This is a genomic window from Exiguobacterium indicum HHS 31 (assembly GCF_001939065.1).
GTDB classification, from domain to species: Bacteria; Bacillota; Bacilli; order Exiguobacteriales; family Exiguobacteriaceae; genus Exiguobacterium_A; species Exiguobacterium_A indicum.
Genome location: NZ_MPSZ01000001.1, coordinates 1,195,192 through 1,251,859, shown reverse-complemented (window position 1 = coordinate 1,251,859; position 56,668 = coordinate 1,195,192). Strand labels below are relative to the sequence as shown.

The window sequence follows — 56,668 nt, the reverse complement described above, 5'->3', positions numbered from 1 at the left end:
GTCCGCGAACGCGGAAAACTCATGAATCAAGTCACGGGTGGAACGATGGCGGCGGTCATCGGCATGAATGATGTCGAGGCAGCCCATCACGCGGTCGAATCGATTGCGGCGACGGGAGAAATCGTTCAAATCGCCAACTACAACTGTCCTGGGCAATTCGTCATCTCCGGACAAATCGCAGCGGTCGAATCCGCTACAGCGAAGTTAAAAGAGCTCGGAGCAAAACGTGTCTTACCGCTTGATGTATCAGGTGCGTTCCATTCGTCACTCATGACACCATTCGCACCACGATTCGAAGACATTCTCGTCTCGTCACCGTTTGAAGCGGCGAAGACGAAATTCATCTCGAACGTCGACAGTGCGTTCCATGATCAACCAGACGAATTGATTCGTTTGCTCGTTCAGCAGCTCTACTCACCGGTTCGATTCGAATCATGCGTTGAGCGTCTGATCGAAGAAGGTGCGGATACATTCATCGAGTTTGGTCCATCATCTCCGTTGAGCGGTCTCGTGAAACGAATCAAAAAAGATGCGAAGATCATCAGCATCACGACACTTGAGCAATTGGAAGCGGAGGGAATTCGTTGAGTAAAGTAGCACTCGTCACTGGCGCGTCACGCGGCATCGGAGCTGCCATCGCGAAGCGATTGGCAACAGATGGTTTCCGTGTCGTCGTCAACTATGCAGGAAGCACGGACAAGGCGGAAGCAGTCGTCCGTGAAATCAAGGAAGCAGGCGGAGAGGCACTCGCGATTCAAGCGAATGTCGCTGAAGCAGATGCTGTCAAACAGATGATCAAACAGACGATCGACACGTTCGGTCAACTGGATTGTGTCGTCAATAATGCCGGCATCACGCGTGATGGTTTGCTGATGCGCATGAAGGAAGCGGATTTCGATGCTGTCATCGATACGAATCTGAAAGGTGCGTTTCTCGTCACGCAAGCTGCGACACGTCCATTGTTAAAAACAAGCGGTCGTATCATCAACATCGCATCAGTCGTCGGTATTTCCGGAAATCCAGGGCAAGCGAACTATGTCGCAGCGAAAGCGGGTCTGATCGGGCTGACGAAATCCGTCGCACGTGAACTCGCGAGTAAAGGTGTCACAGTCAATGCTATCTGTCCAGGCTTCATCGAGACGGACATGACGGATGAATTGACGGAAGAACAGCGGAACCTGTCACTCGGGCAAATTCCGTTGAAACGCTTCGGTCAAACGGACGATATCGCTTCACTCGTCAGTTTCATCGCTTCAGATGAAGCGCGATACATCACAGGACAAACTCTTGCCGTCGATGGCGGCATGACGATGTAACACAACTAACGGTAGTACTTTGCCAAATCGGCAATCATCTTATATACTCAACTCATGGAGGGATTTTAAAATGACAAAAGAACAAATCTTAGTAGACGTACAAGAAGCAATCGCAGAAAAATTAGGAAAAGAACAAAGTGAAATCACACTTGATAAATCGTTCAAAGACGACCTCGGTGCTGACTCTCTCGAAGTCATGGAACTCGTCATGGACTTAGAAGACAAGTTCGAAATCACGATCGAAGATGAGCAAGCAGAAAACTTGAAGACTGTCGGCGATGTCGTCAACTACATCGAAACACAAGTCTGATCATTGAAGCTGACCCACCGCAATTTGCGGTGGGCTTTAGCTGTTTAGGAGGAACTATGACGAATCAAAAAGGACGTCGTGTCCGAAAAGGACCCTATGTAAAACGACGCAAGGATGCTCGGACGCTCGCTCAAATCGAGCAGAAATTCGAAGCGTTACAAGAGCGCCTGAATATTACGTTTTCTAATGTCGAGCTATTAAAACAAGCCTTCACGCACTCTTCGTTCGTCAATGAACAACGCGAGTCGGAAGGGGATAACGAACGCCTAGAATTTTTAGGGGACGCTGTCTTAGAGTTGACGGTGTCACGCTATCTATTCGAACACTACCCGGAACGTTCCGAGGGGGAATTAACGAAATTGCGAGCGGCAATCGTCTGTGAACCGTCACTCGTCCAATTTGCGAATCACTATCAGTTTTCCGATATGATTCTGTTAGGTAAGGGGGAAGAACTGACCGGTGGTCGGAATCGTCCAGCCTTACTTGCGGATGTCTTCGAATCCTTCATTGGCGCCTTGTATCTTGACCAAGGCATCGAAGCAGCCGAACGATTCCTCGCCGAAGCGGTTTTTCCGAAAGTGGCGACAGGCTTTTTTGAAGAACAGACAGATTTCAAGAGTCAATTGCAGGAAGCGATTCAACGTGTCGGCTTAGGTGTCATCGAGTATGAAATCATCGAGGAGCGCGGTCCGGCGCATAGTCGGGAATTCATCTCGCGTGTCCAAGTCGCGGATGAGCTGGAAGGGATCGGGACAGGCCGATCGAAAAAAGAGGCAGAGCAACAGGCAGCAAAACAAGCCTTACTTGAATTAAAGAAACAGTTTTAAGCAACAAAAGGCCGACCATCTCTCGAATGCGTGAGAGATGATCGGCCTTTATCGTGTGAAGTTCGCTTGATTAGACAGTCTTAAGGGATTTCAGTTCGTCGACGATCGCGTCGACCTCTGCCAGTGATAACGAGTCGCGCATCATGACGAACTCATAAATCTCTTTTAAGTCCTCATTTTTTGAACCGTCGAATTGTTCTGCTTTAATGACCCCTTTGTTGATGATGTTCAATTTATCTAAGATCGCTTCAATCATTTGTTCAATCGTCATCGTGTTATTCGCTCCTCTTCTTCTTGTTTCGCGTGATACTACCTTAAAACCTATCATGTTGCTAGCGTTTCGGCTATGGTAAACTGAAAGAAATTCAAAAGAAATTTAAACATACGGGTGATCAAGATGTACTTAAAACGAATTGAAATCAATGGCTTCAAATCATTTGCCAGTCGAACTGAACTAGAATTCCTTCCGGGTGTCACGGCAGTCGTCGGACCGAACGGAAGTGGGAAATCAAATATATCGGATGCTGTCCGTTGGGTACTCGGAGAACAATCTGCGAAGTCACTTCGTGGGGCGAAGATGGAAGACGTCATTTTTGCCGGCAGTCTGTCTGAACACCGGAAACAATTTGCCGAGGTGACGCTCGTCTTAGACAACGAGTCGGGAACGGTTGCGTTGCCGTATCAGGAAATCAGCGTCACGCGGCGTGTCAGCCGCAACGGAGACAGCGATTATTTTTTAAATAAAAAACCATGTCGCCTGAAGGATGTTCTTGATCTGTTCATGGACACAGGCTTGTCGCGAGATGCTTTTGCAATCATCGGACAAGGTCGTGTTGAACAAGTCATCTCCGGTAAACCGGAAGAACGTCGTGCTGTCATCGAGGAAGCAGCAGGCGTCTTAAAGTATCGTCATCGCAAGAAGCAAGCCGAGCGGAAATTAAGTGATACGGAAGCGAATCTATCACGTGTCGATGATATTTTATATGAACTCGGCGGACGAATCGAGCCGTTACGTGAACAAGCGGCGCTCGCGAAAGAGTATCTCGTCGCTCGAGAACGGCATGATGTCCTCGAGCGTGGTATCTTAGCGCATGAAATCACGACGTATCAGACGGAGCTCGAAACATTGGCGCGTGACATCGCACAATGTGAAGAACGCCTTGCGTCTCAAAAGACGACTTACGAAGAGACCGTCGTGTCCCGAGAGAATCAAGAATCGGCGCTTGAAGAAGAACGACAACAAGAAAACGCGTTGCAGGAGCAACTTCGACATGTCTCGACGCGATTGGTTGAGATCCAAGGTGCCCTTAACCTAGCGAAAGAGCGTGAAAAACACGGGACCGAGACGAAAGAGCGACTCGAACAAGAGGTTGCCGTCGTCGAAGAACGCGTCAAGGAACTGGAACTCGAACTGACCGCTTTACAGGAACGCCAAGCAGAAGTCGATCAGGAAGCAAAACGGATCACGGCTGAACGGGAACGAGCCGATCAAGCGCTGACACAAACCGATCGTGATTTTGATAAGGAAGCCGAAGTATTACGTTCGGAAGCCTTTGAAGTGGCGAGTCGATTAGCTGCGACGAATAATGCCTATAATCGGGCGAAGCAAGATCTCATGCAGGCAGAAGAACAACAACGTTCATTTACGGCGGACAGCGGTACGAAACAATCGACGCGTCGTCAACTTGAGGAAGACGTCGCTCGACTTGAAGCGGATGTCGCTTCGATCCGGACGAAGTTGGACCAAGCAACGGAAGAAGAGACAACGGCACTTGCGGCACGAAATGAACAACAACAGGCGTTACGCCAAGTCGAACAGTCCGTTGCGGATTTAGAGCGACGTCGGCATAAGACGGAAGACCGGATTGAATTCCTTGAATCCGTCAAAGCCGACTATAGCGGTTATTTCGGTGCCGTGAAGACGATTTTAAAACAACGAGATCAGCACCCAGGTATTCACGGAGCGGTCGCGGAGTTGATTTCGGTTCCGGCGCGCTTTGAAGCGGCAATCGAGACAGCGCTTGGTGGTGCGATGCAAAATATCGTCGTTGATACCGATGCGACAGGACGTCGTCTGATCCAGGAGCTTCGACGATTAAATGCCGGTCGAGCGACGTTCATGCCGCTCGCCTCACTCCAAGCACGCGAAGTCAATCGTTCAGTGCGAGAACAAGTCGGAGGGATGTCTGGATTCGTCGGGATCGCAAGTGATCTCGTGACGACAGACGAAACGCTGACGAAATTAAAGATGAACTTGCTCGGTACGACACTCGTCGTCGAGTCACTTGAACAGGCGAACCAAATCGCCCGTTCGACAGGACATCGCTATCGTCTCGTCACGCTCGAAGGAGATGTCGTCAACGTCGGCGGTACGATGACTGGTGGAAGCCGGAAAAAAGGTACACCACTGTTCAGTCAATCGCGCGAACTTGACGAGTTAAAAGAGGGACTGACGCGCGGGCAAGCGGTCATTCGGGAGCAGATGCGCCGCTTAGAAGATCTGAGAGCGGCGATCCAGACTCTTGATGCTACGGCTCGGACACGGACAGAAACGATTCAAGCATTACAAGGGCAACTCGAACAATCGCGCGATACGTTAGCAGATGCGAACCGTCATCTCGCTGTCATGACGTCTGAATTGTCGGTTGAAGATCGACAGATGGCACGTGTACTCGAACAAGAACAGGAAGCACGTCGGATCATCGAGACGTCGGAAGTCGAGATCGCAAAATGGACGGAGCGTCAAACAGAGCTCAGACAAGCCTTAGATCGTCTTAAGGATGCGCAAGCCCGTGGTGCCGTCACGATGGACGAACTGAAGAAGGAACAAGCGGAAGCAGTTCTCGAAGAGCGGACGATCCAAATGAAACAAGCGCAGCTTTCGCAAGAGATCGAACGCCTGACGGAACAGGTCAGTCACGCGAAGCTTGAACGTGGTCATAAACGCCGTGACTTGCGTCATGTCCTTGAAGGATTCGACGAAGCGAAGATCGATGCCTTGCACGCGGAACAGCGCGAACAGGAACAGGAACAACAACGGGTCGAGACCGAACTCGTCGCGATCGGGCAACGGATTCAAGTACAAGCAGAATCCCTGCGCTTGATCCGGATCCGCGAAGCGAAGACGAAGGACGATCAACAAACGACGAAACAGGCACTCGAGCAACTACGACTCTCGCAAGGGAAAACGAGCACGCGTCTTGAGACAAGACAAGAAATGCTGGAAGAGATGGGATTACTGCTCGAACTGATTGCACCACTTGATCTATCGTATGAAGAGGCAAAAGAGGAAATTCATCTGCTCAAACGTCAACTCGAAGAAATCGGCATCGTCAACATCGGTGCGATTGAGGAATTCGCAGAGGTCGATGAACGGTTTACGTTCCTATCTGCGCAACGGGATGATCTCGTCGCTGCTAAAACCGATCTCTATGGCGTCATCGAAGAGATGGACCGAGAAGTCATTCGATTGTTCCGTCAAACGTATGATGCTGTCCGAGAACACTTCCGGGAAACATTCCGCGAGTTATTCGGGGGCGGTGAAGCCGATCTAGTCCTCGTTGACCCGAGTGATCTGTTGACGAGTGGAATTGATATCGTTGCGAAACCGCCTGGTAAGAAGCTGCAGAATTTGTCGCTCTTGTCCGGTGGAGAGCGTGCCTTGACAGCCATCGCCTTATTATTTGCGATTCTAAAGACACGTCCTGTCCCGTTCTGTGTCCTCGATGAGGTCGAGGCGGCGCTTGACGAAGCGAACGTCGCGCGATTCGGCGAGTTCGTCCATCAGCTAGCACGCGAGACACAGTTCGTCATCATCACCCATCGGAAAGGAACGATGGAGGCGGCAGATGTCCTTTACGGCGTCACGATGCAGCAAAACGGGATATCTGAAGTGTTATCCGTTAAACTAGAAGAGGCACGACGTACATTAAGTGAAGAACCAAAGGAGATTAAACGATGAGTTTCTTTAAAAAACTGAAAGACCGCTTGACGACTTCGACACAAGAAGTCACGACTAAATTCACGGAAGGCTTGACGAAGACACGCGACGGATTAGCGAGTGCCGTCAATGATCTCGTCTACCGCTTCCGTGAAGTCGATGAAGACTTTTTCGAAGAGTTAGAAGAAGTGTTGATCCAAGCCGACGTCGGTGTGACGACGACGATGGATTTGGTCGAGGAACTAAAGACAGAAGTCAAACGACGTAACGTCAAGGATCCAAAACAAGTCCGGGACGTCCTTGTTGAAGTCGTCGCGAACATGTTAGTCGAAGAAGAAGAGACAGCCCTTGATCTTGATCATGAGCTGAATGTCATCCTCTTCGTTGGTGTCAACGGGGTCGGTAAGACGACAACGATCGGGAAACTTGCGAACCGATTAAAACAAGAAGGTAAGAGCGTCATGTTAGCAGCGGGAGATACGTTCCGGGCTGGTGCGATCGATCAACTGCAAGTCTGGGGCGAACGCTCCGGTGTACCGGTCATTCGTCAAGGCGAAGGCTCCGATCCGGCTGCTGTCGTCTATGACGCCGTCCAAGCAGCGAAAGCACGTAAGGTCGACGTCCTGATTTGTGATACGGCAGGACGCCTACAAAACAAGGTCAATTTGATGAACGAGCTCGAAAAGGTCAAACGCGTCATCGAACGTGAAATTCCTGGTGCACCCCATGAAGTATTGTTGGCACTTGACGCAACAACAGGACAAAACGCGATGGTGCAGGCAAAAGCCTTCAAACAAGCGACGAACGTCAGCGGAATCGTCTTGACGAAGCTTGACGGCACAGCAAAAGGCGGGATTGTTCTTGCAATCAAGAACGAGCTGAATCTGCCGGTTAAGTTCGTGGGTCTCGGTGAAAAGATCGATGATTTACAACCGTTTGACGCAGAACAATTCGTGTATGGACTGTTCGGCGATGTCTTTGAAGAAAAAGAAAACGTCGACACGGAAGAAAGCGCGGAATAAGCGACGTTTCATGTAAAGAAAAAAACTTGACAACACACTGTGAGGGCTGTACTATACTATCTGTAAAGGAATTTCACTTAACATTGCGGAGGTGCTCGGATGACACTTGATAAAACGAACCGGATGAATTATCTGATTGACTTTTATCAGGAGCTTTTGACGCCAAAACAACGGAATTACATGTCACTCTATTACTTAGATGACTTTTCCTTAGGTGAGATCGCCGATGAGTTTGAAGTCAGCCGACAAGCAGTCTACGACAACATAAAACGCACGGAAGCCATGCTCGAGCAGTATGAAGAACGACTATCGCTGTTCAAGAAACACGAACGGCGAAAGCAGTTACTCGATCAGCTGAAGCAATGCGACCTTCCGGGTGAAGCCCTAGTGATCATTGAGACATTGGAGCAATTAGAGTAGGAGGCATTCTTAATGGCATTCGAAGGATTATCGGAACGGCTTCAAGCCAGTCTCGCTAAAATGCGAGGTAAAGGTAAGATTTCTGAAGCAGACGTCAAAGAGATGATGCGCGAAGTTCGCTTAGCGCTACTCGAAGCCGACGTCAACTTCAAGGTCGTCAAACAATTCGTAAATGATGTAAAGGAACGCGCCGTCGGACAGGATGTCATGACGTCTTTGACGCCAGGACAACAAGTCGTCAAAATCGTCCACGATGAATTGACGAATCTGATGGGTGCAGAAGTGTCACCGTTGACGCTTGCGAACCGTCCTCCGACCGTCATCATGATGACGGGTCTGCAAGGGGCAGGTAAAACAACGACAACGGGTAAACTTGCCAATCATTTACGTAAAAAACATAATCGTAGTCCTTTGCTTGTTGCGGCGGATATTTATCGTCCGGCAGCAATCAAACAATTAGAGACACTCGGAAAACAATTGGAGTTACCGGTCTTCTCGATGGGAGATCAGGTTAGTCCACAAGAAATCGTTACCGGTGCACTCGATTATGCAAAAGAGCATCATCACGATATCGTGTTGATCGATACGGCAGGTCGCTTACACGTCGATGAGGAACTGATGCAGGAACTCGTTGATGTCAAGGAGATCGCCAAACCGCATGAAATCTTCCTTGTCGTCGATTCGATGACGGGTCAGGATGCCGTCAACGTCGCAGAGAGCTTCAACGAGAAGCTTGGCGTAACGGGAGTCGTTCTGACGAAGCTCGACGGAGATACGCGAGGTGGTGCAGCACTCTCCATCAAGGCAGTCACCGGAGCACCGATTAAGTTCGTCGGTCTTGGAGAGAAGCTCGATGCCATCGAACCATTCTATCCCGAGCGGATGGCGTCTCGGATTCTAGGCATGGGAGACATGCTGACACTGATTGAAAAAGCAGAGTCACAAATGGACGCTACGCGTGCCAAAGAGTTAGAAAGCAAAATGCGCGATGCATCGTTTACATTCGATGATTTCATCGAGCAGTTGCAACAAGTGAAACAGATGGGTCCACTCGACGAACTGTTGGGAATGATCCCTGGGGCAGGTAAAGGGAAGATGAAGGGGTTGAAAAACGCCCAAATCGATGAGAAGCAACTCGTGTATGTCGAAGCGATCATCCAATCGATGACGAAACGAGAGCGGACTGAACCTGAAATCTTGAATGCGAGCCGTCGAAAGCGGATTGCCCGTGGTAGCGGACGCAGTATCCAAGAAGTCAACCGCCTCATTAAACAGTTCGAAGACATGCGGAAAATGATGAAACAATTTTCCGGACAGATGGGCAAAGGGAAAAAGAAAGGCTTTGGCCTTCCATTCTTTTAAAAGTCTTTTCTCTTTTGCTGTAACGTTGTATACTAATGAAGTTGTCAATTTGACTAAACGAAAAAATCATTTATTATTTGGAGGGACTTACGAATGGCAGTTAAAATTCGTCTTAAGCGCATGGGCGCAAAAAAATCACCTTTCTACCGTGTGGTAGTAGCAGACTCACGTGCACCACGTGATGGTCGTTTCATCGAGCAAATCGGATACTACAATCCAGTTGCTAAACCAGAAGCAGAAGTTAAAATCAACGAAGAGCTAGCTCTTAAATGGCTCTCTGAAGGTGCTAAACCTTCGGACACAGTTCGTAACCTCTTCTCACAAGCTGGTATCATGGAGAAATTCCACAACGCGAAACTCGCGAAGTAAGACGTTAGGAGGTGAGCGAAAGCTTACCTCCTTTTTTTAATTCAAGAAAGGAAGTGAAACGAATGGAATGGTTGGAAATTGCGAAAATCGCCAACACGCACGGTCTAAAAGGGGAATTGAAGTTACTTGCAAGCACGGATTTCCCGGAAGAACGCTTTAAGGTCGGAAAAGAAGTCTTTCTCGGCTCTGAAGGCACGTATACACCGGTAACGATCAGTGGCTACCGGAAGCATAAACAATTCATCATGGTGACGTTCAAAGGCATGCATCATATCAATGACGTCGAGAAGTACAAAGGATTGAAACTCTATGTCCATGCAGAAGACTTACAGGACTTAGACGAGCATGAATTTTACTATCATGAGATCATCGGTTGTACGGTTTATGACGGTGAGACGAAAATAGGAGTCGTATCCGACATTCTCGAAACGGGCGCAAATGACGTCTGGACGATCAAACGCGACGGAAAAAAAGATGTCCTGATTCCGTATATTGAGCAAGTCGTCGCTTCCGTCGACGTCGAACAGAAACGCATTCAGATCACGCCGCTTCCGGGACTGATCGAGGAATGAACATCCGTGTATTGACGTTGTTTCCAGAAATGTTTTCAGCGCTTGACCATTCGATCGTCAAGCGAGCGCAAGACGATCAACACGTCATACTTGAAACAATCAATTTTCGAGATTTTTCAACGAATCGACATGGTAAGGTCGATGATTATCCGTATGGTGGAGGAGCGGGCATGTTGTTGACACCGCAACCCGTCTTCGATGCGATGGCAAGTCTACCGGAACGAAAACGACGAATCATCGTCATGACACCGACCGGTAAACGGTTTTCGCAACGAATGGCGGAAGAATGGGCAAACGAAGAAGAATTGGTCTTCTTATGTGGTCACTATGAGGGGTTTGATCAGCGAATCCATGATCAGTTGGTAACGGATGAGGTCTCGCTCGGAGACTTCGTCTTGACGGGAGGAGAACTCGCTGCGATGACGATGATTGACGCAGTCGTCCGCCTCTTACCGGACGTCCTCGGTGCGTCTGCGAGTCACGAAGATGATTCCTTCTCAACAGGACTTCTCGAATACCCGCACTATACACGTCCGGCAGAATATAAAGGGTACCGAGTACCCGATGTTTTGTTATCAGGCAACCATGCCCGGATTGAAAAATGGCGACGGGAACAGTCGCTGAAGCGGACATATGAGCGGCGCCCTGATCTTCTCGTGGATGCATCGTTGACGGAAGAAGATCAGCGTTATTTAGACTCGATTTCAGGATTGTCAAACGACTGAATCTATGATAAGTTAAAACATGTGGCAAAAGCCACCCATTAACGATGTTCCGCTGTCGGATGCTTGAAGCAAATGAAGATAAGAACATTGGTGAAAAAAGGAGAAATCATTCATGAACACACAACAATTGTTCCGTGAACTTACACAAGAACAAATCAAGTCAGACGTCCCTGCGTTCCGTCCTGGGGATACAGTCCGTGTACACGTTAAAGTCGTCGAGGGTACGCGTGAGCGTATTCAGCTCTTCGAAGGCGTAGTCATCAAACGTCACGGTGGCGGCATCAGTGAAACATTCACAGTCCGTAAAATTTCTTACGGAGTTGGCGTTGAGCGTGCTTTCCCGCTCCACTCACCACGTGTTGCACAAATCGAAGTCGTTCGCTACGGTAAAGTCCGTCGTGCGAAACTTTACTACCTCCGTAACCTTCGTGGTAAAGCGGCGCGTATTAAAGAAATTCGTCGTTAATCATGTGAAAAAGTGGCTTGTCTCCGGACAAGCTTCTTTTTTTTGCAGTTTATGCGTATACTAGTCCTTAGGAAGAAATTGCGTTAATCAAGGGAGTGGAATTCGTGAAGGAGTTATTCAGTTGGGTAAAGGCGCTCGTCGTAGCGCTCGTCATCGCGTTCATCATTCGAACGTTTCTGTTCGTACCCGTCATCGTTGATGGGGAATCGATGATGCCAACCTTACACAATGCGGATCGAATGATTGTCAATAAGATCCCATACTATTTTAATGAACCAGAAAGAGGCGATATCGTCGTCTTCCATGCAACGGAAACACGAGACTATATCAAACGGGTCATCGCTGTTCCGGGAGATACGATGTATTACAAAGACGATACATTGTATGTCAACGACAAGAAAGTCGCCGAACCGTATTTGAAAGAATATAAAGCCCAGATGAGTGGTGTGCCATTGACGGAAGACTTCACGCTTGAAGAGCGAACAGGAGAGACGACTGTTCCAAAAGGAAAAGTATTCGTCATGGGAGACAATCGTCAAAATTCAAAAGATAGTCGTGATATCGGTTTTGTGGATGAAGATCAAATCGTCGGAACGACGAACTTCGTCTTCTATCCATTCAATGATGTACGCTCTGTCGATTAAAACGAACGAAGATGAGACGCTTGCCGTTAAAAGTAAGCAGCTCATCTTCTTTTCTTGTCTGAAGTTGCGTATACTAGGGAGTGGATGTTTTTTCATGTATCGTATGATCAGCAAGAAGTCCAGGAATATATGAACGAGGTGAAGGATATGACGATTCAATGGTTCCCCGGTCACATGGCCAAAGCACGTCGGGAAGTCACAGAAAAACTAAAGTTGATCGATGTGGTGATCGAACTCGTCGATGCCCGTCTTCCGATGTCGAGCCGTAACCCGATGGTCGAACAGATCACGGCAGGTAAGCCGCGACTGATTGTCCTCAACAAGGCGGATATGGCGGATAAACGAGTGACGGAGCAATGGATGCAGGCATTACGAGCAGATGGTGTTGATGTCGTTGCGGTTGACGCGAAGCACAATAAAGGATTGAATCAAATCCATGAGGGTGCTTTACGACTAATGAAAGAAAAACACGCACGGATGCGGGAGAAAGGGCGGAATCCGAGTGCGATCCGTGCCTTGATCATCGGCATTCCGAACGTCGGGAAATCGACGCTCATCAATCGACTTGCTGGCCGAAATATCGCTATCACGGGTGACCGTCCGGGTGTGACGAAACGCCAGCAGTGGATCAAGATGAAGACAGGTGAGATGGAATTACTTGATACACCAGGTATCCTCTGGCCGAAGTTCGACGATCAAGTCGTCGGATATCGGTTAGCAGCGACAGGAGCGATCAAGGATGATATCTTAAACATCGACGATATCGCGCTATTTGCCCTTCGTGAGCTAAAGACACGGTATCCGGAGCAGTTGCGTGAGCGCTATCGACTCGACGAAGTATCGGGAGAAGCGGTTGATGTACTTGAAGCAATCGGTAAAAAACGTGGTTTCGTCTCAGGTGGCTATGTCGATTTCGAGCGGACGAGCGAAATGCTCTTGCATGAACTACGAACGGAAAAGCTAGGTCGAGTGACGCTTGAAACGGTTGAAGAATGGGAAACGCATGCATAACGGACTTGGACATCTTTTGATGTCCAAGTTTTTTTCAAAGGAGCAGGATGTATGAAGATAGCAGAATTAAAAGAACGATTGCAAAAAGCAACACTAGAAGAATTTATTCAGTTAAAGCAGGAACTGGCGTCAGATACGCGAAAAGGGGTGCATACACTGTTTCGTCAGACAGAACGACGATTTGCGCACGAAGAACAGCAACGGATCGATTTCAAGGAACGACTCGCGTTTGAAGACGAGTATCGTCAGCAAGGATACGTTCGAATTGCAGGAGTGGACGAAGTCGGGCGAGGTCCACTAGCTGGTCCAGTCGTCGCAGCAGCGGTCATCTTACCAGACGGATTCTATCATCCAGGACTAACGGATTCCAAACAGATGAGTAAAGTACAGCGGCAAGCGGCACTGAAGCATTTGCAAGAAGTTGCTGAGATTGCGATCGGCATCATCGAACCGGCTGAAATCGACGAAATCAATATCTATCAAGCATCGAAACGGGCAATGCAAGACGCAGTTCGTCAACTCAAACCAGATGCCTTACTTGTCGATGCGATGACACTCGACGACGATACACCACAACTCTCTCTTATCAAAGGAGATGCGCGGAGTGTCTCCATTGCTGCTGCAAGTGTCGTTGCGAAAGAGACACGAGATGCGATGATGGAACAATATGCGATCGAGTATCCGGGATATGGATTTGAAACACACGCAGGTTACGGAACACCCATACATTTACAAGCGCTCGATACACTGGGCGTCACACCGATTCATCGAAAAACATTCCGCCCTGTCATAGAACGCCTCTAGGAGGAAACGATCATGCAAATCGAACATCGTGCCTTATTACCATTTAAAATCATCGATCATGCGAACCTACCGTTACGGGAAGGCGCAAACATCGTCGGTAAAGTTTTAAAGCTGTTACCCGACGGATTAATGGAACTCCAAGTCGGTCAACGCGTCTTGACGGCAGGGACGACAGCTGAACTAAAAGAAGGGAACATGTATCGCTTTCAAGTCGTTTCAGCAGAGGGACAACCAGTTTTAAAAATCATCTCGACCGAGTCTGTTCCGCAAAAGTCGGCTCTCCCCCAGTTACTCGACTCCTTTTTACAACGCCAGACGGTACCGACTGCGGAAACACGGGAACTCCTAAGGCAAATCGGTCAACCGGTGACGGAAGGAGAAGCGAAGCAGTTAAAACACGCCCTTACCGAACTCGTTCAACTGGCAAAGGGTGACGAGACAGGTCGAACGCTTGATCGAAAGACGAGTGATCAGATTTTAGCGCAACAACTCGTCCAAGCAACGAACGAAGCAGGGAAAGGAGTCTATTTATTTCAATTACCTCAATTTGGACCGTTCGAAGATGTTGATCTCATGATGGAAGCACCGTTCGAACGGACGTTTGATCCAAATCATGCCCGTGTCGTCTTATATCTTCAATTACCGACGCTCGGTGAGGTCGCTGTCGACGTCTTGATCGCAGACCGGAATGTTTCGATTTCCGTCTTTCATCCAAATGCGCACGTCAATACGTTCATGCAAGCCTACACACCGCAAATTCAGACTCGTCTTGAGGAACAAGGCTATGCATTGACGCGATTCGATTGGGTCGAACAGACGAAAGAGCGCGTACCACATGATATCTCAACGCGTAACGGAAGGGTGGATCTTCATATATGAAAAAAGCAATAGCTCTATCATACGAAGAACAGATGCATGCCCCAAAGGTCGTTGCTAAGGGATCGGAACACATCGCAGAACGGATTTTAGAAGAGGCATTAAAACATGATATTCCGATCCGGCAGGACGAAACGTTGATGACGTTACTAGATGCTGTTCAAGTATCAGAACAGATTCCGGAAGAATTATACGGTGTCATTGCCGAGTTATTTGCCTTTTTATATCGTCTCGATCAAGATGAATTTCTGAAAAAATAAAGCTTTCGGTCGATAACGATAGACAGCGCTTCCAATTTTAACTACAATGAAAGAGCCGAAACTAAAGGGGTTAAGGGGGATTTTTTCATGAATGTACATGAGTATCAGGCAAAAGAATTACTTCGTTCGTACGGTGTACCCGTACCAAACGGAATCGCAGCCTTCACCGTCGAAGAGGCGGTCGATGCATCAGAACAATTGTCAGGCCCGATTAAAGTCGTCAAAGCTCAAATTCACGCGGGGGGACGCGGTAAAGCAGGTGGCGTCAAGCTTGCGAAATCGCAAGAAGAAGTGAAAGAATATGCGACGGAGTTACTCGGCAAAACGCTCGTCACGCACCAAACAGGTCCAGAAGGAAAAGTCGTTCAACGTCTTCTCGTCGAAGAAGGGTGTGCGATTGACAAAGAATACTATCTTGGAATCGTACTTGATCGTGTGACAGGACGTGTCGTCATCATGGGATCAAGCGAAGGTGGTATGGACATCGAAGAGGTGGCGGAAGCGACACCAGAAAAAATCATCAAAGAAGTCGTCGATCCTGCAGTTGGTCTTCAAGGGTTCCAAGCGCGTAAACTTGCGTTCGCAATGGGTGTTCCTGTGAAGCTCGTCAACAAGTTCGTCGGCATGGTCACGAAACTCTACAACTTCTTCGTCGACAAGGATTGTTCGATCGCAGAAATCAACCCACTCGTCACGACGAAGGATGGCGAAGTCCTCGCACTGGATGCGAAGTTGAACTTCGACTCAAATGCATTGTATCGTCATGCGGACATCGTGGCGTTACGTGATGAAACTGAAGAAGATCCACGCGAAGTCGAAGCATCAAAGAGTGATTTGAACTACATCGCGCTCGATGGAAACATCGGTTGCCTCGTCAATGGTGCTGGTCTTGCCATGGCAACGATGGATATCATCAAACACTTCAGTGGTGATCCTGCGAACTTCCTCGATGTCGGTGGTGGTGCGACAAAAGAGAAAGTTACAGAAGCCTTCAAACTGATCTTGTCGGATGAGAACGTCAAAGGGATTTTCGTCAACATCTTCGGTGGAATCATGAAATGTGACGTCATCGCAGAAGGTATCGTTGCGGCTACAAAAGAAGTCGGTCTCGAATTGCCACTCGTCGTTCGTCTTGAAGGGACGAACGTTGATGCAGGGAAACAAATTCTCAAAGATTCAGGTCTAGCGATTACAGCAGCTACATCAATGGCAGACGGCGCAGAAAAAATCGCTGCGCTCGTGAAGTAAGGGGGAGCTAAAGATGAGTATTTGGGTGAACGAATCGACGAAAGTCATTATTCAAGGGATTACTGGTAACCAAGGGATGTTCCACGGTGAACAGATGATCGACTACGGCACAAACCTCGTAGGCGGTGTCACACCAGGAAAAGGCGGTACGGAAGTACTCGGTGGTGTTCCTGTCTTTGATACGGTCGCACAAGCGGTCGAAAAAACGGGTGCGAACGCATCGATCATCTACGTTCCACCAGCATTCGCAGCGGATGCAATCATGGAAGCAGCAGATGCGAACATCGCGCTGATCATCTGTATCACGGAAGGTATTCCAGTTCTTGATATGGTCAAAGTAAAACGTTACCTCGAAGGCAAACCAGTTCGTCTCATCGGACCGAACTGCCCGGGCGTCATCACTCCAGGTGTCGCGAAACTTGGTATCATGCCAGGATATATCCATACACCAGGTCATGTCGGTATCGTCTCACGTTCTGGGACTTTGACATATGAAGCTGTCCATCAATTGACGACTGCTGGTATCGGTCAATCGACAGCTGTTGGTATCGGGGGCGACCCGGTCAATGGAACGGACTTCATCGATACGCTCAAAGCATTCAATGAAGATCCAGAAACAAAAGCCGTCATCATGTTAGGGGAAATCGGTGGAACAGCTGAAGAAGAAGCGGCTGAGTGGGTCAAAGCGAACATGACGAAACCAGTCATTGGTTTCATCGGTGGTCAAACAGCTCCTGCCGGCAAACGGATGGGTCACGCAGGTGCGATCATCTCTGGCGGTAAAGGAACAGCTGCTGAAAAAATCAAGACACTCCGTGCAAACGGAATCGAAGTGGCAGAAACACCAGCTGTCATTGGTGAGACGTTAATCCGTGTCATCAAAGAAGCAGGGATCTATGACGAGTGCGTAACGAACAGCACAGTCAAATAAATCAAAAAAAGAAGCTGTCCTGATCAAATCAGGACGGCTTTCTTCTATATAATAAGGAGCGCTGATCTCATGAAACGTGAACTGTATGTCCGCTTCGCCATGTGTCAGGTACCGTACACGATCGTCCGATTGATTGAGCAATTCGGAATCGTTCCCAGTCATGAATTACCCGTTTCGACGCGTCTTCGAAAACGGTATGAACAAGCATTACAGCTTGATTGGATCGAAGAGTCGATTCTAGTCAAAGGAGATCCACTGTTTCCGACTGTGTTACTGACGATCCCTCAACCGGTCTATGCCCTCTTTTACCGCGGTGATCCGTTCCGCTTAACACTTCCACGCGTCAGTATCATCGGTAGTCGAACCCCCTCACCGCACCATCTTTCCCGTATGCGTTTCTTGCAACCCTTCTTTCATCCAGATCTCGCCACCGTTTCCGGAGGTGCCTATGGTATCGATGCCCTCGTCCATCGTCTATCCTTAAAACATCAGCAGACAACGATTGCGGTTCTCGCAGGAGGACTTGATCGTCTATATCCTACTTCCCATGCTTCTCTTTTTGAACGCATCCTCTCGAACGGTCTTCTTCTCTCTGAATATCCACTCGGAACTCCTATTCAAAAATTTCAATTTCTAGAACGGAATCGGATCATTGCTGGATTATCTTCATCATTGATCATCGTCGAAGCGGCGAAACGAAGCGGTACGATGAATACTGCCAATCATGCGCTTGACCAAGGAAAAGATGTCTATTGTTTGCCGGGTTGTCCCACGGAATCGTTCTTTACCGGAACGAATCAATTGATCGCAGAAGGAGCGATTCCACTCCTTGATCCGGAAGAAGTTTCAAAAAGTATTCGGCTGAACGTTGACAAATGGGAATCGAGACTACTATGATAAGTGAGATTAAAATACGAGTACGCCTCTAATAGGGAGCGATTGCAATGGCAAAATATCTAGTAATCGTCGAGTCACCCGCTAAGGCAAAAACCATTAAACGTTATCTCGGATCCAACTATACCGTGAAAGCGTCGATGGGGCACGTCATTGACTTGCCGAAAAGCCAAATGGGAGTCGACGTCGAACATGACTATGAACCGAAATATATCACGATCCGTGGTAAAGGTCCGGTCTTAAAAGAACTCAAGACAGCTGCGAAAAAAGCACAAAAAATCTATCTCGCAGCCGACCCCGACCGTGAAGGGGAAGCGATCGCATGGCATTTAGCTAAAGCATTAGGCGTTGATGAATCAACGGAGTGCCGCGTCGTCTTCAATGAAATCACGAAAGATGCCATCAAGGATTCGTTCAAGCGACCACGCAAGCTCAACTATGATCTTGTCGATGCGCAGCAAGCCCGTCGTATCTTGGACCGCCTTGTTGGTTACAGCATGAGTCCGTTATTATGGAAGAAGATTAAAAAAGGGTTATCTGCGGGACGCGTTCAATCCGTTGCCGTCAAGATGATCATCGATCGTGAACAAGAAATCAATGCGTTCATGCCTGAAGAATACTGGACGATCAAACTCGAACTCGATGCAAACGGTGAAAAGCTCGAAGCGAACTTCTACGGAGTCGATGGCAAGAAGCGTGAACTTCATTCGCAAGAAGAAGTCGATCAAATCTTGAATCAACTCTCAGAAGACTTTACAGTTGATTCCGTCACGAAAAAAGAGCGGAAACGGAATCCGGCGTTACCGTTTACGACGAGTTCTTTGCAACAGGAAGCAGCACGTAAGCTGAACTTCCGAGCGAAGAAGACGATGATGATCGCACAACAGCTATACGAAGGAATCGAAATTGGAAAAGAAGGTACAGTCGGTTTGATTACGTATATGCGTACCGATTCGACACGGACGTCAGATTCGGCGAACCTCGAAGCACACGGGTTCATTGAGCAGGCGTACGGAAAAGAATACATCGCAAGCGAGAAACGTAAAGAAAAGAAATCAGCGAACTCACAAGATGCACACGAAGCGGTTCGTCCGACTTCGACGATGCGTGAGCCACAACTCGTCAAATCGTATTTATCGCGTGATCAGTTCCGCTTATATAAACTAATTTGGGAACGGTTCGTCGCAAGCCAGATGGCGCCAGCGATTCTCGATACTGTCAAAATCGATCTCGTCTCGAACGACGTCACGTTCCGTGCGAACGGGTCGACCGTTAAATTCCCGGGCTTCATGAAGGTCTACATCGAAGATACGGACGATGAGGCGGTTTCAGACGTCAAGGAAGGACTACTTCCTCCACTCGATGAAGGGGAAGAGTTGAAACAATCAGCAATCGAACCGAAACAACACTTCACACAACCACCACCACGTTATACGGAAGCACGTCTTGTCCGGGCGATGGAAGAGCTCGGTATCGGTCGTCCGTCGACGTATGCGCCGACGCTCGATACGATTCAAAAACGGGGTTACGTGACGCTTGAAGAGAAGAAATTTTTACCAACGGAACTCGGTGAACTCGTCATCGATATGATCAGCGACTATTTCCAAGAGTTCATCACTGTCCAGTTCACGGCAGACATGGAAGCTTTACTCGATGCGATCGAAAAAGGTGACATGCAGTGGACGGAAGTCGTCGATCCAATCTATAAGTCCTTTGCAAAGCGTCTGACACGAGCAGAAGCAGAAATCGAGAAGATTGAAATCAAAGATGAACCGGCTGGAGAAGATTGTGAAGTCTGTGGTCACCCGATGGTCATCAAGATGGGACGTTATGGCAAGTTCATGGCGTGCTCGAACTTCCCAGAGTGTCGTAATACGAAACCGATCCAAGTCGAGATCGGTGTGAAGTGTCCGACATGTGGAACGGGCGACATCGTCGAACGTCGTAGTAAAAAAGGACGTTTGTTCTACGGTTGTTCGAACTATCCGGAGTGTGAGTTCGTCTCATGGGATAAACCGGTCGAAGAACCATGTCCGGTATGTAGTAGTATGATGGTACAAAAGAAAATCAAGAACGGTGTGAAAGTAGAATGTACATCTTGTGGACATCATGAAACACGCATCGATCAGGAGCAAGAGGAGGAATGACCGTTGAAACGTGTAACGGTAATCGGCGCGGGACTTGCAGGTTCTGAAGCAGCATGGCAACTTGCAAAACGCGGCGTACAAGTAGATTTATATGAAATGCGGCCTGTCAAACAGACACCCGCGCACCATACAGACCAATTCGCTGAACTCGTCTGTTCGAACTCACTTCGAGCGAACCAGTTAACGAACGCAGTTGGTGTCTTAAAGGAAGAGATGCGTCAGCTCGATTCCTTGATCATGAAAGCAGCAGACTTAGCGAGCGTTCCAGCAGGTGGAGCACTTGCTGTCGATCGGCACGACTTCGCAGGATATGTGACGGAAACGTTGAAAAACCACCCGAACGTTACCGTCCATCATGAAGAAATCGAAGCGATTCCAGATGGTCCGACGATCGTCGCGACGGGTCCGTTGACGAGTGCGGCATTATCGGAATCACTTAAACAATTCACAGGTGAAGATTACCTATACTTCTTCGATGCAGCGGCACCGATTCTCGATGGAGACACGATCGATCGTGAGAAGGTTTACCTGAAATCACGATATGATAAAGGCGAAGCTGCCTACTTGAATTGTCCAATGACGGAAGAAGAATTCCAGCTCTTCTATGATGAGCTGATCAATGCGGAAGTCGTTCCATTGAAGGAATTTGAAAAAGAGATTTACTTCGAGGGCTGTATGCCATTTGAAGTTCTCGCTTCACGCGGACCGAAAACACTCTTGTTTGGACCGATGAAGCCAGTTGGACTTGAAGATCCGAAGACAGGCAAACGACCATATGCTGTCGTTCAATTGCGTCAGGATAACTCAGCTGGAACATTGTTCAACCTTGTCGGCTTCCAGACACATTTGAAATGGGGCGAACAAAAGCGGATCATTCGCTTGATTCCTGGTCTTGAGAATGCAGAAATCGTCCGTTATGGTGTCATGCACCGTAACACGTTCGTCAACTCACCGAATTTATTGAAACCAACGTATCAGACACGTACACGTGACGACTTGTTCTTTGCTGGTCAAATGACAGGTGTCGAAGGGTACGTCGAGTCAGCAGCGTCCGGTTTGACGGCAGGAATCAATGCGGCACGTCTCGTCAATGAGGCGGAACCGGTTACGTTCCCGCAGGAAACGATGATGGGTGCGATGTCGCACTATATCACGACGACGGAAGGGAAGAACTTCCAGCCAATGAATGCCAACTTCGGATTGGTACCAGCACTCGTCGGTCATCCGGTTCGGATGAAAAAACCTGAGAAGTATGCGCTCTACGCAGAGCGAGCACTTGAAGCAATCAAAGATTTCACGGATATGTGATTTTTGATGGGGAGAAAGGCGTGATTTAGCGCTCTTTCTCCCCATTTCTTAATTTGTCATAAAAGCGTGATAATTTCGTTAATTTTTCGGTTTTTGGTCTATTGTCAGACTACTTGGTCTGTGCTATGCTAAGGGCGATTCGAGAATGAAATGGTCAGAAGGGGGCGCATTCATGGGGATAGACACTGCTTTTGAGCGACTGCTAGAAGATTTCATGCGGTATGTTCATATTGAACGTCAATTATCTCCGAATACAGGTCGCTCTTATGATCAAACACTTCGACAATACGCCGCTTTTTGCCGCGATCATCAGTTACGATCGATTGAATTGGCAAGTGCACGGCGTTATTTGTATGCTCTTTACGATCAGGAGCTGGCGCGGGCGACGATTGCACAAAAAGTTTCCTGCCTCAAACAATTTGGTCGTTTTTTGACACGTGACACCGATGAGCCTAATCCCTTCGATGGATTAAAAGCACCAAAACGACAACAAGGACTTCCGACATTCCTCGTCCCAACGGAATATGAACGTTTCCTCGATGCCTTTCGATCGAGTGATACGCTTGGCAACCGGAATGTGGCGTTAGTAGAACTTTTATATGCGACGGGTATGCGGGTCAGCGAGGTCGTTCAACTGGATCTTCGTGATCTCGCGACTGATCACTCCTACGTCCATGTGTATGGAAAAGGTGGGAAGGAACGCATCGCACCAATCGGAACCTTTGCTAAAGATGCATTAGAACTGTACTTACCATCACGAGATCCAGTCGCAGGTCATGAGCAAGCGTTGTTCTTGTCTCATTCAGGGCGTCGATTGACGACGGATGCGATTCGGAAAATCATGAAAAAAGGGGAACAACTCGTTGGGAAACATGTGACACCACATGCGCTTCGTCATAGTTTCGCGACAGATTTACTGGAAAGAGGCGCCGATTTGCGAGCGGTCCAGGAGTTACTTGGACACGCATCGCTGTCGACGACCGGTCAGTATACACACGTAACGACGGAACGATTACGACATGTTTATCAACAAGCACATCCTCGTGCCTAAGGGAGGAAACATTGATGTTTCATGCAACGACGATTTTTGCGATTCAACATAACGGACAATCCGCGATGAGCGGAGACGGACAGGTGACTTTCGGAAACCAAGTCATCATGAAGAAAAGTGCGAAAAAAGTACGGCGCCTCTATGGTGGCAAAGTCATTGCCGGATTTGCTGGAAGTGTCGCGGACGCGTTCACACTCTTTGAAAAATTCGAAGCGAAGCTTGAAATGTATAACGGGAACTTACAACGGGCAGCAGTTGAGCTGGCGAAGGAATGGCGAGGCGATAAGATGTTGCGTCAACTTGAAGCACTCTTACTTGTCATGGATGGAACACATCTCTTACTTGTATCCGGAAACGGGGAAGTCATCGAACCGGATGACGGCATTCTCGCAATCGGTTCAGGTGGTAATTATGCGCTTGCAGCAGGTCGCGCGTTAGCTCGACATGCAAGTCATCTCACAGCAGAGGAGATCGCCCGCGCAGCGCTTGAGACGGCTGGTGAACTCTGTGTCTTTACGAACGATCAAATCATCCTAGAAACGATCGGAGGCAATGACCATGCATGAATTGACGCCAAGACAAATCGTCGAGAAGTTAAATGAACATGTCATCGGACAAGCGGATGCTAAACGTGCGGTGGCGATTGCTTTACGTAATCGGTACCGTCGACAATTACTCGATGCATCGATGCGGGATGAAGTCACACCGAAGAATATCCTGATGATCGGACCGACCGGAGTCGGAAAGACTGAAATTGCGCGACGCCTCGCGAAACTCGTCCGTGCGCCGTTCGTCAAAATCGAAGCGACGAAATTCACGGAAGTAGGGTACGTCGGTCGTGATGTGGAGTCAATGGTGCGGGATCTCGTGGAAGCGTCTCTACGTCTTGTCAAAGATGAGAAAAAAGAAGCGCTCAAAGATCGAGCGGAAGCAGTGGCGAACGAACGAATCGTCGATGCGTTATCTGGTAAAAAAGCGTCATCTGGTCTCGGTGGTGGAACGAATCCGTTTGAGATGTTGTTTGGAGGGAACCAGAAGCAACAAGAGCCGGATACATCGGAAGCGACAGCCGACCGTTCGTTACTTCGTCAGCAATTACTGACAGGGCAACTTGAGGATCGCATGATTGAGGTCGATGTTGAAGAACGCCAAGTGGATTTATTCTCTGGGCAACAAGGCATGGAGGGGCTCGCGAATCTTCAGGATATGCTCGGACAAGTCATGCCGAAGAAAACGAAGAAGCGTCAGCTCACAGTCAAGGAAGCACGACCAATCCTGACGGCGGAAGAAGCGGAGCGGTTGCTCGACTTGAACGAAGTCCATGACGAAGCGGTTCGTCGCGCAGAACAAATGGGTATCATCTTCGTCGATGAGATCGATAAGATCGCGACAAAAGGACATGATTCAGCTGGTGTTTCACGAGAGGGTGTTCAACGAGACATCTTACCGATCGTTGAAGGATCGACGATCGTTACGAAATATGGTCCAGTCAAGACGGATCACATCTTGTTCATCGCTGCGGGTGCATTCCATATGGCGAAACCATCTGATCTGATTCCTGAACTCCAAGGTCGTTTTCCGATCCGTGTCGAACTCGATAGTTTGACAGAAGATGACTTTGTCAAAATTTTGACTGAACCGAATCAAGCATTACTCAAACAATATAAAGCATTATTAGGGGCAGAGCACGTTCATGTCACCTTTACAGAAGAAGCCATTCGTGAAATCGCACGGATTGCTGCACAAGTGAACGATGAGACGGATAATATCGGAGCGCGGCGCTTGTATACGATCATGGAGCGCGTCCTTGAAGAATTATCCTTCGAAGCAGCAGACATGCCGGAGACGGATGTGACGATCACGCCACAATACGTGACGGAACGAGTTGGAAAAGTAGCAGATGATCGAGACTTAAGTCAGTTCATCTTATAAAGTGGAGGAAGAAAAAATGAATTTATTGGCGAAAACGCGGAAGCTGAATACGATGTTACAACAAGAAGCGAGCACACATGTTGATTTCAAGGTCATGGCTGATCGACTCAGCGAAGTCATGGAATCGAACACATTCATCGTAAGTCGGCGCGGTAAGTTACTAGGTATCGCAATCAAGCAACAAATCGAAAATGACCGGGTCCGTGGTTTCTTAGAAGAACGTCAATTCCCGGAAGATTACACGAAAAAATTATTTAACGTCACGGAAACGACAGCAAACATTGCCATCGATAGTGAACATACGGCATTCCCAGTCGACAACCGTGATACGTTCGAAACGTCGAAAACGACGATCGTACCGATCATCGGTGGTGGCGAACGCCTTGGTACACTGGTTCTCGGTCGTATGGTGGAAGACTTCAACGAAGAAGACCTCGTGCTTGCAGAGTATGGTGCGACAGTCGTCGGGATGGAAATCCTTCGTGAGAAGGCACATGAGGCGGAAGATAAAGCACGGAAGAAAGCGGTCGTTCAGATGGCGATCAATTCGTTGTCTTATTCAGAACTTGAAGCGATTGAACATATCTTCGAAGAGCTGGAAGGAAATGAAGGACTACTCGTCGCTTCCAAGATTGCCGATCGCGTCGGTATCACGCGTTCTGTCATTGTCAACGCACTGCGTAAACTCGAAAGTGCAGGCGTCATCGAGTCGCGTTCACTTGGAATGAAAGGAACTTACATTAAAATTTTGAACGACAATTTCCTTTATGAGTTAGAGCGTATTAAATCGAACTAAAAAATAATGAGATACAGCGTATTTTTCGTTAATCGTTTTTAACGTCTGTATTAGATAAGCGATTCTTCTTCAATGTGAGAAGAATCGCTTTTTTTGTTAAAGACGATTTCTTACAAACATCCATCAGGTGATAGAAGAAGCAATGCAGATCCACTCTTCTTTAAATGGTTATCGTAGAGTATCAATGAAAAATACCAAGAAAAGGGGTGGATAAAAAAGTTAAAAGAGAAGGAACTATTTTTATATTTATTCAAAGAAATTACAATTTGGTGTTTTTTTCATTCTGTATTAGATGTATAATCAATTCTGTTGCTCATGAATGAAATATTTTAAATCTTAGTTTAGACATTTTCTGTAAATCATAAATTAGTCCATTTTTATTAATTAAACTTTTTTCTATTCGTAGATGCATAGGTAATATTTATCATTTTTGAACAAAATGGTAATTAAAGGTGAAAAATGAACATCTCATTACCCTTTTTTTAAAATTTATCCTTTTCAAACATTGACCTATTTGTTTCAATTATTTCAGATATGTTACTGATGACTTACTAGTTTTAATATTCTTCAATTCCAAACTATTCATACATGGAGGGCGGATAAATGGATTGGTTAGGTTCCGATTATTCTTTACTCACTAAAGCAGTCAATCGTACTGTAGATTCTCAAAAAGTAATATCTAAAAATATTGCGAATGTTGATACACCTGGATACAAAGCACAACGTTTAGTGTTTTCGGATGTACTAGACTCTCAAATGAAAATGAGTCTAAAGCGTCATGCTCAAATTGATGCGCAAGGTTCGATCGTTGAGCAATCGACTTCTATGCGTAACGATGGAAATGGTGTCGATATTGATTTTGAGATGTCTGAATTATCACGCAATCAAATCGAGTATGAGGCATTAGTAGAACAGCTGAATCGGAAATTTTCAGGAATCCAATCAGTAATTAGAGGAGGCAGATAAAAGTGAGTATGTTCGGTGGATTTCATACTTCTGCATCAGGGTTAACTGCACAACGTCTCCGGCTTGATACGGTTTCAGCAAATATTGCAAATGCTCAAACGACACGGGGAGAACTTGTAGATGGTCAATGGCAACCCTACGCTCGTAAATTAGCAGTGCTTAAGGAAACGGCTAACGGTGTAACGGTTAGCGAACTTCGAAAAGATGAAGAGCCTTTTAAATTAGAATACAACCCAAGTCATCCGGATGCAGACGAGCTTGGATACGTCAAAATGCCGAATGTCGACATTTTAAAAGAAATGGTCGATATGATGGGCGCGACACGATCTTATGAAGCAAACGTGACAGCTCTTAACGCGACGAAAGCAATGCTTGTTAAAGCGATGGAGATCGGTAAGTAAGAATGAAGGGATGATGAATGACCATGGCAATTCAAGCAATTCAGGGATTACAACCCATTCTTCAAAATCAAATGACTCCTAAAACAACACCAAGTGACTTTAGCGAAGTGTTAAGTCAAGCAATGAATGGATTAAATGCGACACAAAGCGCTTCATCTCAAGCACGAGTAGATTTGGCGACGGGAAAGTCAACAGATCTACATAATATTATGATTAAAACAGAAGAAGCATCTCTCTCTATGCAACTCGCCATTGAGGTCCGTAATAAGGGCATCGAAGCATACCAAGAAATGATGCGTATGCAACTGTGAATGTTAAGGAAAGCGTGGGAGATGTTGAATGAACGAAGGATTAAAAGCAAGATGGAACACCATTAATACAACGTGGAAATCATGGTCACTCGCTAAAAAGGCGATGATTCTTGGAAGTATTATCGTCGTTTTAGCAGCGTTGATCGTCGCTATTCTCTGGTTATCTAAACCAACGATGACACCCCTTTATTCAAAATTATCACCACAAGAAGCCGGACAAGTGACGGAAAAACTAAACGAGGACGGTATTCAGTCTGAAGTTGTTAGTGAAGCTAATGGCGTGACCATTCTTGTTCCAGAGGCGAATGTTGAGAATTTGAAAGTCGAATTAGCAACAGCTGGTATTCCAAAGTCTGGTCAAATTGATTATTCCTTCTTTAGTGAAAACGCGGGTTTCGGAACGACGGATAAAGAAATGAACATCTTGGAACGCGACACGATGCAGACGGAACTCGAAAACTTGATTACACAAGTCAATGGAATCGAGTCAGCTAAAGTCATGATTACGCTCCCAGAAAAGAGTGTCTTTTTATCGGATGAGAAAGAATCTTCAACAGTATCGGTCGTATTGACCTCTAGCGCAGGTAGTAACTTGAATAATCAAACGGTTCAAGGTCTGTATCATTTGATCGCTAAAAGTATTCCAAATCTTAAAGAAGAAAACATTACGATCATGGATCAGTACTTCACGTACTATGAACCGGGCAATGCGACGCAGACAGCAGGTGGAACAGATCCGATGGCGCTTAAAAAAGCAACAGAGAACGATTTACGGAAACAGATCCAACAAATGCTTTCCGTTGTTCTTGGACCGCAAAAAGCACTCGTATCGGTCACGGCGGACGTAGATGTTACGAAACGTCAGGAAGAACAAAAATTAGTAGAACCAGTAGATCCAGATAAAATCGAAGGAATCGTCACATCTGCTGAAAAAGTAGCTGAAGCATACACAGGTGCAGCGAATCAGGGAACTGCTGGGACTGGCGAAAATGAAACAATCAATTTCCCGACAGGAAATGGTGAAGCTGGAGATACGAGTGAAAAAACACACGATATTATTAACTATGAAGTAAATCGAATCACGAAACAGATTTCTGGGGCACCATATGAAATTCGTGACTTAGGTATTCAAATCATAGTAGAACCACCAAAGGGTCAGACACAAATTGATCCGCAGTTACAAACGGACTTACAGACGATGATGTATTCTATCATTCGTACGTCCATTACAAAACAAGATGCTAAAACGACGTTAACAGATGCGGAACTGACAAATAAAGTAGTTGTCATGTCTCGACCATTTGCTAACACGACAACTAAACAGACCGCTACTTCAGAAACAATTCCGATGTGGGTTTGGTTTGCATTAGGTGCAGCAGCTTTAGTCATCATAGGCATGATTTTCTTCATGGTTCGTAAACGTAAAAAAGAAGAAGAGGAAAGCTTAGAGGAATGGACACCGATTGAAACAGAAATTCCTGAGTTATCGACTGAAGATAATAGCAATGAAGCACAAAAACGAAAACAACTAGAAAAATTAGCAGCGTCAAATCCAGACGAATTTGCAAAACTGCTTAGAACTTGGTTAGCGGAGGATTGATCCTATGAAGAAATTAGAGATGAATAGTCGTGAAAAGGCTGCCGTCCTAATGATTTCATTAGGTCCAGAAGTCGCGGCGAACGTATATAAGCATCTAAGTGAAGAAGAGATGGAATGGTTGACGTTACAAATCTCAAGCATGAAACGAATTGACCCTGAAGATAAAGCAGGTGTTCTGGATGAATTTCATGATTTAGCAATGGCACAGAACTATATCACGCAAGGTGGTATCGGTTTTGCGAAATCCGTATTAGAAAAAGCTGTTGGTGAAGAAAAGGCGATGGAATTGATTCATCGCCTCACATCAACACTTCAAGTACGTCCTTTCGAGTTTGCACGAAAAGCAGATTCAAAACAATTATTGAATTTTATTCAAAATGAACATCCGCAAACGATTGCTCTAGTCCTTGCTCATTTGGATCCAGCGAAGTCAGGACAAATCCTTTCTGAGCTTCCGGCAGAGGCACAGTCGGATGTAGCGAGACGAATTGCTACGATGGATCGAATGAATCCGGAAATCATTAGTGAAGTTGAGTTGATTTTAGAACGTAACCTGTCTCAAGCAGGAATGCAAGACTATGCTCAGTCAGGCGGGATTGAAGCAGTGGTTCAAGTGTTGAATGGTGTTGACCGAACGACAGAACGAACGATTTTGGATACGCTTGAAATTCAAGATCCTGAACTCGCTGAGGAAATTAAAAAGCGGATGTTCGTATTTGAGGATATTGTCACATTGGATGCACGTGCAATTCAACGTATCATTCGTGAAGTTTCAAATGAGGATCTTCTTTTAGCATTGAAAGTATCATCTGATGACGTCAAAGACATGGTGTATCGAAATATGTCTCAGCGGATGGTCGAGTCGTTCAAAGAAGATATGGAGTTCATGGGTCCTGTTCGATTACGCGATGTCGAAGAAGCACAAAGTCGAATTGTCGGTATCATTCGTCGTTTAGAAGATATGGGTGAGATCGTCGTCGCACGCGGTGGAGGAGATGATATCGTTGTCTAACGTCATTAAACGGCAGAGTGTCTTGTCTAAATCGCAGCGTTTGATTCATCAGCCAGTAGCATCGTCTGAAAACGTTGATCATGAAAGTAATCTCGTTACGATTTCCTATGAAGAAGAATGGTTAGAACGTCAGAATCAATTGACACTTTTAGAAAAGCGTTTGATGGAAGAACACGAATCAAGACTAGCGCAATTGGAAGAAGAAAAATTAAGAACGCTCGAGGCGGCAACGCTGCAAGGGTATGAAGCAGGGTTTGTTGAAGGACAATCAAGCGGCTTCGCAACATATGATAAGGCAATGTCTGACTTAAATGCGTTAAGTGAGAAATTAGAGCAACGTTTTCAAGAGAAACTTATGATGATGGAACATGATCTATGTGTAGCTGCTCTTCAAACGACGCATTTATTTCTAGAAAATCTATTAGATTCTGATGAAGAGACATTGTATAAGATGATTCATAAACTATTGATTCAGTTTAGAGATCGCGAGAAATTATTTGTCTATGCATCGCCTCAAGATTTTGAACGCTTAGTCATGATGGAAGATAAGATTCAATCTATTCTCGGAGCGACAGTCAGTGTCCAACTCCGGTTAGATCCAGAATTGTCACCACGTGATTTTAGAATCGATTCTGAAAATGGAGCGATTACGGGTGGGTTACACTCCAGTTTTAAACATCTTGAGAAAAAGATTTTTGAGGTGTTGACGGATGTATAAAGTTCAACATTTGCAAGAAGCGATTCAAGACATTAAATTTGATGATCTGCTTCGACATTCAGGTAAAGTAGTCCAAGTTATTGGTTTGATGATCGAATCGAGAGGACCTACTGCTGTATCAATTGGAGAGCGCTGTTTTATTCAATTGAACGCACACCATGAAATTGAAGCAGAGGTCGTTGGCTTTAAAGAGGGGCATGTTCTACTTATGCCTTATGGTGAAACGACAGCAATCGCTCCAGGATCCATCGTTGTTGCTTCAGGTAAACCGTTACACGTTCCTGTAGGCGAAGAGTTGATAGGTCAAGTGTTAGATGGACTAGGCAGACCATTAGACGGTGAAAACCTAGAGCATTTAAAAACAACATCCATTGTTAGAAAGCCACCAAGTCCGCTTAGTCGCCCACGTATTAGCGAAGTACTCTCAACTGGGATACGAGCAATTGATACGTTATTAACAGTAGGTGAAGGACAGCGTGTTGGGTTATTTGCAGGATCAGGCGTCGGAAAGTCCACACTTTTAGGAATGATTGCGAAACGGTCAACAGCGGATATCAACGTGATTGCTTTAATTGGAGAGCGTGGACGTGAAGTCAAAGAGTTTATCGAAGCGGAGTTAGGTGAGGAAGGAATGAGTCGGTCGATCATCGTTGTAGCAACGAGTGATCAATCGCCCCTTGTACGACTTAAAGGTGCTTACACTGCAACAGCGATTGCTGAGTACTTTCGGGATCAAGGGAAAAATGTCGTCCTGATGATGGACTCCGTTACACGATTTGCAATGGCACAACGTGAAATCGGACTAGCAACAGGTGAACCTCCCGCTTCAAAAGGATATACACCAAGTGTCTTTGCGCTACTCCCACAACTTTTGGAGCGAAGCGGTAAGACTGAAAAAGGCTCGATCACAGCATTCTATACCGTCTTGGTTGATGGGGATGATATGAATGAACCGATTGCAGATGCTGTACGCGGAATTTTGGATGGTCACTTTGTACTGGATCGGAATTTAGCGAACAAAGGACAATATCCTGCGATTCATGTATTACGCTCCATCAGTCGTGTCATGAATCAAATCACTTCAGAAGAGCATAAACAAAAGGCCATCGTTTTTCGTCAGCTTCTCTCTACTTATTTAGATGCGGAAGATTTGATTAACATTGGAGCGTATAAAAGCGGAACAAATCCAGAAATCGATCGGGCCATTCAAATCTATCCACAACTCATCGAATTTCTAAAACAGTCTGTCCATGAAGTGAGTGACTTAGATGCCGCAATTGAAAGACTATTTCAGATTATTCCATAAGGGGAGCGGACATGCGAACGATATATGAACGAATCATTCCGCTCGCTGAAGCGGAAAAGGATCGAGTCTCAAAAGAAACAGCTGAAAAAAAGATGCGTTATGAAGAGGAAATGCAGAAGCTGTATCAACTGTTAGTCCGGTACGAAACGTTTTTGAAAGAACAGGATCAAATCGGACGGATTGAGTTGGTTGATTCACAATATCGTGAAAGAGCCAGGGATGTAGTGAAGCAACAAATCGAGAGACAACAGTTGTTCGTCACGCAAGCTAAGAACGTTTATGAAAAAGCGCAATTGGCATTAAAAGAAGCCATGATCGAAGAGAAAAAATTCACCAAACTACAAGAAAATCATTTTATTGAAGTACGGCGAGAACTTGCAATAGTAGAACAAAATCAACTAGATGAGCTATCTCTTCTACATTTTAAAAGAGGTCAAACGATATGAGTGAACAAAAGACGTCAAAGCAGTGGATATTACCATTAGTGATCATCCCGTTTATCATCATCTTGCTGACAGCATACTTCGTGTTGAATTATGCGAACGGAAGACCATTATTATCTTTACCGTTCGATACAGAAAAAACAGCAAAATCTACTGCTACCTCTAATGACCAAGAGTTGGTCAAACGTTTAAAAGTAGCAAACAACGAAATTAAGAAATTACGCAATGAAAAAGAAGAACAAAAGCAAACGTTGCAAGTGAAAGAACAAGAAATCACGAAACTAATCTCAGAACGGGATCAGTTAAAAAAAGCATCAACTCCTGCTGCTTCAACTACTTCTACGAGTGAGAAGAAAACTAAGAAAACACCAGTATCTGATGTATATGCAGAAATGTCACCTAAAGAAGCGGCGTTAATCTTTAATGAACTCAGCCCAACTGAAGTGGTTTCGATCATTGAAAACATCGATGCAGAACAGCAAGCTGCAATCATTGCCAAAATGGATGCCAAAAAAGCAGCAGCATTAACTCAATTATTAGCTTCGGAATAGAGGTGAGATCATGAATATTTCAGATCTTCAAATGAATCCGGTACAAGGAACAGCGATAGGTACCGATGAGATGGGGAACGCAACAGATGCAACAGGTAAGTTTGCGACACTTTTACAATTTCTAACGAGCAATGAGTTGACTGTAAATCAAGGAATACCGGATGTATCACTAAAAGATTTGGAACGTGTAGATGTAGATGGAAAATCTGAAAAGGCTGTATTGCTTCAAAATATCCAGTCGCTTATGGATCATCCAGAAATGATTTTAGAAGTGCTGGAGCAACCTGAGGTCAGTAGCCTTCCAATTCATTCGGTGAAGCATCGAGAGATTGTTCAGATTTTAAAGGCGATTCAAGAAGGAAATATCGAATCTGCTGTTCAGCTACTCGATCAATCATCCATCACTCCCGCTCAAATTAATGCGTTAATCGGAAATGTATTACAGAAACAGAATCAGCAATTGAAGCCAGAAGTAAATTCCGTGCAAAGTATTGGAACGGCTCCAGTAGAAGAAAACATGGAGAAGTTGATTTTACCCGTCAAAAATGAACTGATGTCGTCGAAAGAAAAGTTCATGGAAACGGGTCAGAATAAAATAGTGAATGTTATTCAGAAACAAAGTCAAGAGCCCTCCTCAGCACTGGAACAAGATATTAAAGCGAATACAGCAGCACCGGCAGTAAGTGTAAATCGAATGAATCATGCGCTCCTTTTCAATAGCGTGAATCGCACAGTTCCATTTTTACCGGTCGATGAGCAAATCATGAATCGAATCGAAGCGGCGTTAAAGCAAGCACCTTTTATAAACGGTAAAGATGGTTCTTCAAAAATCTCTATTCGTTTATATCCTGAACAGTTAGGCGAACTAGTCGTTCAAGTAGATCGAAAAGGAAATGAACTTACGATTAAGCTTTTCATGGCGAATGAGCAAACGAAGCAATTGATCGAACAACAACTCGGAAAACTACATACGACACTACATCAACAGAGTCCGGTTGTGAAAATCGAAACAGGTATCATTGCGACTGCTGCAAGAGAATTTGAACAAGGATTCTCTTCAGAACGACGTGAACAGGAAAAACAGGAATCTTCTTCACATCAGCAAGAAGAAGAGCGAGAGGAGGAAGAAGATGACGGAAGGGATTAAAAATGACGGTTCTTCGTTTCAGTTACCTGAAAAAAAGCAAACCGTATCCAACAACTCGATGGATAAAGATATGTTCATGAAAATTTTAATCGCCCAGTTATCGAACCAAGATCCAACAGCTCCGATGGAAGATAAAGAGTTCATTGCCCAAATGGCTCAGTTTTCTTCGTTAGAACAGATGCAATCGATTGGAAAAGGGATGGAAACGATGATCCTAAATCAGCATGCGGGTGCGTTGATGACGTACAGTAACCTGATTGGGAAAGATGTCAGTTATACACCGTCTGCTAACGCTGAGGATGAAACGTCTTCAACGGAAGAGACAGCAACTGTACTAAGTGTCAAACGAGATGGTGTGGATGTCATCGCTGAATTATCGAACGGTAAACGGGTCAGTGTGTATGACCTGACGCAAATCAAATCTAAGGAGGAAAAATAATGTTACGTTCAATGTATTCAGGAATCAGTGGGTTGAAAAACTTCCAAACGAAATTGGATGTCGTCGGTAACAACATCGCAAACGTCAATACATTCGGTTACAAAAAAGGGCGTGTTACGTTCAAGGATTTAGTTAACCAATCTGTCGGATCTGCTTCTGGTGCGGGTGGCGGCGTCGGGGGAACGAACCCGAAACAAGTCGGTCTTGGGGCATCGATGTCAACAGTCGATAACGTCTACAACCAAGGAGCACTTCAAAATACCGGTCGGACGCTTGACGTCGGGATTTCTGGTGAAGGATTCTATCAAGTCATGACAGCGGAAGGTATTCGCTATACGAGATCTGGAAACTTCTATACGGATTTAGACGGAAACATCGTTACTGGTGATGGAAACTACGTTGTTGGTACTGGAACAGCTGCTGTTCCAACAGGTCCTGTTCCTAATAACTTACCGAATGGTTCTGTTCCACCTGCAGCGCCGACTCCAGGTTATCAAAAATTAAAAATCCCTACTGATGCACGAAACTTATCGATTGGGAAAGATGGATTAGTCACTTATGTAAATAATACGGGTGCGCTAACTACGGTAGGGTATATTACATTAGCAAACTTCCCTAACCCAGGTGGTCTTGAAAAGTCTGGTGTAAATTTATTTGCTTCTTCTCAAAACTCTGGTGCAGCAGCAACCGGAACCCCTAGTACAAACGGTCTCGGTCAATTGACATCTGGAACACTCGAGATGTCAAACGTCGATTTGTCAGAAGAATTTACGGAAATGATCATTGCACAGCGCGGTTTCCAGGCAAACACACGAATCATTACAACGAGTGACCAAGTGTTAGAAGAACTCGTCAATCTGAAACGATGATTCAGTTAACGACGTTACGGAAAACACCATTAGTCATTAATGCCAGCTTGATTGAATCCATTCGTTCGACTCCTGATACGACGATTCACCTCATTGGTGGACAAACGTATGTCGTACAAGAATCGATGGAGGAAGTGACGGAGGCAGCAATTCAATTTTATCGTCAAATCGGATTGACCGGTTTGACGAGTGTAAGGAGGATCGATGATGGCGGAAGAAGAGAAAAAGAAAAGTAAGCTTAAATTACCATTGATCATGGTCATCGTTGCTCTCATGATGGTTGGAGCTGGGTACATGGTAATGAAATATTTGATTGCTCCAGATGAAACGAAAGCAAAAGTAGAACAGCCGACTGGAGAAGAGCTTGATGCACGTAGTCTTCAGACTGATGATTTGACGACGAACATCTCAGACGAACGTTTCTTGAATGTACAATTTACAATCGTAACCGATGACCAAAAAACACGGGATGATTTAGAATTACGTAAATTCCAAATTAACAACATCATTCTTGGGGATTTATCTACCATGAAAAAATCGGATTTGGATTCGAAAGCCGACATGGAGAAACTGGAAGAAAAATTACGTGTCCAGTTCAAAAAACTCATCCAAGAGGGTGATGTCCAACGTGTCTACACTACGAAAAAAATCATCCAGTGAGGTGGCAGCATGAGCGAAGTATTATCACAACATGAAATTGACGCCTTGCTATCAGCTATTTCAAGTGGAGATATGGAAGTTGAGGAAATCAGGAGTCAAGAAGAAGAGCGGCGCGTTAAGGTATATGATTTCAAACGTGCCCTTCGTTTCTCTAAAGACCAATTACGAAACTTAACGCGCATTCATGAGCAATTTGCTCGAGTGCTAACGACTCATTTTTCAGCTCAGTTAAGAACATATGTCCAGTTCACAGTGAATACAGTGGAACAACTGCCTTATGATGAATTCATTCATTCTATTCCAAATATGACATTAATCAATTTGGTCAACCTTCAACCATTAGACGGGAAAGTCATTTTTGAAGTGAACCCAAATATTGCGTATGCAATGTTAGATCGTCTGCTTGGTGGACCGGGCGAAGGAATGAACAAAATTGAGAACTTAACTGAAATTGAAACACGTATTTTGACGCAGCTGTTTAAACGAGCATTTGTGCAATATGGAGCGGCTTGGGAATCGATTACAGAATTAGAAGCTGAATACGATGATCTTGAGATCAATCCACAATTTCTCCAGCTCGTCTCTCCAAATGAAACGGTTATTCTTGTGTCCATTTATGTAACGGTCGGTGAAGTGAGTGGCACATTAAATGTATGTTTACCTTTCGTCACATTAGAACCGATTTTACCTAAACTATCCAGTCATTTTTGGATGCAACAAGATAAGCGTAAGTCAATCAATGATCAAGCGTCTGAACATATGCAGACTCAATTAATGAGTTCTGTCGTCGATTTGAAAGCAGTGCTTGGCCAGACGGATCTGTCGTTTGGTGAGTTGTTACACCTCGAAGTTGGCGACTGTCTATCCCTGAAGACACGTACATCTGATCCGGTTGAACTGTTCGTCGATGATCGTAAAATGTTCAAGGCGCGACCAGGTCTAAATGGGAAGCATCTCGCTTTACAAGTCATACAACGAATTGAGGAGGAATAACATGAGCGATATGCTTTCGCAAGATGAGATCGATGCTTTATTAAGAGGAACACCATCTGATTCTGATGATGCAAGCGATACCCAATCGGATGAAGAAGTTTTAGATGAGATGGAAATCGATGCGCTTGGAGAAGTAGGGAATATTTCATTAGGAAATTCAGCTACCGCTTTATCCGCATTGTTGAATCAAAAAGTAGAAATTACGACGCCACATGTTCGAATGATTACGATGGATGAATTAAGAAGTCGTTATCCCATTCCGCATGTTGCCTTACGCGTTGGATATACAGAAGGTTTTAAAGGTGAAAATGTCCTCATCTTAACACAACGGGATGCCTCCATTATTGCGAACTTAATGATGGGCGGAGATGGTGTCATTGATGAAACTGCTGAGATGGAGCCGATTGCGCTTTCAGCTGTACAAGAAGCAATGAACCAAATGATGGGAGCTGCCGCTACATCGATGTCCACGGTATTCTCCATGAGAATTGATATCTCACCTCCAGCTGTTGAAATTTTTGATTTTTCGCAAGAGAAAAGTATCGTAGATAGTTTCTCTCTTTGGGACAGTATGGTCATCATTGAGTTCGATTTGAAAATCGGGACATTGATTGATTCGAAAATCGTACAGTTGGCACCGCTCGAGTTTTCTAAACAACTCATTCAAAAGTTGTTCTTAGCAAGCACAGAAGTATCAAATGAGCCTTCACCGGTTCAACCTGCGGCACAAACTCAACCTAAATCGTCACCAGCCGTTGAAGCTTCTCCACCGCCAGCAAAACCTGCTCCAGTTCAGGAACAAGTAGTGAAAGAAAGTGTTGCTGTCAGTCCTGTCCAATTCGGTCAATTAAGTGATGCACAAGTAGACGGTACGCCGGCTAATATTGGTATGTTGTATGACGTACCGTTGAACGTCACGGTTGAACTAGGACGTACACGACGATCGGTTAGAGATATCCTAGAACTGACGCAAGGTTCCATCATTGAACTTGATAAATTAGCAGGTGAACCAGTAGATGTATTTGTAAACAACACGTTGATTGCAACCGGAGAAGTTGTAGTCATTGAAGAAAACTTCGGAGTACGCATTACAGAAATCGTAAATACAAAAGAACGTCTTCGGATGTTCTAAGGAGGAACTATAAAATGAGTGCAAAAGTATTAATCGTAGATGACGCTGCTTTCATGCGAATGATGATCAAGGAAATTTTATCGAAGAATGGCTACGATGTCGTTGGCGAAGCGGAGAATGGATTAGAGGCTGTTTCAAAGTATAAGGAATTAACACCAGATCTCGTCACACTCGATATCACGATGCCAGAAATGGACGGAATCTCTGCTTTAAAGGAAATTAAAGCAATTAATCCTGCTGCCAAAGTCATCATGTGTTCAGCAATGGGACAACAGTCAATGGTTATCGATGCTATTCAAGCAGGTGCTAAAGATTTCATCGTTAAACCGTTCCAAGCAGATCGTGTACTAGAAGCGGTTTCGAAAACTGTCTCGTCATGAAAAAAGTGACTTTGCTGATTTGTCTGCTGTTTTTGCTTTCGGTTCCCGTAAGTGCAGAAACAGTCGAAGAAAAATTAAATCCAACTCAGAACGATGCACCGGCGACTCAGCAAGTCGATGAGAGTCCTTCCATGGCGTTGACTATTTTTAAAGGAGTCGTCGTTCTTATCGTCTTGATCGGCGGATTCATCCTTGTGACACGATTCATTCACGAACGAACGCGAGGTGTCAGACATTCCGGACGATTGACCCATTTAGGTGGAGTACCACTCGGGAAAGATCGATCGGTTCAGTTAGTCAAGATACAAGATAAGATTTACGTCGTCGGTGTCGGTGAAAACGTACAATTATTAGATACATTGGATGATCTGGAAGGATATGAACCAACGGATTTTGAAGAGTCTTCCCCGAAATCCTCACCTTCGCCGTTTCTTGAGACGTTTAAACAACAACTCGAACAACTGCAAAAGAATCGAGGTCGCTCATGAATACGATTGAGAATCTGATATCACTTGATACTCCGTCAGGAACAGCGACATCGATTAAGCTACTTGTGTTACTGACGTTGTTATCACTTGCGCCGTCACTGCTCATTTTGATGACCTGCTTTACGCGTGTTGTCGTTGTGTTGTCTTTTGTCCGTTCTGCTCTTGGAACACAACAGACGCCACCCAACCAGCTCCTCGTTGGACTCGCTTTGTTCATTACATTATTCGTTATGTCGCCTGTCTTATCTGAATTAAACACGACGGCCTTAAAACCATATATGGCAGATAAAATCAGTCAAGATGAAGCGTTTGATAAAGCGGGAGATACGATGAAACGGTTCATGTCGAAACACACGCGAACAAACGATTTAGAGTTGTTTTTAAAGTACGGTAATTATGAAAAACCAGAAAAAATTGAAGATATTCCACTTGTCGCACTTGTTCCAGCTTATGCGATCAGTGAATTAAAAACGGCCTTTCAAATCGGGTTCATGATCTTCATACCTTTTCTTGTCATCGATATGGTCGTCTCAAGTGTCCTGATGTCGATGGGAATGATGATGTTGCCGCCGGTCATGATTGCGTTACCGTTTAAATTATTGTTATTTATTTTAGTTGACGGCTGGCACCTGATCGTTGAATCATTGCTCGTCAGTATGCGTTAGGGAGGGATCCGAATGACTCAAGAAATGATCATACAGCTTGCAAGTTCTGCCGTCTGGACATTACTCAAGGTATCGGCTCCCTTGCTACTCGTCTCGCTCGTCGTAGGTCTGCTCGTTAGTATTTTGCAGGCGACGACGCAAATTCAGGAACAGACGTTATCGTTCGTTCCAAAGATCGTTGCCGTATTTTTAGCACTCGTCTTTTTTGGTCCTTGGATCATGCAGGAGCTACAGACCTTTACGATTGATCTATTCAAACAAATCGCTGAGGTTTCCCGCAAATGACGTTACTTTCTTTCTTGAGTGTTTTTTTACTCATCTTTGGTCGGATCGTCGGATTTCTCGTTGCAGCTCCGTTGTTTTCTTCAAAGCAACTACCAGCACAACATAAATTAGCATTGGCGGCAGGCCTAGCTTACTTTGCAAGTTATGCCGTCAAAACAGATGTCCGCGTAGAAGATTTCGATTTTTTCTTTCGAATGGGAACGGAAGTTTTAGTCGGTCTAGCACTTGGGTTACTTGCCAGTTTTTTATTGTATGCGCCACAAATTGCCGGTTCCATAATCGATTTGCAAATGGGGCTTGCAATGGCTTCCGCTTATGACCCGATGTTTGGTGGACAGTCTCCCATCGTTGGTCGTTTTTATTACATGCTGACGTTACTCGTCTTGCTCGCTTCTGATATGCACCTGATTTTACTTGACGGAATCTACACGAGTTTTCAAATCTTTCCACCAGGTAGCCTGATTGCGGTATCGGGCGACGCAGGAATGAGCCTTGTCATCCGTGTCGTTGGGCTTGCTATGTTGACTGCCTTACAAATGGCGATGCCACTTGTCGTTTCACTCTTTTTAGTGGATCTCGCGCTCGGTTTCCTAGCGAAAACGGCTCCCCAATTCAACATTTTTGCGATTGGTTTTTCCGTCAAACTATTGATGGGATACGCGATTCTGTTTTTATTAGCAGGAGCGACGATCACAGGAATCGGTCGATTCGTTCCATTACTACAAGATGTACTTGCAGATGCCATTCGATTACTAGGAGGTTGAGGACATGCATTCATATCGATTACGCCTTGACCTTCAGTACTTCGCTGGTGAGAAGACGGAGAAGGCGACACCTCGAAAGCGGGATGATTCCCGCAAGAAGGGACAAGTCGCAAAATCAGCGGATCTGACAAGTAGTTTTATGTTATTCGCGATGTTCCTCGTCCTCTATTTTTTTGGTCCATTTCTAGGACGACGATTCGTCCTCGTTCTACAAGATGGTCTAAGTGCAAGTCAAGTGTTGCAGGCTGTTGAGGAGGGACGAATTGAACAGATTTTAGTCGAGATGCTGATTCAAATGGGAATTCTCGTCGCACCGTTCTTTTTAACAGCGGTCGTCATCGGTGTTCTCGGGAATTTTGTTCAAATTGGTGTACTTTTGAGTGGCGAGGCGATCCAACCGAAACTGGATCGGATTAATCCACTACAAGGCGTCAAACGAATTGTTAGTGTCAAAGCGCTCGTCGAATTTTTAAAATCGGTCTTTAAACTGCTTGTCATCGGTGTGACGAGCGGCACGGTCTTATGGAATAACAAGGTCGAAATTTCACGGTTGACTTCGGAACCAATCGGTGATGCATTAGCTATCATTGGTCATTTAACATTTTTACTCGGTTTATCTGTTAGTATCGCTTTGATTGCATTAGCCATTTTGGACTTCGCTTATCAAAAATTTGATTTCGAGAAGTCGATCCGAATGAGTAAACAGGATTTAAAAGATGAGCATAAAAACACAGAGGGTGACCCTCAAATCAAAGGGAAAATCAAACAACAACAACGGGAGATGGCGATGCGGCGGATGATGCAAGAAATACCAAATGCCGACGTCGTCATCACGAACCCAACCCATTATGCGGTAGCGATTCAATACGATGACGGAAAACATATGGCACCGATTGTCGTTGCTAAAGGCGTAGATGCTGTCGCGTTCCGGATTCGGGAGAAGGCGACAGCAGCTGATGTCCCGATTGTTGAAAATCGTCCGCTGGCGCGGGCGTTGTTCGCTCAATCAGAAATTGGTATGGCAGTGGATGAAACGTTCTATCAGGCGCTCGCTGAAACACTCGCCTTTGTCTATCAACTGAAACAAGCAAAATGAAAGGATGAAGCATCATGAGTATATCAACACGAGATTTAACGGTTCTGCTAGGCGTCATCATGATCGTCTTCATGCTCGTCATTCCACTGCCCGCTATCATGCTCGATTTTTTAATCATCATCAATATTTTAATTGCCTTGATGGTACTACTCGTTGCGATGAATGCCAAAGAGGCACTTGAGTTTTCTGTATTTCCGACATTGTTACTGATCGTTACGCTGTTTCGTCTTGCGCTCAATGTCTCAACGACACGGGCGATTTTATCAAACGGAAACGGTGGCGAAGTCATCGAGGCTTTCGGTAGTTTTGTTGTCGGAGGTAACGCGCTTGTCGGCTTCGTCGTCTTCTTGATTCTCGTCTTGATCCAGTTTCTTGTCATCACAAAGGGGTCAGAACGAGTCTCGGAAGTCTCGGCACGTTTTACGCTCGATGCGATGCCAGGGAAACAAATGGCGATCGATGCTGATTTGAACTCCGGCATGATTGACGAATTGCAAGCCCGGACTCGTCGCCAAAAAATTCAGTCGGAAGCGGATTTTTATGGTGCGATGGATGGGGCGTCGAAGTTCGTTAAAGGAGATGCAATCGCAGGCATCATCATCGTCATCATCAACTTGATTTTCGGGATGATCATCGGTGTTGTCCAGCAGGGTTTACCGATGATGGAATCCGTCAATTTGTATACGTTGCTAACAGTTGGTGACGGTCTTGTCAGTCAGATTCCAGCCCTTTTGATATCGGTTGCGACCGGTATTATCGTCACACGTTCAACGTCTGATGGAAATCTTGGAGAGGATGTCATCGGTCAATTGACACGGACACCACTCCTCGTTGGAATTGCAGCAGGAGCGATCTTCTTACTTGGACTGTTCACGGCGATTCCGGATTACGTCACGATGCCGATCGCTGCACTGTTTGGATTCTTTGCTTGGCGAATGAAGCAGGCGACGAAGACGATGCAAGAAGAAGTTGCTGTCGAAGAAGCACCAAGCGAAAATTTACGATCAAGCGAATCAGTTATTTCCTTACTGAATGTTGATACGATTGAATTCGAATTCGGTTATGGTTTGATTCCGCTTGCTGATGAAGCGCAAGGTGGCGATTTACTCGATCGTGTCGTCATGATTCGTAGGCAACTAGCTCTTGAACTCGGATTCGTTCTTCCGACCGTTCGAATTCGGGATCACTTACAGTTATCACCGAATCAGTACCGGATTAAGATTCGCGGAAGTGAGATGGCAACCGGCGAACTGTTACTTGATCATTACTTAGCGATGAGTCCGGGTGTCGACGATCCAGAAATCCGTGGTATCGAGACTGTAGAACCGGCTTTTGGTATGCCGGCACTCTGGATTGATGAACAGACACGGAGCCGAGCAGAAATGTCAGGCTATACGGTCGTTGATCCACCATCTGTCGTTGCTACGCACTTAACAGAACTCTTAAAGAAACATGCTGCTGAATTACTTGGTCGAGAAGAAACGAAACAATTGGTCGATCATTTAAAAGAATCTCATCCGATTTTAGTGGAAGAAGTTACGCCGCAACTACTTTCGATTGGGGATTTGCAAAAAGTGTTCGTTCAATTACTAAAAGAGAAAATATCGATTCGAAATTTACCTTTAATTTTTGAAACGCTTGCTGATTATGCCGCAGTAACCAAGGATAGTGAATTACTAGCAGAGTATGTTCGCCAATCCTTATCACGTCAAATCACAGAACAAGTCATGCAAGGAGAGGTGTTACACGTCGTAACAGTCTCAAGTGAGATGGAACTCGATATCCAGTCGGCGATCCAGAAGACAGAGTTTGGTAATTATTTAGCGCTTGATCCCGAAAAAGCGAGTCGCTTCATCGAAACGCTACAAGAACGGACGATGGAGTTTGAACGCTATGGCGCACATCCAATCATTCTGACTTCTCCAAGTATTCGAATGTTCGTTCGTCAGTTGACGGAACGATACTTCCCGGATATTCCGGTCTTATCGTATAACGAATTGATGCCGACGATCGAAGTGAAGAGTATTGGGGTGATATAAGCAATGATAGTGAAAAAAATCGTAGCAGATACGGTGGCTGAAGCAATGGAGCGAGTTAAACAGGAGTTAGGCGAAGAAGCTATCATCTTGAATACACGGCATATAAAAGTCGGTGGTATTTTCGGGGTTTTTGCAAAACGAAAAGTAGAATTGGTCGGTTCGGTGGATGAACATGTAGAGGATAAAAGGACTGTTAAAGTAGAACAGCCGAATAGAGTGAACCTTCATGTAAACCAAATAGAACAGCGATCAATCGTAGAACGCCCTACAATTATTACGACAGGGGAAAGACCATTACCAAGAGAACTAAGACAGTACGCTAAGTTACTTGCGGAGCCAGCGTTGAATCAGTTGGCAGAACACCTACACGAGAAACTTGTGTCAACTTATTATCAAACGCAGCAAGCTGAATTGAACACGGTATTACTCGAAGAGGTTCAAGCGAAGATTCGGACGAAAACGACGCATTCGAAATTCATTATGTTAACAGGTCCTACAGGTGTCGGAAAGACGACTACGATTGCAAAACTAGCAGCACATTTTACGTTAACAGAAAAAAAACGAGTCGGTCTTATTACGACGGATACATATCGGATATCTGCCATTGAACAATTAAACACATATGCAGATATACTAGGTATCCCGATTCATGTTGCATACGATCTGAATGACTTTGAACAAGCGAAAGAAGCATTACAATCATGCGATATCGTTCTGATTGACACAGCGGGTAGGAATTTCCTTGATGTCGGGTATGTTGAACAATTAAAAAGTCGGCATACTTTTGAAGAGACGGATGTATTTCTCGTACTCAGTCTGACTGCGAAATATCAAGATCTACTTCGTATGTATGATCGCTTTCAATCCGTACCTGTATCTGGAATTATTTTCTCAAAAGCGGACGAGACAAGTGAATTATGGTCAATCGTTGGTCTCGCGGAAGAAAGTGATGTACCCATCTATTGTATAACCACTGGTCAAGAAGTACCTGAAGATATCTTGTTTAGTTCTGTAGAAGAGATATCCCAGATGATCGTCGAGAGAGGAATGGGATGATGCAAGAAGATCAAGCTCGAGTCCTACGCTCTAAGTTATCCGTAAATGAAACTAAAACGATTGCTATTGTTAGTGGTAAAGGTGGCGTTGGGAAAACGAACGTCGCTGTCAACTTAGGTGTTGCTCTATCTCTTCAAAACAAGAAGGTACTTATTATCGATTTAGATATCGGTATGGCCAACATTGGTATTTTACTCGGTAAATCTTCTAAGTTATCACTGATGGAATGTGTGAAGAAAAGAGAATCACTACAACAGTCAATTGTAGAATATTCACCAACCCTTCAGTTCATTCATGGGGGAAGTGGATTTGCTGAATTGACGAATTTCACGAGTGATGACATTACCTTTTTATTACGTGAATTTCGATTCTTCTATGAATATGATTATGTATTACTTGATCTAGGTGCCGGTGCTAATCATCAAACGTTTGATTTCATTGGTAGTGCAGATGAAGCATGGCTAGTTGTTACACCAGAACCTACTTCCATCATGGATGGGTACGCGTTTGTAAAATTAGCCCATCATCATGCGAATGAATTGCCTGTTTCCGTGATTGTTAATCGAGCTACGAATGGTGAAGAAGCTCTTGAAACATTTGATCGGCTCGAATTAGTCAGCTCTCAATTTTTAAGAAAATCACTACGTTTCATTGGTTTTCTACCTGAAGATCAAACAGTAGTGAAAGCGGTCAAAGCCCAAATGCCATTTTATATCATGGATCGAAAAAGTCATGTCAGTTGGCGAATGGATCACATTACTACTTCATTGACGGGTGTTCGCGTAAAAGAACGAAAGTTTTTAGATCGATTATTAAGTCGGCTAAAGCATGGGAAAGATCATGTCCATTAAGTTGGAAATAAAGGAGGAAATCATTCATGGACTTAAATGAATATGTAGGATTGTTCCTTGATGAATCAATGGAGCACCTTCAAGCAATCAATACAAGCTTATTGGATTTCGAACAACGTATGGATGACGAAGCTGTCATTGATCAAATTTTCCGGTCAGCTCACACACTCAAAGGAATGGCAGGAACGATGGGGTATGATGCTATCGCTGACTTAACGCATGAAATGGAGAGTGCTCTCGATTTAGTTCGCTCTAAAAAACAACCAGCTACTTCCGAACTGATTGATGTATTATTCGTCGCGGCAGAACAACTTGAAACGATGGTTGAAGATATTAGTCGAGGCGGAAAAGGAAAGTTAGATGTAACGGAGACGGTTAATCGATTGAAGCGATTCATTCAACCGAATGATGTACAAGTTGAAACGAATGTTCTACCTACTACGCAACAGAATTTTGAATGTGATGTCTATTCAAAAGCGGTTGTCCAACAATCGATTGCAGCAGGCTATCAAGCATACGTGTTATCAGTCGAACTATCAGCTGATGTCATCTTAAAAGCTGCTCGCGTTTATATGGTGTTTGATCGTCTTCAATCACTGGGGGACGTCATTTTATCAAATCCGACTTCAGATGACTTAGAGCAAGAACATTTTGATACATCATTTGAGATTTTATTCGTAACACAAAGTGAAAAAGAGACGATTCGAGAAGCAGTTGAAGCCGTATCAGAAGTGGCGAATGTTTCCATCGTCCCTTTTGAGACGACGTCAGAAGCAGAAGTTGCCACTTCTACGTTGCAACAAGAACCTGTTACTGAAGAGATTCAAAAAGAGGCGACTTCTACGACGAGTGAACCAATGGATGTCACTGCACCAGTCGCTTCAAAAACAATCCGTGTCAATCTTGAACGGATTGACCGCCTCATGAACTTATTTGAGGAGTTCATCATCGATCGAGGTCGCTTAGAACGAATTGCGGCAGAAGTAGGTTCTCCTGAATTGACGGATACTGTTGAGCGAATTAAGCGTGGGACGAACGAATTACAGTCTCTCGTATTGACTTTACGTATGATGCCAATTGAACAAGTATTTAATCGTTTCCCACGAATGGTACGTTCTGTATCGAAAGATGTCGGAAAACACATAAAACTTCATATCACTGGTGCTGAGACAGAGTTGGATCGAACAGTCATCGATGAGATCGGAGATCCATTAGTTCACTTGATTCGTAATGCAATCGATCATGGAATCGAAAACAAAGCGGACCGAATTCTTGCTGGAAAACCTGTTGAAGGGAATTTATCATTACGCGCCTATCATTCGGGAAATCGAGTCTTCATTGAAATCGAAGATGATGGTGCTGGAATTAACCACGAGCGCGTCACACGAATCGCGATTGAAAAGGGGCTAATTACGGAAGAAGAGGCGGCACTATTAACAATTGAAGAAGCATCGATGTTATTATTCGCTCCAGGTTTTTCGACAGCAGAAACGGTGACAGATTTGTCCGGGCGAGGTGTAGGACTCGATGTTGTGAAATCCAAGATTGAATCTCTTGGTGGGGAAGTATTTGTAGAAACACGTCGTGGTGAAGGTACTATTTTCCGAATTAGTCTACCACTTACGTTATCTATCATTTCAGCAATGTTGGTTGAACTTGGTAAAGAAACGTATGCTATTCCGTTGACGGCAATCATTGAGACAACATCGTTAAGAAGCTCTTCGATCTTACAGGCGCATCGCGAGAAAGTATTCGATTTCCGTGGACAATTGGTTCCATTGATCTCATTAAATGAAGTCTATGGATTGCCGCAACATGAGGCGGAGGCTTACTCCGTTGTTGTTGTTCGTAGTGGTGAAAAGCTGGCAGGTTTAATCGTTTCTGAATTGATTGGACAACAAGAAATTGTCATGAAGCCGTTAGGTAGTTATCTCGAAGGTATTCGGGCTATTTCCGGAGCAACTATACTTGGCGATGGGCAAGTGGCATTAATCATTGACAGTAACGCTCTATTACGAAAGTGAGGGAATTGAAGATGGAACAAAAGTGGGTTGTTTTTCAACTAGAAGAGAATTCATATGGGATTGACGTACAATCTGTTCGTTCAATTGAACGTCTCATTCCCATCACACGAATTCCAAATGCTGCTTCTTACGTTAAAGGTGTAATTAATTTGCGTGGAGTCGTAACACCTGTGATTGATTTACGTTCACGTTTAGGTTTTGACGTGATCGAAGAAACAGAAGAAACACGGATCATCATTGCAACACTTGAGCACGGAGACGCTGGATTCATCGTTGATCGAGCGAATGAAGTCGTAGAATCTTCTGAAGTTAGAATCGAGCCTTTGGGCGAACAAAAACAGGAAGATGCATCTTACCTAACGGCAGTCGCAAAAGGAGAAGACCAACTGTTTTCTTTAATCGAACCAAATCGATTATTTGAGGATATCGTTCATGCTTAATTCAGATCAAAAAGATATTTTCAGAGAAATTGGAAATATCGGAGCAGGTCATGCTGCTACAGCATTGTCTACACTTTTAGGGAAACCAATTGAAATCGAAGTGCCTTCTGCCGAATTAGAATCGTTTACAACGATCATAGATCGTGTGGGCGGTGCAGAAGCTTACACGGCTGGCGCATTGTTACGGTTTTCAGGTGATATTCGAGCGACCTTGCTTTTTTTGATGCCACTCCATGATGCAGAAAAATTAATTGGACAGCTAATGAAATCTGAATTCCAATTTTTCTCTGATTCTCATGAAATGGGGGTTTCTGCCTGGGAGGAAATCGGGAATATACTAATTGGGGCATATGCACGATCGATTTCAGATTGGTTGGATTTGTCCCTCCAAGTCAGTGTTCCTGCTTCTGCATTTGATATGGTTGGCGCACTTCTCGAGGTGGCATTGCTTGAATCTTCAACACCGGGAAATATGGCTTTGTATATCGACACTCATCTTTCTAGTGCCGGGAATGAATTGACTGGACACTTGCTTCTCCTTCCAGAAGCAAATGCGTTTCAGACAGTTTTTCAGCGATTGGGTGTGGACATTGATGGATGAACTCATACGTATTGGAATTGCAGAATACGCAATCAGCAAACAGCCTGTCATTCTTCGCACTGCTGGTCTTGGTTCTTGCGTTGGGGTCGTCATCTATGATCAAGAGCGAGGGTTATCAAGCATGGCACATGTGATGTTGCCAGATTCGGCCATTAGTCGTAATCGCGAGGCAGAAATCGGTAAGTTTGCAGATACTGCTATTTTAGAAATCGTAAAACGCTTACGAGCAAATGGTGCATTACGCTTACGTGCTAAGATTGCTGGTGGTGCACAGATGTTCCAATTCAAATACGAACATGAATCGATGCGAATTGGAGAACGAAACATTGCGTCCGTCAAAGATATGTTACAAAAGACAGGAATCCCACTCGTTGCAGAAGATGTAGGTGGCACGAATGGGCGGACGATCGAGTTCCACTCAAAGTCAGGACGTCTCGTTATCCGGACAGTAAATGTCGGGACGTTGGAAATATAGAGGAGGAATGGTCATGCGTGAGGAATTACAACAACTTTGGGATCGATGGCTATCGACACGTGATATCACGGTAGCAGATGAATTACTTTTGAATTACGAGCCTCTCGTTCAGTATCATGTTCAACGACTAAGTGCAACATTACCTAAAAGTGTCGATCGGGATGAATTGAAAAGTTTAGGGATGATGGGATTGTACGATGCTCTTCAAAAATTCGATCAAAATCATAATAATAAATTCGACACGTATGCCGCCTTTCGGATTCGAGGAGCAATTTTAGATGGATTGCGAAAAATCGATTGGTTACCACGTTCTTTACGAGAAAAAGCAAAGCGGGTCGAAGCAGCTGTTGAAATACTAGAGCAATCTCTTCAAAGAACTCCGACGATTGAAGAAGTATCTTCGATTGTAGAAATGTCTACAGATGAAGTGAAGAGTGCGTTAGCTGAAAGTTATTTTGCAAATGTATTATCGATTGACGAAGCCGTCACTTTACAAGATGAAGGGAAAGCAATGACCGTTTCCTATCTAGACCCTGATACTGCGACTCCGGAAGACATGTTATTAATGCGTGAGTTGATTGCTAAATTAGCAGAGGAAGTTAAAGAATTGTCAGAAAAAGAACAACTCGTCGTTTCCTTGTTCTACTATGAAGAATTAACATTGACTGAGATTGGCGAAATCCTTGAATTGTCAACATCTCGAATTTCTCAAATCCACTCTAAGGCTCTCCGTAAATTAAAAAATGCATTGGGAAGTGCCTACTTAGCAGATCGTGTCGCAATGTGAAAGGAAATCAATCATGACAGTCGTGTATATACTCTTAGCAGCTCTTATATGCTACGCACTACTTGTGCTGTTTCGTCAGCAAGCGGATTTAAAAGATCGTATATCCCGTTTAGAGCTTGAAAAAAGCGAAACAGAGCAAGTTTTATTAAGCTTTATGGAGCAAGTAAATGAAATGACCGAGCAGAACGTAAAATCTGAGGTATCATCTAATCCTATAAATGAAACATATCAGAATCCATCAATAGAATCAGTTTTACCTGAGGAAAATGTTGTACAAAATGAACGAGCTGAATCATATATTGAAACACCAGTTCCTTCTGAAGTACAGAACGAAGAACAGATCTTAACAGATGTGGAGCAGGCTTTACGCGAAGGAACAGATCTTGAGACACTCGCTCGTTCTTTGAACCGGGGAACGGGTGAGGTCGCTTTAATTGCTAAACTTTCTCGTCAAACGAAGGTTGCTCCTCGTTAATCTTTATGCTATATTAGTCTACGGTGTTAATTACGCACGCATGTATCGCCAGCTGCGGTGCCTTTAATAGGTTAGCTGGACAGACGATCATCGCGGAGGACATCCAAAACCCAAAAGGAGGAATTCATCATGGCAGTAATCTCGATGAAACAATTGTTAGAAGCTGGTGTACACTTCGGTCACCAAACACGCCGTTGGAACCCAAAAATGGCGAAATACATCTTCACAGAACGGAACGGAATCTACATCATCGACCTTCAAAAAACGGTCAAAAAAGTAGACGAAGCATACAACTTCATCCGTGAAGTAGCGTCTGAAGGCGGAAACGTTCTTTTCGTTGGTACGAAAAAACAAGCTCAAGACACTGTGAAAGAAGAAGCGATCCGTGCAGGTCAATACTTCATCAACGAACGTTGGTTGGGTGGAACTCTCACGAACTTCTCTACAATCAAAAAACGTATCAACCGTTTGAAACAACTCGAAAAAATGGAAGAGAACGGTACATTCGAAGTTCTTCCTAAAAAAGAAGTCATCATTCTTAAAAAAGAAATGACTCGTCTTGAGAAATTCCTCGGCGGTATCAAAGATATGCCAGGCGTTCCGGATGCACTCTTCATCGTTGACCCACGCAAAGAGCGTATCGCGATTGCAGAAGCACACAAACTCAACATCCCAATCGTTGCGATTGTTGATACGAACTGTGATCCAGACGAAATCGACTACGTCATCCCAGCGAACGACGATGCGATCCGTGCAGTCAAATTGCTCACTGGTAAAATGGCTGACGCAATCCTCGAAGTTAAACAAGGCGAAGATAACGTAGCACCTGAAACTACTGAAGAAGTAGTAGCAGACGCTGAGTAATTCGTGATGCCAGGTGATAAAGGGAATCGACCTTTTATCACCTTTTTTTGAAACTAAGGATGTTATAAGGAGGAATATCGAATGGCTATTACAGCAGCAATGGTTAAAGAACTTCGTGAAAAAACAGGTGCAGGTATGCTCGACTGCAAAAAAGCACTCGTTGAAACTGACGGTGACATGAACGCAGCAATAGATTTCTTGCGTGAAAAAGGGATCGCTAAAGCAGCAGCAAAAGGCGATCGTATCGCAGCTGAAGGGTTGACTGCAGTTGCAGTTGACGGCAACAAAGCGGCACTCGTTGAAATCAACTCAGAAACAGACTTCGTTGCGAAAAACGAACGTTTCCAAACACTCGTTCAAAACATCGCAGACGCTGTTCTCCGTAACGGTTCTGAGACAGCAGAAGCTGCTCTTGCTTCTGAATACGAAGCAGGCAAAACAATCGACACATACATCTCTGAAGAAGCTTCAACAATCGGAGAGAAAATCTCACTCCGTCGCGTAGCGCTCTTCACAAAAGCAGATGATGCAGTCTTCGGTTCTTACCTCCACATGGGTGGCCGCATCGGTTCAGTCGTCGTTATCGAAGGTACGACAGACGAAACAGTTGCAAAAGACGTTGCAATGCACATCGCAGCAGCACGTCCACTTTACGTTGACCGTACTTCTGTCACAGAAGAAGAAAAAGCACGTGAAGAAAAAGTCCTCACTGAGCAAGCATTGAACGAAGGAAAACCAGCTAACATCGTTGAAAAAATGATCGTTGGTCGTATGAACAAGTTCTTCGAGGAAATCTGCCTCGTCGATCAAACGTTCGTTAAGGATCCAGACTTCAAAGTTGGTAAATATGTAGAATCTAAAGGCGGTAAAGTCGTGTCATTCGTACGCTTCGAAGTTGGAGAAGGTATGGAAAAACGCGAAGAGAACTTCGCTGAAGAAGTTATGAACCAACTTAAAAAATAAGAATCGGGATCATCCTGATGACAAGAGAAGGAACACGTATGCTTCAATCCACTTTCGTGTGGAAGTGGTTCGTGTTCCTTTTTTACGGAATTTAGCAAGGGGGACATAGTCATGCAACCGAAATATAACCGGATTGTGTTAAAATTGAGCGGAGAAGCGCTCGCAGGAGATCAAGGGTTTGGGATTAATCCTGTCATCGTCAAATCCATCTCGGAACAGATTCGCGAATTGATTGAATTAAATGTTGAAGTAGCGGTCGTTGTCGGAGCTGGAAATATTTGGCGTGGTAAAACAGGTGCAGAACTTGGGATGGACCGGGCCAATGCCGATTATATGGGGATGCTAGCGACAGTCATGAACTCGCTTGCGCTTCAAGACAGTTTAGAAGATGTAGGTGTTGAAACACGTGTTCAAACATCGATCGAGATGCGCCAAGTAGCAGAACCATATATTCGTCGCCGTGCAATGCGTCATCTTGAAAAAGGACGAGTTGTTATTTTTGCAGCAGGTACCGGAAATCCTTATTTCTCAACTGACACAACGGCTGCTCTTCGTGCAGCAGAAATCGAAGCAGAAGTCATCTTGATGGCGAAAAACAATGTCGATGGTGTGTACTCAGCGGATCCGAACGTTGATCCAGAAGCGAAAAAATTCGAGACGCTCTCTTACTTGGATGTCTTAAAAGATGGACTCCAAGTCATGGATTCTACAGCTACATCACTTTGTATGGACAATGACATCCCGCTCATCGTCTTCTCGTTGATGGAAGAAGGTAACATCAAACGTGTCGTCATCGGTGACGAAATCGGGACAATCGTAAGGGGGAACTAATATGTCAAAAGAAATCTTAAAACAAGCCGAAGAACGGATGGAAAAAGCACATCTTTCACTTAAGAAGGAACTTGCGACACTCCGTGCAGGTCGTGCGAACGTTGCGATTTTGGATCCCGTTCAAGTCGAATACTATGGTTCACCAACACCGCTGAATCAAGTAGCGAATGTCAACACACCAGAGGCACGCCTAATCTTGATCACTCCTTGGGATAAGTCAATGGTGAGTGAGATTGAAAAAGCGATTCAACGTGCTGATCTTGGTCTTGCACCATCATCTGATGGTACGGTCATCCGTCTTGCGATTCCACCATTAACGGAAGAGCGTCGGAAGGAACTGGTTAAACTCGTCAAGAAGTATACGGAAGAAGGCAAGGTTGCCCTCCGTAACATTCGTCGTGACACGAACGAACAGTTGAAGAAACAAGAAAAAGATGGTGCATTGACAGAAGATGATCTACGTGGTTATACAGAAGATGTTCAGACGTTGACAGACAAGTTCGTCAAACAACTTGATCAAACGGCAACGGAAAAAGAACAAGAAATCATGGAAGTATGACGCGACGGATCGTCATGTGGGGGACTCTTTGTCACACGAAGAGTCCCTTTCTTCATAATTGAGAGAGGAGGAAGTGCGAATGTTTCAATGGTTGAATCAGACGAAAGAAACCGAAACCTATGAACGGGTGCCAGAACATGTTGCGATCATCATGGATGGAAATGGGCGATGGGCAAAAAAACGTGGGCTTCCGCGAATTATGGGACATCGTGAAGGGATGAAATCGATTCGAGAAGTCGTTCGAGTTGCAAATGAGCTTGGTATCAGAAGCTTGACACTATATGCCTTTTCAACTGAAAACTGGACGCGTCCAGAAGAAGAAGTTAATTTTTTGATGAAGCTCCCAGCTCAGTTTTTAGAATCAGATTTGAAAGAACTCGATGCCCAAAATGTTAAGGTCGAGGTAGCAGGTGAAGTATCTCGCCTCCCTCATTTCACGCGTGAGGCGGTCGAACAAGCGAAACTGGATACGCAACACAATACAGGACTTCGTCTGATTTTCGCTCTGAATTATGGAGGACGCGATGAACTCGTGCAAGTCATGCAAAAACTGGGCGCACAGGTTCAGGCAGGAACATTGTCACCGGATGCGATTACACCGGAGACGATCGAGCGCGAGCTAATGACAGGATCCGTAACCGATGTCGATTTCGTGATTCGAACGAGTGGCGAACAACGGTTATCGAACTTCTTACTTTGGCAAGCGGCGTACGCAGAGTTTTATTTTACAGATGTCTTGTGGCCAGAGTTTCGTCGGGATTCTTTCTTGGCAGCAATTGAAGATTACAATCAACGGACACGCCGATTTGGCGGCGTCTGATTAAATGAGGAACTAGCTTATGAAAACTCGGATTATCACAGGGATATGGGCAGGCGCCATCTTTTTGGCGCTTTTGTACATCGGTGGACTTCCCTTTTTAGCGTTTATGGCAGTACTAACGATTCTCGGTTATACCGAGCTCGTCCGGATGCGACAATGGAGCGGCTCGCGCATTCCACGGATTTTATTCGGGATCGGTACGTTATTACCATTCGTCGGTATCTATGAAGAGGCAGTCGATCGGACACTCCCAATCGGACTTTCACCAATCGCTTGGGCAATGATCATTTTATTGATCGGTCTCTTTTGGAACGTGTTTTCGAAAAATGTCTTTACGTTCGATGATGTCGCCTTTTTACTTCTGACTGCGGTTTATGTTGGTGTCGGTTTTGCATCGTTCGCCTACATCCGCTTACTCGAACATGGATTAACGTGGTCGCTCTTGATCATTCTCTTGATCTGGTTTACGGATTCAGGGGCGTACTTCGTCGGGAAACGATTTGGTAAGAATAAACTGTGGCCGTCAATCAGCCCGAACAAAACGATTGAAGGGGCAGTCGGTGGCGTGCTACTTGCCATCTTACTCGGTGTCGTGTTTGAAAGTATCGAACCGACAGTCGGTTTTGGGAAAGTCATTGTCCTTGCCATCATCGTTGCCGTCGTTGGGCAACTTGGTGACTTGGTCCAGTCCGCTTACAAACGCCATTATGGTGTGAAGGATTCTGGAACGTTACTACCGGGCCATGGTGGTATTCTAGATCGGTTCGACAGCATGATGATCGTCTTTACGGTCCTCGTCGTACTCGATATCTTTGCTTGAGGAGGCACTTCATTATGAAGAAAATCAGTATCATCGGTGGAACGGGATCGATTGGTACGCAGACACTTGATGTCATTGCGGCTAATCCAGACCTTTTCGAATTGACGAGTTTTGCATTTGGTCGCAACACGACGGTCGCCGTACCGTGGTTGAATCGTTTGCAACCGATGCTTGTCGGAGTTCAAGATGAGACAACACGTCAAGAACTCGAGCAGCAGTTGAGTTATCAGCCGACGATCGTCATCGGTGAAGAAGGATTGCTTGATGTCGTGACGCATCCTGAAGTCGATACAGTCATTACAGCGGTCGTAGGAGCTGTCGGCTTACGTCCAACACTTGCTGCGATCGAGGCGGGTAAAACGATTGGTCTTGCGAACAAAGAAACACTCGTCACGGCAGGGCACCTTGTCATGAAGCTCGCGCTCGAAAAAAACGTGACGATTTTACCCGTTGATAGTGAACATGCGGCGATTTTCCAATGCTTGAACGGGGAGCGGCGAGAGGATGTGCGTCAAATCATCTTGACAGCATCAGGCGGAAGCTTCCGTGATCAATCACGGGAAGATCTGGCAGACGTGACGGTCGAACAAGCACTGGCGCATCCGAACTGGTCGATGGGAGCAAAAATCACGATTGATTCGGCGACGATGATGAACAAAGGGTTCGAAGTCATTGAAGCGCACTGGTTATTTGATGTCGACTATGCGGATATCGATGTCGTCATTCATCGTGAATCGATCATCCACTCGATGGTTGAGTTCAACGATGGTGCCGTCATGGCGCAGCTTGGTATGCCCGACATGCGGGAGCCGATTCAGTACGCTCTTACATATCCGTCCCGCCTTGAAATTCAAGGGGGAGAACGGTTAAACTTAAAGGAAATCGGACGCTTACACTTTGCTGATGCTTCATTCGAACGTTATCCGTTGTTACGACTTGCTTTTGAAGCGGGTCAAGCCGGTGGTTCGATGCCATCAGTACTCAATGCTGCGAACGAACAAGCAGTGGACCGTTTTTTAAAAGGGGACATTCGCTTTTTAGAAATCGAAGCGAGCGTTGAGGCGGCGCTTCAAGCTCATACCCTTATCGACGAGCCTTCCTTGGATCAAATCCTTGAAGCCGATCGATGGGCGCGTGAGTTCGTATCGTCTCTTACATTCGCTAACTAAGGATGGGATAAGTAATGACGACCTTTATTTCAATCGTACTGATGTTCGGTGTACTCGTCGCCGTCCATGAATGGGGTCATCTCGTAATGGCGAAGCGGGCAGGTATTCTCTGTCGGGAATTCGCGATTGGATTTGGACCGAAGATCTTTTCAGTGTTTAAAAATGAGACGTTGTATACGGTGCGCCTGTTGCCGATTGGCGGTTACGTCAAGATGGCGGGTGAAGAACCTGAACTCGTTGAGATCAAATCAGGTCAAACCGTCGGATTACAGTTAAAAGACGGTGTCATCGAGACGATTTATTTCGATGCAGATCAGCCACAAGTCGACCAAGTCGTTACTGTCGAGCGGATTGACTTGTTGCGTCAACTCGAACTCGTTGGGTTACAGGATGAGACCTCGGTCCGATACCCTGTCTCCCCGACAGCATTTCTTGTC

At 45.2% G+C, this 56,668-nt stretch carries 66 protein-coding genes (2 of these 66 running past the window's edge); 65 read left to right on the top strand and 1 reads right to left on the bottom strand.

The genetic code is table 11. The features are described from left to right. From fabD to rnc, 4 genes are all read left to right on the top strand, one after another. Positions 1 to 588, top strand: partial view of an ACP S-malonyltransferase gene (fabD, locus tag N179_RS06810; protein WP_035396761.1) — the 3' portion only. The gene continues 333 nt to the left of window position 1, outside the view; 588 of the gene's 921 nt are visible here — the last part of the coding sequence; its start codon lies off the left edge, out of view; the stop codon is at positions 586 to 588. Next, positions 585 to 1,316, top strand: a complete 732-nt coding sequence (fabG, locus tag N179_RS06805; protein WP_035396763.1) for a 3-oxoacyl-[acyl-carrier-protein] reductase — start codon at positions 585 to 587, stop codon at positions 1,314 to 1,316. Before fabD ends, fabG begins: the two co-directional genes overlap by 4 nt. 70 nt (positions 1,317 to 1,386) lie before the next feature. Further along, the gene (gene acpP / locus N179_RS06800) at positions 1,387 to 1,626 is read left to right on the top strand and encodes an acyl carrier protein (protein WP_029342095.1); all 240 of its coding nucleotides are present in this window, start codon (positions 1,387 to 1,389) and stop codon (positions 1,624 to 1,626) included. Positions 1,627 to 1,682: 56 nt separating this feature from the next. Continuing rightward, positions 1,683 to 2,453, top strand: a complete 771-nt coding sequence (rnc, locus tag N179_RS06795) for a ribonuclease III (RefSeq protein WP_023468747.1) — start codon at positions 1,683 to 1,685, stop codon at positions 2,451 to 2,453. 70 nt (positions 2,454 to 2,523) lie between these two features. Here rnc and N179_RS06790 read toward each other — a convergent pair whose 3' ends face one another. Next, a complete protein-coding gene (locus N179_RS06790) occupies positions 2,524 to 2,724 on the bottom strand; it encodes a DUF1128 family protein (RefSeq protein ID WP_023468746.1) in 201 nt (66 codons plus the stop codon). Positions 2,725 to 2,850: 126 nt separating this feature from the next. Here N179_RS06790 and smc point away from each other — a divergent pair, with 126 nt between their 5' ends. From smc to rseP, 61 genes are all read left to right on the top strand, one after another. Continuing rightward, a complete protein-coding gene (gene smc / locus N179_RS06785; RefSeq protein ID WP_075642543.1) occupies positions 2,851 to 6,414 on the top strand; it encodes a chromosome segregation protein SMC in 3,564 nt (1,187 codons plus the stop codon). Further along, positions 6,411 to 7,415, top strand: coding sequence for a signal recognition particle-docking protein FtsY (gene ftsY / locus N179_RS06780; protein ID WP_023468744.1), 1,005 nt, complete (start codon positions 6,411 to 6,413; stop codon positions 7,413 to 7,415). Before smc ends, ftsY begins: the two co-directional genes overlap by 4 nt. Before the next feature lie 99 nt (positions 7,416 to 7,514). Continuing rightward, a complete protein-coding gene (locus N179_RS06775) occupies positions 7,515 to 7,835 on the top strand; it encodes a putative DNA-binding protein (protein ID WP_023468743.1) in 321 nt (106 codons plus the stop codon). Between the two features lie 12 nt (positions 7,836 to 7,847). Further along, on the top strand, positions 7,848 to 9,197 hold the full coding sequence (gene ffh / locus N179_RS06770) for a signal recognition particle protein (protein WP_023468742.1): 1,350 nt from the start codon (positions 7,848 to 7,850) through the stop codon (positions 9,195 to 9,197). A 93-nt stretch (positions 9,198 to 9,290) separates the two neighbouring features. Continuing rightward, a complete protein-coding gene (gene rpsP, locus N179_RS06765) occupies positions 9,291 to 9,566 on the top strand; it encodes a 30S ribosomal protein S16 (protein WP_023468741.1) in 276 nt (91 codons plus the stop codon). Positions 9,567 to 9,628: 62 nt separating this feature from the next. After that, the gene (gene rimM, locus N179_RS06760) at positions 9,629 to 10,138 is read left to right on the top strand and encodes a ribosome maturation factor RimM (protein ID WP_023468740.1); all 510 of its coding nucleotides are present in this window, start codon (positions 9,629 to 9,631) and stop codon (positions 10,136 to 10,138) included. Continuing rightward, the gene (gene trmD, locus N179_RS06755; protein WP_075642542.1) at positions 10,135 to 10,863 is read left to right on the top strand and encodes a tRNA (guanosine(37)-N1)-methyltransferase TrmD; all 729 of its coding nucleotides are present in this window, start codon (positions 10,135 to 10,137) and stop codon (positions 10,861 to 10,863) included. Before rimM ends, trmD begins: the two co-directional genes overlap by 4 nt. Positions 10,864 to 10,975: 112 nt before the next feature. Then, positions 10,976 to 11,329 (top strand): 50S ribosomal protein L19, encoded by a 354-nt coding sequence (gene rplS / locus N179_RS06750; RefSeq protein WP_023468738.1) that lies wholly within the window; start codon positions 10,976 to 10,978, stop codon positions 11,327 to 11,329. Positions 11,330 to 11,433: 104 nt separating this feature from the next. Further along, the gene (gene lepB, locus N179_RS06745) at positions 11,434 to 11,973 is read left to right on the top strand and encodes a signal peptidase I (RefSeq protein WP_023468737.1); all 540 of its coding nucleotides are present in this window, start codon (positions 11,434 to 11,436) and stop codon (positions 11,971 to 11,973) included. 147 nt (positions 11,974 to 12,120) lie between these two features. Next, a complete protein-coding gene (gene ylqF, locus N179_RS06740) occupies positions 12,121 to 12,984 on the top strand; it encodes a ribosome biogenesis GTPase YlqF (RefSeq protein WP_035396901.1) in 864 nt (287 codons plus the stop codon). Positions 12,985 to 13,035: 51 nt separating this feature from the next. After that, the gene (locus N179_RS06735) at positions 13,036 to 13,788 is read left to right on the top strand and encodes a ribonuclease HII (protein ID WP_058713721.1); all 753 of its coding nucleotides are present in this window, start codon (positions 13,036 to 13,038) and stop codon (positions 13,786 to 13,788) included. 12 nt (positions 13,789 to 13,800) lie between these two features. Further along, positions 13,801 to 14,667 carry a flagellar hook-length control protein FliK gene (locus N179_RS06730; RefSeq protein ID WP_023468734.1) on the top strand — a complete coding sequence of 289 codons (867 nt, stop codon included), beginning with the start codon at positions 13,801 to 13,803 and terminating at the stop codon, positions 14,665 to 14,667. Beyond that, positions 14,664 to 14,924: an EscU/YscU/HrcU family type III secretion system export apparatus switch protein gene (locus N179_RS06725; protein WP_058713722.1), complete on the top strand. Its 261-nt coding sequence runs from the start codon at positions 14,664 to 14,666 to the stop codon at positions 14,922 to 14,924. The genes N179_RS06730 and N179_RS06725 overlap by 4 nt, the downstream gene beginning before the upstream one ends. Positions 14,925 to 15,011: 87 nt before the next feature. Continuing rightward, a complete protein-coding gene (sucC, locus tag N179_RS06720) occupies positions 15,012 to 16,172 on the top strand; it encodes an ADP-forming succinate--CoA ligase subunit beta (RefSeq protein ID WP_023468732.1) in 1,161 nt (386 codons plus the stop codon). Positions 16,173 to 16,185: 13 nt separating this feature from the next. Next, positions 16,186 to 17,103 carry a succinate--CoA ligase subunit alpha gene (gene sucD, locus N179_RS06715; RefSeq protein WP_023468731.1) on the top strand — a complete coding sequence of 306 codons (918 nt, stop codon included), beginning with the start codon at positions 16,186 to 16,188 and terminating at the stop codon, positions 17,101 to 17,103. Positions 17,104 to 17,172: 69 nt separating this feature from the next. Beyond that, positions 17,173 to 18,000 (top strand): DNA-processing protein DprA, encoded by an 828-nt coding sequence (dprA, locus tag N179_RS06710; RefSeq protein WP_058713723.1) that lies wholly within the window; start codon positions 17,173 to 17,175, stop codon positions 17,998 to 18,000. Positions 18,001 to 18,047: 47 nt separating this feature from the next. Further along, positions 18,048 to 20,144: a type I DNA topoisomerase gene (topA, locus tag N179_RS06705; RefSeq protein ID WP_029342082.1), complete on the top strand. Its 2,097-nt coding sequence runs from the start codon at positions 18,048 to 18,050 to the stop codon at positions 20,142 to 20,144. A 3-nt stretch (positions 20,145 to 20,147) separates the two neighbouring features. After that, positions 20,148 to 21,452, top strand: coding sequence for an FADH(2)-oxidizing methylenetetrahydrofolate--tRNA-(uracil(54)-C(5))-methyltransferase TrmFO (trmFO, locus tag N179_RS06700; protein ID WP_023468729.1), 1,305 nt, complete (start codon positions 20,148 to 20,150; stop codon positions 21,450 to 21,452). A 145-nt stretch (positions 21,453 to 21,597) separates the two neighbouring features. Then, positions 21,598 to 22,503, top strand: coding sequence for a tyrosine recombinase XerC (locus N179_RS06695; RefSeq protein WP_231496840.1), 906 nt, complete (start codon positions 21,598 to 21,600; stop codon positions 22,501 to 22,503). A 14-nt stretch (positions 22,504 to 22,517) separates the two neighbouring features. Beyond that, positions 22,518 to 23,069: an ATP-dependent protease subunit HslV gene (hslV, locus tag N179_RS06690; RefSeq protein ID WP_023468727.1), complete on the top strand. Its 552-nt coding sequence runs from the start codon at positions 22,518 to 22,520 to the stop codon at positions 23,067 to 23,069. Further along, on the top strand, positions 23,062 to 24,435 hold the full coding sequence (hslU, locus tag N179_RS06685) for an ATP-dependent protease ATPase subunit HslU (RefSeq protein WP_023468726.1): 1,374 nt from the start codon (positions 23,062 to 23,064) through the stop codon (positions 24,433 to 24,435). Before hslV ends, hslU begins: the two co-directional genes overlap by 8 nt. A 16-nt stretch (positions 24,436 to 24,451) precedes the next feature. Further along, positions 24,452 to 25,231: a GTP-sensing pleiotropic transcriptional regulator CodY gene (gene codY / locus N179_RS06680; protein ID WP_023468725.1), complete on the top strand. Its 780-nt coding sequence runs from the start codon at positions 24,452 to 24,454 to the stop codon at positions 25,229 to 25,231. 603 nt (positions 25,232 to 25,834) lie between these two features. Next, entirely contained in the window at positions 25,835 to 26,197 is a 363-nt protein-coding gene (gene flgB / locus N179_RS06675) for a flagellar basal body rod protein FlgB (protein WP_023468724.1), read from the top strand. Positions 26,198 to 26,199: 2 nt separating this feature from the next. Next, the gene (flgC, locus tag N179_RS06670) at positions 26,200 to 26,598 is read left to right on the top strand and encodes a flagellar basal body rod protein FlgC (RefSeq protein ID WP_023468723.1); all 399 of its coding nucleotides are present in this window, start codon (positions 26,200 to 26,202) and stop codon (positions 26,596 to 26,598) included. A 23-nt stretch (positions 26,599 to 26,621) separates the two neighbouring features. Next, positions 26,622 to 26,909: a flagellar hook-basal body complex protein FliE gene (fliE, locus tag N179_RS06665; RefSeq protein WP_035396905.1), complete on the top strand. Its 288-nt coding sequence runs from the start codon at positions 26,622 to 26,624 to the stop codon at positions 26,907 to 26,909. A gap of 28 nt (positions 26,910 to 26,937) precedes the next feature. Next, the gene (gene fliF, locus N179_RS06660; protein ID WP_023468721.1) at positions 26,938 to 28,509 is read left to right on the top strand and encodes a flagellar basal-body MS-ring/collar protein FliF; all 1,572 of its coding nucleotides are present in this window, start codon (positions 26,938 to 26,940) and stop codon (positions 28,507 to 28,509) included. Positions 28,510 to 28,513: 4 nt separating this feature from the next. Beyond that, complete coding sequence (fliG, locus tag N179_RS06655) at positions 28,514 to 29,521, top strand: flagellar motor switch protein FliG (RefSeq protein WP_023468720.1); 1,008 nt, start codon at positions 28,514 to 28,516, stop codon at positions 29,519 to 29,521. Then, positions 29,514 to 30,239 (top strand): FliH/SctL family protein, encoded by a 726-nt coding sequence (locus N179_RS06650; RefSeq protein ID WP_158024755.1) that lies wholly within the window; start codon positions 29,514 to 29,516, stop codon positions 30,237 to 30,239. Before fliG ends, N179_RS06650 begins: the two co-directional genes overlap by 8 nt. After that, the gene (gene fliI / locus N179_RS06645; protein ID WP_035396772.1) at positions 30,232 to 31,545 is read left to right on the top strand and encodes a flagellar protein export ATPase FliI; all 1,314 of its coding nucleotides are present in this window, start codon (positions 30,232 to 30,234) and stop codon (positions 31,543 to 31,545) included. Before N179_RS06650 ends, fliI begins: the two co-directional genes overlap by 8 nt. A gap of 11 nt (positions 31,546 to 31,556) precedes the next feature. Further along, positions 31,557 to 31,991, top strand: a complete 435-nt coding sequence (locus N179_RS06640) for a flagellar export protein FliJ (protein WP_023468717.1) — start codon at positions 31,557 to 31,559, stop codon at positions 31,989 to 31,991. After that, complete coding sequence (locus tag N179_RS06635; RefSeq protein ID WP_023468716.1) at positions 31,988 to 32,539, top strand: MotE family protein; 552 nt, start codon at positions 31,988 to 31,990, stop codon at positions 32,537 to 32,539. The genes N179_RS06640 and N179_RS06635 overlap by 4 nt, the downstream gene beginning before the upstream one ends. Before the next feature lie 10 nt (positions 32,540 to 32,549). Beyond that, positions 32,550 to 33,686: a flagellar hook-length control protein FliK gene (locus N179_RS06630; protein WP_075642540.1), complete on the top strand. Its 1,137-nt coding sequence runs from the start codon at positions 32,550 to 32,552 to the stop codon at positions 33,684 to 33,686. Then, positions 33,670 to 34,125, top strand: coding sequence for a flagellar hook assembly protein FlgD (gene flgD / locus N179_RS06625; protein ID WP_023468714.1), 456 nt, complete (start codon positions 33,670 to 33,672; stop codon positions 34,123 to 34,125). The genes N179_RS06630 and flgD overlap by 17 nt, the downstream gene beginning before the upstream one ends. Continuing rightward, positions 34,125 to 34,994 (top strand): flagellar basal body rod protein FlgG, encoded by an 870-nt coding sequence (gene flgG, locus N179_RS06620; protein ID WP_023468713.1) that lies wholly within the window; start codon positions 34,125 to 34,127, stop codon positions 34,992 to 34,994. Before flgD ends, flgG begins: the two co-directional genes overlap by 1 nt. Beyond that, positions 34,991 to 35,230, top strand: a complete 240-nt coding sequence (locus tag N179_RS06615; protein WP_023468712.1) for a flagellar FlbD family protein — start codon at positions 34,991 to 34,993, stop codon at positions 35,228 to 35,230. The genes flgG and N179_RS06615 overlap by 4 nt, the downstream gene beginning before the upstream one ends. Then, the gene (locus tag N179_RS06610) at positions 35,202 to 35,654 is read left to right on the top strand and encodes a flagellar basal body-associated FliL family protein (RefSeq protein WP_023468711.1); all 453 of its coding nucleotides are present in this window, start codon (positions 35,202 to 35,204) and stop codon (positions 35,652 to 35,654) included. Before N179_RS06615 ends, N179_RS06610 begins: the two co-directional genes overlap by 29 nt. A 9-nt stretch (positions 35,655 to 35,663) precedes the next feature. Next, positions 35,664 to 36,647 carry a flagellar motor switch protein FliM gene (fliM, locus tag N179_RS06605; protein ID WP_023468710.1) on the top strand — a complete coding sequence of 328 codons (984 nt, stop codon included), beginning with the start codon at positions 35,664 to 35,666 and terminating at the stop codon, positions 36,645 to 36,647. Between the two features lies 1 nt (position 36,648). Continuing rightward, positions 36,649 to 37,779 carry a flagellar motor switch phosphatase FliY gene (gene fliY, locus N179_RS06600; RefSeq protein WP_035396775.1) on the top strand — a complete coding sequence of 377 codons (1,131 nt, stop codon included), beginning with the start codon at positions 36,649 to 36,651 and terminating at the stop codon, positions 37,777 to 37,779. 14 nt (positions 37,780 to 37,793) lie between these two features. Further along, positions 37,794 to 38,159, top strand: coding sequence for a response regulator (locus N179_RS06595; RefSeq protein ID WP_023468708.1), 366 nt, complete (start codon positions 37,794 to 37,796; stop codon positions 38,157 to 38,159). Positions 38,160 to 38,290: 131 nt separating this feature from the next. Further along, entirely contained in the window at positions 38,291 to 38,647 is a 357-nt protein-coding gene (locus tag N179_RS06590; RefSeq protein ID WP_244150216.1) for a flagellar biosynthetic protein FliO, read from the top strand. Next, the gene (gene fliP, locus N179_RS06585) at positions 38,644 to 39,312 is read left to right on the top strand and encodes a flagellar type III secretion system pore protein FliP (RefSeq protein ID WP_023468706.1); all 669 of its coding nucleotides are present in this window, start codon (positions 38,644 to 38,646) and stop codon (positions 39,310 to 39,312) included. Before N179_RS06590 ends, fliP begins: the two co-directional genes overlap by 4 nt. 12 nt (positions 39,313 to 39,324) lie before the next feature. Beyond that, positions 39,325 to 39,597: a flagellar biosynthesis protein FliQ gene (gene fliQ, locus N179_RS06580; RefSeq protein ID WP_023468705.1), complete on the top strand. Its 273-nt coding sequence runs from the start codon at positions 39,325 to 39,327 to the stop codon at positions 39,595 to 39,597. Continuing rightward, positions 39,594 to 40,361 (top strand): flagellar biosynthetic protein FliR, encoded by a 768-nt coding sequence (gene fliR, locus N179_RS06575; RefSeq protein WP_023468704.1) that lies wholly within the window; start codon positions 39,594 to 39,596, stop codon positions 40,359 to 40,361. The genes fliQ and fliR overlap by 4 nt, the downstream gene beginning before the upstream one ends. A 4-nt stretch (positions 40,362 to 40,365) precedes the next feature. Then, positions 40,366 to 41,457, top strand: coding sequence for a flagellar biosynthesis protein FlhB (flhB, locus tag N179_RS06570; RefSeq protein ID WP_023468703.1), 1,092 nt, complete (start codon positions 40,366 to 40,368; stop codon positions 41,455 to 41,457). Positions 41,458 to 41,471: 14 nt separating this feature from the next. After that, positions 41,472 to 43,496 carry a flagellar biosynthesis protein FlhA gene (flhA, locus tag N179_RS06565; RefSeq protein WP_023468702.1) on the top strand — a complete coding sequence of 675 codons (2,025 nt, stop codon included), beginning with the start codon at positions 41,472 to 41,474 and terminating at the stop codon, positions 43,494 to 43,496. 3 nt (positions 43,497 to 43,499) lie between these two features. Then, complete coding sequence (locus N179_RS06560; protein WP_055968635.1) at positions 43,500 to 44,552, top strand: flagellar biosynthesis protein FlhF; 1,053 nt, start codon at positions 43,500 to 43,502, stop codon at positions 44,550 to 44,552. Further along, complete coding sequence (locus N179_RS06555) at positions 44,549 to 45,403, top strand: MinD/ParA family protein (RefSeq protein ID WP_035396779.1); 855 nt, start codon at positions 44,549 to 44,551, stop codon at positions 45,401 to 45,403. Before N179_RS06560 ends, N179_RS06555 begins: the two co-directional genes overlap by 4 nt. Before the next feature lie 26 nt (positions 45,404 to 45,429). After that, positions 45,430 to 47,427 carry a chemotaxis protein CheA gene (locus N179_RS06550; RefSeq protein WP_023468699.1) on the top strand — a complete coding sequence of 666 codons (1,998 nt, stop codon included), beginning with the start codon at positions 45,430 to 45,432 and terminating at the stop codon, positions 47,425 to 47,427. An 11-nt stretch (positions 47,428 to 47,438) separates the two neighbouring features. After that, positions 47,439 to 47,867 (top strand): chemotaxis protein CheW, encoded by a 429-nt coding sequence (locus N179_RS06545; RefSeq protein WP_023468698.1) that lies wholly within the window; start codon positions 47,439 to 47,441, stop codon positions 47,865 to 47,867. Further along, on the top strand, positions 47,860 to 48,468 hold the full coding sequence (locus N179_RS06540; protein ID WP_023468697.1) for a chemotaxis protein CheC: 609 nt from the start codon (positions 47,860 to 47,862) through the stop codon (positions 48,466 to 48,468). The genes N179_RS06545 and N179_RS06540 overlap by 8 nt, the downstream gene beginning before the upstream one ends. Continuing rightward, positions 48,461 to 48,943, top strand: coding sequence for a chemotaxis protein CheD (locus N179_RS06535; protein WP_023468696.1), 483 nt, complete (start codon positions 48,461 to 48,463; stop codon positions 48,941 to 48,943). The genes N179_RS06540 and N179_RS06535 overlap by 8 nt, the downstream gene beginning before the upstream one ends. 13 nt (positions 48,944 to 48,956) lie before the next feature. Then, entirely contained in the window at positions 48,957 to 49,730 is a 774-nt protein-coding gene (locus N179_RS06530) for a FliA/WhiG family RNA polymerase sigma factor (protein WP_053453774.1), read from the top strand. Between the two features lie 13 nt (positions 49,731 to 49,743). After that, positions 49,744 to 50,205, top strand: coding sequence for a hypothetical protein (locus N179_RS06525; protein ID WP_058713729.1), 462 nt, complete (start codon positions 49,744 to 49,746; stop codon positions 50,203 to 50,205). A 129-nt stretch (positions 50,206 to 50,334) separates the two neighbouring features. Then, positions 50,335 to 51,069, top strand: a complete 735-nt coding sequence (rpsB, locus tag N179_RS06520; RefSeq protein ID WP_012370721.1) for a 30S ribosomal protein S2 — start codon at positions 50,335 to 50,337, stop codon at positions 51,067 to 51,069. Positions 51,070 to 51,150: 81 nt separating this feature from the next. Further along, positions 51,151 to 52,032, top strand: coding sequence for a translation elongation factor Ts (gene tsf, locus N179_RS06515; RefSeq protein ID WP_075642539.1), 882 nt, complete (start codon positions 51,151 to 51,153; stop codon positions 52,030 to 52,032). Positions 52,033 to 52,143: 111 nt separating this feature from the next. Continuing rightward, positions 52,144 to 52,863: a UMP kinase gene (gene pyrH / locus N179_RS06510; RefSeq protein WP_023468692.1), complete on the top strand. Its 720-nt coding sequence runs from the start codon at positions 52,144 to 52,146 to the stop codon at positions 52,861 to 52,863. 1 nt (position 52,864) lies between these two features. Continuing rightward, complete coding sequence (gene frr / locus N179_RS06505; protein ID WP_023468691.1) at positions 52,865 to 53,422, top strand: ribosome recycling factor; 558 nt, start codon at positions 52,865 to 52,867, stop codon at positions 53,420 to 53,422. Positions 53,423 to 53,501: 79 nt separating this feature from the next. After that, on the top strand, positions 53,502 to 54,242 hold the full coding sequence (locus N179_RS06500; protein WP_075642538.1) for an isoprenyl transferase: 741 nt from the start codon (positions 53,502 to 53,504) through the stop codon (positions 54,240 to 54,242). A 19-nt stretch (positions 54,243 to 54,261) separates the two neighbouring features. Further along, positions 54,262 to 55,062 (top strand): phosphatidate cytidylyltransferase, encoded by an 801-nt coding sequence (locus N179_RS06495; protein WP_023468689.1) that lies wholly within the window; start codon positions 54,262 to 54,264, stop codon positions 55,060 to 55,062. A gap of 14 nt (positions 55,063 to 55,076) precedes the next feature. Further along, positions 55,077 to 56,231, top strand: a complete 1,155-nt coding sequence (locus N179_RS06490) for a 1-deoxy-D-xylulose-5-phosphate reductoisomerase (RefSeq protein ID WP_075642537.1) — start codon at positions 55,077 to 55,079, stop codon at positions 56,229 to 56,231. Between the two features lie 14 nt (positions 56,232 to 56,245). Then, positions 56,246 to 56,668 carry the beginning of an RIP metalloprotease RseP gene (gene rseP, locus N179_RS06485; protein ID WP_023468687.1) on the top strand. The gene runs 819 nt beyond the window's last position, so the window shows 423 of its 1,242 coding nt (coding positions 1-423); its start codon is at positions 56,246 to 56,248; its stop codon lies beyond the right edge, outside the window.

What these genes read in the sequence shown, in the direction of transcription:
- acpP (WP_029342095.1), top strand. Translation starts at nt 1,387, where the DNA reads ATGACAAAAGAACAAATCTTAGTAGACGTACAAGAAGCAATCGCAGAA.
- rnc (WP_023468747.1), top strand. Translation starts at nt 1,683, where the DNA reads ATGACGAATCAAAAAGGACGTCGTGTCCGAAAAGGACCCTATGTAAAA.
- N179_RS06790 (WP_023468746.1), bottom strand. Translation starts at nt 2,724, where the DNA reads ATGACGATTGAACAAATGATTGAAGCGATCTTAGATAAATTGAACATC.
- smc (WP_075642543.1), top strand. Translation starts at nt 2,851, where the DNA reads ATGTACTTAAAACGAATTGAAATCAATGGCTTCAAATCATTTGCCAGT.
- ftsY (WP_023468744.1), top strand. Translation starts at nt 6,411, where the DNA reads ATGAGTTTCTTTAAAAAACTGAAAGACCGCTTGACGACTTCGACACAA.
- N179_RS06775 (WP_023468743.1), top strand. Translation starts at nt 7,515, where the DNA reads ATGACACTTGATAAAACGAACCGGATGAATTATCTGATTGACTTTTAT.
- ffh (WP_023468742.1), top strand. Translation starts at nt 7,848, where the DNA reads ATGGCATTCGAAGGATTATCGGAACGGCTTCAAGCCAGTCTCGCTAAA.
- rpsP (WP_023468741.1), top strand. Translation starts at nt 9,291, where the DNA reads ATGGCAGTTAAAATTCGTCTTAAGCGCATGGGCGCAAAAAAATCACCT.
- rimM (WP_023468740.1), top strand. Translation starts at nt 9,629, where the DNA reads ATGGAATGGTTGGAAATTGCGAAAATCGCCAACACGCACGGTCTAAAA.
- trmD (WP_075642542.1), top strand. Translation starts at nt 10,135, where the DNA reads ATGAACATCCGTGTATTGACGTTGTTTCCAGAAATGTTTTCAGCGCTT.
- rplS (WP_023468738.1), top strand. Translation starts at nt 10,976, where the DNA reads ATGAACACACAACAATTGTTCCGTGAACTTACACAAGAACAAATCAAG.
- ylqF (WP_035396901.1), top strand. Translation starts at nt 12,121, where the DNA reads ATGACGATTCAATGGTTCCCCGGTCACATGGCCAAAGCACGTCGGGAA.
- N179_RS06735 (WP_058713721.1), top strand. Translation starts at nt 13,036, where the DNA reads ATGAAGATAGCAGAATTAAAAGAACGATTGCAAAAAGCAACACTAGAA.
- N179_RS06730 (WP_023468734.1), top strand. Translation starts at nt 13,801, where the DNA reads ATGCAAATCGAACATCGTGCCTTATTACCATTTAAAATCATCGATCAT.
- N179_RS06725 (WP_058713722.1), top strand. Translation starts at nt 14,664, where the DNA reads ATGAAAAAAGCAATAGCTCTATCATACGAAGAACAGATGCATGCCCCA.
- sucC (WP_023468732.1), top strand. Translation starts at nt 15,012, where the DNA reads ATGAATGTACATGAGTATCAGGCAAAAGAATTACTTCGTTCGTACGGT.
- sucD (WP_023468731.1), top strand. Translation starts at nt 16,186, where the DNA reads ATGAGTATTTGGGTGAACGAATCGACGAAAGTCATTATTCAAGGGATT.
- dprA (WP_058713723.1), top strand. Translation starts at nt 17,173, where the DNA reads ATGAAACGTGAACTGTATGTCCGCTTCGCCATGTGTCAGGTACCGTAC.
- topA (WP_029342082.1), top strand. Translation starts at nt 18,048, where the DNA reads ATGGCAAAATATCTAGTAATCGTCGAGTCACCCGCTAAGGCAAAAACC.
- N179_RS06695 (WP_231496840.1), top strand. Translation starts at nt 21,598, where the DNA reads ATGAAATGGTCAGAAGGGGGCGCATTCATGGGGATAGACACTGCTTTT.
- hslV (WP_023468727.1), top strand. Translation starts at nt 22,518, where the DNA reads ATGTTTCATGCAACGACGATTTTTGCGATTCAACATAACGGACAATCC.
- hslU (WP_023468726.1), top strand. Translation starts at nt 23,062, where the DNA reads ATGCATGAATTGACGCCAAGACAAATCGTCGAGAAGTTAAATGAACAT.
- codY (WP_023468725.1), top strand. Translation starts at nt 24,452, where the DNA reads ATGAATTTATTGGCGAAAACGCGGAAGCTGAATACGATGTTACAACAA.
- flgB (WP_023468724.1), top strand. Translation starts at nt 25,835, where the DNA reads ATGGATTGGTTAGGTTCCGATTATTCTTTACTCACTAAAGCAGTCAAT.
- fliE (WP_035396905.1), top strand. Translation starts at nt 26,622, where the DNA reads ATGGCAATTCAAGCAATTCAGGGATTACAACCCATTCTTCAAAATCAA.
- fliF (WP_023468721.1), top strand. Translation starts at nt 26,938, where the DNA reads ATGAACGAAGGATTAAAAGCAAGATGGAACACCATTAATACAACGTGG.
- fliG (WP_023468720.1), top strand. Translation starts at nt 28,514, where the DNA reads ATGAAGAAATTAGAGATGAATAGTCGTGAAAAGGCTGCCGTCCTAATG.
- fliI (WP_035396772.1), top strand. Translation starts at nt 30,232, where the DNA reads ATGTATAAAGTTCAACATTTGCAAGAAGCGATTCAAGACATTAAATTT.
- N179_RS06640 (WP_023468717.1), top strand. Translation starts at nt 31,557, where the DNA reads ATGCGAACGATATATGAACGAATCATTCCGCTCGCTGAAGCGGAAAAG.
- N179_RS06635 (WP_023468716.1), top strand. Translation starts at nt 31,988, where the DNA reads ATGAGTGAACAAAAGACGTCAAAGCAGTGGATATTACCATTAGTGATC.
- N179_RS06630 (WP_075642540.1), top strand. Translation starts at nt 32,550, where the DNA reads ATGAATATTTCAGATCTTCAAATGAATCCGGTACAAGGAACAGCGATA.
- flgD (WP_023468714.1), top strand. Translation starts at nt 33,670, where the DNA reads ATGACGGAAGGGATTAAAAATGACGGTTCTTCGTTTCAGTTACCTGAA.
- flgG (WP_023468713.1), top strand. Translation starts at nt 34,125, where the DNA reads ATGTTACGTTCAATGTATTCAGGAATCAGTGGGTTGAAAAACTTCCAA.
- N179_RS06615 (WP_023468712.1), top strand. Translation starts at nt 34,991, where the DNA reads ATGATTCAGTTAACGACGTTACGGAAAACACCATTAGTCATTAATGCC.
- N179_RS06610 (WP_023468711.1), top strand. Translation starts at nt 35,202, where the DNA reads ATGGCGGAAGAAGAGAAAAAGAAAAGTAAGCTTAAATTACCATTGATC.
- fliM (WP_023468710.1), top strand. Translation starts at nt 35,664, where the DNA reads ATGAGCGAAGTATTATCACAACATGAAATTGACGCCTTGCTATCAGCT.
- fliY (WP_035396775.1), top strand. Translation starts at nt 36,649, where the DNA reads ATGAGCGATATGCTTTCGCAAGATGAGATCGATGCTTTATTAAGAGGA.
- N179_RS06595 (WP_023468708.1), top strand. Translation starts at nt 37,794, where the DNA reads ATGAGTGCAAAAGTATTAATCGTAGATGACGCTGCTTTCATGCGAATG.
- N179_RS06590 (WP_244150216.1), top strand. Translation starts at nt 38,291, where the DNA reads ATGGCGTTGACTATTTTTAAAGGAGTCGTCGTTCTTATCGTCTTGATC.
- fliP (WP_023468706.1), top strand. Translation starts at nt 38,644, where the DNA reads ATGAATACGATTGAGAATCTGATATCACTTGATACTCCGTCAGGAACA.
- fliQ (WP_023468705.1), top strand. Translation starts at nt 39,325, where the DNA reads ATGACTCAAGAAATGATCATACAGCTTGCAAGTTCTGCCGTCTGGACA.
- fliR (WP_023468704.1), top strand. Translation starts at nt 39,594, where the DNA reads ATGACGTTACTTTCTTTCTTGAGTGTTTTTTTACTCATCTTTGGTCGG.
- flhB (WP_023468703.1), top strand. Translation starts at nt 40,366, where the DNA reads ATGCATTCATATCGATTACGCCTTGACCTTCAGTACTTCGCTGGTGAG.
- flhA (WP_023468702.1), top strand. Translation starts at nt 41,472, where the DNA reads ATGAGTATATCAACACGAGATTTAACGGTTCTGCTAGGCGTCATCATG.
- N179_RS06560 (WP_055968635.1), top strand. Translation starts at nt 43,500, where the DNA reads ATGATAGTGAAAAAAATCGTAGCAGATACGGTGGCTGAAGCAATGGAG.
- N179_RS06555 (WP_035396779.1), top strand. Translation starts at nt 44,549, where the DNA reads ATGATGCAAGAAGATCAAGCTCGAGTCCTACGCTCTAAGTTATCCGTA.
- N179_RS06550 (WP_023468699.1), top strand. Translation starts at nt 45,430, where the DNA reads ATGGACTTAAATGAATATGTAGGATTGTTCCTTGATGAATCAATGGAG.
- N179_RS06545 (WP_023468698.1), top strand. Translation starts at nt 47,439, where the DNA reads ATGGAACAAAAGTGGGTTGTTTTTCAACTAGAAGAGAATTCATATGGG.
- N179_RS06540 (WP_023468697.1), top strand. Translation starts at nt 47,860, where the DNA reads ATGCTTAATTCAGATCAAAAAGATATTTTCAGAGAAATTGGAAATATC.
- N179_RS06535 (WP_023468696.1), top strand. Translation starts at nt 48,461, where the DNA reads ATGGATGAACTCATACGTATTGGAATTGCAGAATACGCAATCAGCAAA.
- N179_RS06530 (WP_053453774.1), top strand. Translation starts at nt 48,957, where the DNA reads ATGCGTGAGGAATTACAACAACTTTGGGATCGATGGCTATCGACACGT.
- N179_RS06525 (WP_058713729.1), top strand. Translation starts at nt 49,744, where the DNA reads ATGACAGTCGTGTATATACTCTTAGCAGCTCTTATATGCTACGCACTA.
- rpsB (WP_012370721.1), top strand. Translation starts at nt 50,335, where the DNA reads ATGGCAGTAATCTCGATGAAACAATTGTTAGAAGCTGGTGTACACTTC.
- tsf (WP_075642539.1), top strand. Translation starts at nt 51,151, where the DNA reads ATGGCTATTACAGCAGCAATGGTTAAAGAACTTCGTGAAAAAACAGGT.
- pyrH (WP_023468692.1), top strand. Translation starts at nt 52,144, where the DNA reads ATGCAACCGAAATATAACCGGATTGTGTTAAAATTGAGCGGAGAAGCG.
- frr (WP_023468691.1), top strand. Translation starts at nt 52,865, where the DNA reads ATGTCAAAAGAAATCTTAAAACAAGCCGAAGAACGGATGGAAAAAGCA.
- N179_RS06500 (WP_075642538.1), top strand. Translation starts at nt 53,502, where the DNA reads ATGTTTCAATGGTTGAATCAGACGAAAGAAACCGAAACCTATGAACGG.
- N179_RS06495 (WP_023468689.1), top strand. Translation starts at nt 54,262, where the DNA reads ATGAAAACTCGGATTATCACAGGGATATGGGCAGGCGCCATCTTTTTG.
- N179_RS06490 (WP_075642537.1), top strand. Translation starts at nt 55,077, where the DNA reads ATGAAGAAAATCAGTATCATCGGTGGAACGGGATCGATTGGTACGCAG.